This window comes from Janibacter zhangyanbonis, from assembly GCF_050507325.1.
Lineage (GTDB): Bacteria > Actinomycetota > Actinomycetes > Actinomycetales > Dermatophilaceae > Janibacter.
Window position 1 is genome coordinate 280,612 of record NZ_CP191481.1, and the last position, 55,713, is coordinate 336,324.

Here is a 55,713-nt window from a genome sequence, read left to right on the forward strand (position 1 = left end):
GAGGCGCTCGCCGACGGCCTCGCCCGGCTCGACCACGTGCACGCCCTGACCGTCGACGCGGAGCCCGCCGGCCCCTCGCCCGACGCGGCGACGACCGCGGCCCTCGCCGACTTCGTCACCCGGGCGATCGCCCGCGGGACCTTCGTCGTGGGCGACCTGCCCGCCGTCGTGGCCCGCCGCGTCCACGCCGTCGTGCCCGGCGCCGCGCACGGACGGCCGGGGGACCTCGGCTTCGACGTCGCGTCGGTCCGCCAGCGCCGGCAGGTGCTCGCCCCGCTCGCCGACCACGCGCTCGCCCCGAGCACCTCGGTGCTGCTCGCCACCCGCCGGCCGCACCTGCTCGGCGCGATCGGCGCGATGATCCGGGCCCAGACGCTGCCGCCCGCCGAGGTCGTCGTCGCGGTCCACGGCGGCGACCCCGACGACCTGCCGACGCCCGACCTCGGCGACATCGCCGTCACCGTCGTCGCCGCGCCGGGGGACCGCAGCCTCGGCCACGCCTTGCAGCTGGCCGCCGACGCCGCGAGCGGGCAGCTGCTGACGAAGATGGACGACGACGACCACTACGGGCCCGACCACCTGCTCGACCTGGCCATCGCGCGCCGGGTCTCCGGGGCGCCCGTCGTCGGCAAGAGCAGCACCGTCGTGCACGTCGAGGCCCTCGACACCACCGTGCGCCGCGTCATCGGCACCCCCGAGTCGGCGGTGCACCGGGTGGCCGGCGGCACGATCCTCGTCGGGGCCGACGAGCTGCGTGACCTCGGCGGCTGGGCCGACGTCCCCCGCGCCGTCGACAGCGCCCTCATGCGGGCGGCCACCGCCGCCGGCGCGATGATCTACCGCCCCCACGACATCGGCTACGTCTACGTGCGGCACGCCGGCGACGGTCACACGTGGTCCGCCGACGCGGGGCACTTCCTCGCCAATGCCCGCGAGCAGTGGCTCGGGCTGCTGCGCCACCCCGACTTCGGGACCTGAGCGAAGGGGGGCGCGCCCCCTTCGCCCGGCCACGGCGTGTGGATCATGGGCCGTCCACCGGCCCGTGACACACTGACTGGCTGTAATCCCCCCGAGAGCGAAGGGCTGACATGGCTCCCCTTGTTGTGCACGTCACCGGTGCGCGCCCCAACTTCCCCAAGGCCGCCCCGGTCCTCGAGGCCCTGGCCGCCTACGACGTCGAGCAGCTGCTCGTGCACACGGGTCAGCACTACGACGACAAGATGTCGGACGTCTTCTTCCGCCAGCTCGGCATCCCGAAGCCCGACGTCAACCTCGGTGTCGGCTCCGGCGCGCACGGCGCGCAGACGGCCAAGGTGATGATCGCCCTCGAGGAGCTCTTCACCGAGCGCCGCCCCGACCTCGTCGTCGTCTACGGCGACGTCAACTCGACGGTCGCCGCGGCCCTCGTCGCGAGCAAGCTCGGCATCACCTTCGCCCACGTCGAGGCGGGCCTGCGCTCCTTCGACATGACGATGCCGGAGGAGATCAACCGGCTCGTCACCGACAAGCTCTCGGACCTGCTCCTCACGACGAGCACCGACGCCATCGGCCACCTCGGCAACGAGGGCACCGACCCCGACAAGATCCACTTCGTCGGCAACCCGATGATCGACACCCTCCTGAAGAACAAGCCCCGCTTCGACGCCGACGCGGTGCGCCAGGAGGTCGGCATCGAGGGCGACTACATCGTCGCCACGCTCCACCGCCCGGGCAATGTCGACGACCCGGAGGACGTCAAGGCGCTCGTCGCCGCGATGCACGCCGTCGCCGACCAGGCGCAGGTCGTCATCCCGCTGCACCCGCGCGGGCGCGCCCGCCTCGAGGAGGCCGGCTTCCTCGACCACCCGGGCATGCGCGTCATCGACCCGCTCGGCTACATCGAGTTCATGGGCCTGGTCCGCGGTGCGGCCGCGGTCGTCACCGACTCCGGCGGCGTGCAGGAGGAGACGACGATCCTCGGCGTCCCGTGCCTCACCCTGCGCCCCAACACCGAGCGCCCGGTGACGATCACCCACGGCACCAACCAGCTCGTCACCCGCGAGACCCTCTCCGAGCGGGTCTCCGAGGTCCTCGCGACCGGCCCGCTCCAGGAGTGGGACACCCCGCCGCTGTGGGACGGCCACGCCGGCGAGCGGATCGCCAAGGTCCTCGCCAGCTCGGTGGGGGCGACCCGACGGGGCGACGCGTGACCGCTGGGACCGGGGACACCTCCCTGCAGTCGGAGGTCACCGAGGCAGAGGCCGGGGCCAAGGAGGCCGCGGCCGAGGCGCACCACGGGGCGAAGGGGAAGAAGAACCTCCGTGGCGACATCGAGGGCCTGCGGGCCGTCGCCGTCGGCACCGTCCTGATCTACCACGTCGGCATCCCCTTCCTGCCCGGCGGCTTCGTCGGCGTCGACATCTTCTTCGTCATCTCCGGCTTCCTCATCACCTCGCTGCTGCTGCGCGAGACGGTGAAGACCGGCACGATCTCGATCGCCGACTTCTACGCCCGCCGGGCCCGGCGGCTCCTGCCGGCCGCCTCGGTCGTGCTCATCGTCACGGCCCTGCTCGGCTGGGCGCTGCTGCCCGGACCGGACCGGCTCAACCTCGGCGCCGACGTCATCGCCGCGACCTTCTACGTCATCAACTGGGCGTTGGCCCTGAGGTCGGTCGACTACCTCGCGGAGGACGCCGCACCCTCGGCGCTGCAGCACTACTGGTCGCTGTCGGTCGAGGAGCAGTTCTACGTCGTCTGGCCGCTCATCATCATCGTCGGCCTCATGGTGGCGCGCCGGACCCGGATGCGGCCCAAGCCGCTGCTCTTCGGTGTGCTCGCCGTCATCGCCGCGGCCTCGCTCGTCTACTCGGTGCTGCACACCAAGAGCGACCCGGCGACGGCCTACTTCTACACGACGACCCGGGTGTGGGAGCTCGCCATCGGCGCGCTCCTGGCCTTCCTCGTCCTGCGGCTGACGCGACTGCCCCGCCTGGCGGCCGAGCTGCTCGCGGGCGCCGGCCTGCTGCTCGTGCTGTGGTCGGCCTTCTTCCTCACCTCCAAGACCCCGTGGCCGAGCGCGTGGGCGCTCGCCCCGACGGTCGGCGCGGCGCTGATCATCGCGGCCGGCTGCGCCACCCAGGCCACCGCCACCGCGCGGCTGCTCAGCCTCAAGCCGATGGTGTGGATCGGCGGCATCTCCTATGCGATCTACCTGTGGCACTGGCCGCTCATCACCATCGCCAAGACCGCCTGGCCCGAGGTGCGCATCCGCCACCTCGTGCTCATCGGCATCGTCTCGGTCGTCCTCGCCTGGCTGACCAAGCACCTCGTCGAGGACCCGGTGCGCTTCCACCCCGGCCTGAGCGCCAAGGCATCGCGGGGCCTGCTCTTCGGCCTGGCGTCGATGATCGTCACCGCGCTCGTCGGCACCGCCGTGTGGGCCACCGTGCCGAAGCTCGACGAGGACGCCAAGGTGCCCGGGGCGACCGCCCTGGTCGCCGACCCGTCGAGCGACGTGTGGAAGGTCCGCGAGGACGCGAGCAAGGTCTTCGCGAGCTCGGGCACGACGACGCCGGACCCGGCCGTCGCGCCCGAGGACGTGCCCCGCTACTACGACGACGACTGCCAGGTGCAGCCCGGCGACGCCGATGTCGACACCTCGTGCGTCTACGGCAAGACCGACGGCGACCAGACGATCGCCATGCTCGGCGACTCCAAGATGGGCCAGTGGTTCCCGGCCGTCGAGGCGATCGCCCACGACGAGGGCTGGCGCGTCGAGCTCTACCTCAAGTCCGCGTGCTCCTTCACCTACGACGGTGCCCGCAGCGACTGCGAGGAGTTCGGCCGCAATGCCAACAAGCACTTCGACGAGGAGGGCGCACCCGACGTCGCGCTCGTCTCCGGTGGTGCCGGCAGCTCGCCCTCCCTGCGCAAGGGCATGACCGAGGCCATCTCGGAGCTCAAGGCCAAGGGCACCAAGGTGGTCGTCCTCTCCGACAGCCCCCGCCCGGGCAAGGAGCAGGTCTACACCTGCGTCGAGGAGCACCCCGACGACTTCTCCACGTGCGCCTTCCCGGCGGACGAGGACAACGGTCGCAAGGGCCGCGGCACCAAGGCGCTGCAGGAGTCGGCCACCGCCGCCGACGTCCCCTTCGTCGACCTCAACGAGTGGATCTGCCCGCCCGGCAAGGAGTGCCCGCCGGTCATCGGCGACTCGCTCGTCTACCGCCAGGGCAGCCACGTGACGGCGACCTACATCCGCACCCTGACGCCCATGCTCTACCGGGCGCTGGCGGCGGAGGACCTCACGTCGAAGAACTCCGACGAGATCTCCGTCAAGGACATCCCCTAGCAGCACCAGCACGACGAAGGGGGGCGCTCACCGCGAGGTGAGCGCCCCCCTTCGTCATGGGCGCAGCGGTCAGCCGAGGAGGCGGTGGTAGGCCTCGTCGGCGATCTTGGTGACGTCGCTCCAGTCCCGCTCGGCGAGGACCCACTCGCGGGCCTGGCGGCCCATCCGCTCGCGCAGCTGCGGGTCGTCGAGATAGCGGGCGATCTGCCGGGCGAAGTCCTGCGAGCTGCCCTTCTCGAAGACCAGGCCGCGCTCGTCGGGCTTGACGATCTCGGTCAGGGCGGCGACGGAGCTCGAGATGCACGCCTTGCCCATGGCCATCGACTCGAAGGGCTTGATCGGGCTGATCAGCTCGCACACCGGCAGCGGCAGGCGCGGGAAGGGCGTGATCTGGAAGATCGACAGGTAGCGCGCGACCTCCTCGTGCGGCACGCGGCCGGTGAAGGTCACGACGTCGAGGACGTCGAGCTCGCGGGCCATCCGGTGCAGCTGACCTTCGAAGTGCCCGTCGCCGACGACGATGACCGCGAAGTCGTCGCGGGTCTTCTTCAGCTCCGCGGCGGCGAGCAGCAGCAGGTCGAGGCCCTCGTAGTCGACGAGGCCGCCGGCGTAGCCGATGACCGTCTTGCCCCGCAGGCCGAGCTCGTCGATGAGCGCCTCGTCGGGCTGCCGGGGCTCGAACTGCGCCGTGTGGACGCCGTTGGGCAGCACGGCGATCCGGTCCGCGGGGCCGCCGCGACGGATCATCTCCTCGCGCAGCGCCTCGGTGATGACGAAGGTGAGGTCGGCGTTCTGGACGATGTGCAGCTCGAGCCCGGTCATGTAGCGGTAGGCGTCGGTGCGGCCGAACTCGGGATTGCGCGAGATCTTCATCAGGTCCTCGAGACCGCGCATCTCGTAGACGAAGGGGATGCCCAGCCGGCGAGCGGCACGCAGGCCGGCGAGGCCGTTGTTCTGGAAGCTGCTCGCGTGGATCAGGCCGGCGCGGTGGTCGCGGGCGACCTCCTCGAGGCGCTCGGCGAAGCGCTCGATGTAGCCGGCCATCGGGGTGGTCCGGTACTCGCGCTCGCCCGGCTCGAGCAGGCGGCGGTAGGTCATCGTGTCGACGACGTCGAAGGGCTCGACCTCGCGCTTGTCGCCCTGGCCCCAGAAGTCGTAGGGGAAGCCGAGGCGGGTCGCGGCGAGCATGTCCCAGCCCAGGCCCTGCAGGCCGGTGAGGATGCCGTGGCTGCGGGTCGCGTAGCCGCCGGAGCGGTGCGGGAGCGACTGCGCGAGCACGGAGAGCACGGCGCGCGGGTTGGGCTCGTAGGAGCGCTCCTGCGCCTCGTCGACGGGCCAGCCGGTGGCGCCGATGTGGATCTGGTCGGAGACCTGCGCGTGGGTCTCGCGCGCCTTCTTGTGGCCGAGCTCGATGAGGCGGCCGGAGATGACCTGCGCGGTGTCGAGCCACCCGGCGCGCGCGGCCCGCTGGGCCAGCGAGTGCGAGGTCTTGTTGGGCACGACGGTGATCGTCTCGAGGTCGGCCTCGCGGTAGAGCTCGCGCAGCTCGTCCCAGCCCTTGAGCTTGCCGAGGGCGCGGGTCGCGGAGCGGAAGCCGGCCTTGCCGGTGCGCCCGACCTCGAGCGCGGTGGCCCGCTGGGCGTCCTCGTCGCCGGCGGCGCGGATCTGCGTCTCGGTGCGGATGAGGTCGAGGGAGTGGGTCGTGTGGTTGACCCGCCAGGTGTCGACGTTGGCGATGAAGGCCTCGGCCTGGGCGACGTCGCGCGAGGTGTACCAGCCGAGGAGGCGCTCGGCGTCCTTGGTCGTGCGGGGCGTCGTGCTCTCGGCGAGGTCGTTGACCCGCCGGAGCAGGTCCTTGTGGTTGGCCCGCGTGGCGACGGCCATGGCCAGGCCGAGGGCCTCGGCGTCGGGGTTGCGCTCCAGGGTGGCCCAGGCCTCCTGGACGGCCTCGTCGATCGCGCCGAGCGACATGTGCGACCACGCGCGCAGACCGTGGCCGGTCGCGCCGAGTGCCGACTCGGGCACCCGGGAGAGCAGTCGCAGTCCCTGGTCGAAGGCCCGGGCGTCGAGGATGAGCAGGCGCGCCTGGGCGAAGATGGCGCGCTTGCCGACCGAGCCGCCCTGGTTGGGCAGGGTCGCCAGCGGGTCGAGGCGCACCCGCCGCACGACGGCGCGGGCGGCGCGCTTGCCCTGGGCGCGGGCGGCGTTCTTGTCGATGGGGGCCAATGGGGGTCCTTGTCGTCGTCGGGGCGTGGGGGACGCCGGGGTCAGAGGCTCACGTGGGTCGTGGGGTCACCGTAGAAGAGCAGTCGGCCGGTGGCGGTGAGGAAGGTCGAGTCGGTGACCGTCCAGGTGTGGGCGTGCCGGTCGTCGCCGCGGACCGACACGTAGTTGTAGCGGTCGCCGGAGTAGACGCGCACGCCCTGCTCCATCGAGCGGTCGAGGATGTCGGAGTCGACGGCGCGCGGGATGTCGCTGAAGCGCACGTCGCGGGCCACGTCGCCGGCGAAGAGCATCGAGCCGCCCTGGATGCGCCGCTCGTAGCGGTGCTCGGAGTCGGGGTAGCGCAGGACGACCGCGCCCGTGGAGCGCAGCCACACGTAGTGCGCCCACTTCCCGACGATGCCGGCGTCGGTGTAGGAGAAGGCGGCGAGCAGGTCCGACAGGTAGCGCGGGCCGTAGAAGTTGTCGTCGTCCATCTTGGCGATGTACTGCCCGCCGGAGGCGTCGACGCCGAGGTTCATGCACGCACCGAGGGTGAGCGAGGCGTCGGCGTGGACGATCTGCAGCTCCTGCACCCCGGCGGCGGTGGCGCGGCGGCGCAGCTCGTCGTCGTCGGTCTCGAGGCCGTGCAGGACGAGCACGAGCTCGACAGCGGGGTGGTCCTGCCGGCCGAGGTTGGCGAAGACGTTGTCGAGCTCGTGGGTGCGGTTGGTCGGCACGACGGCCGAGATCGTCGCGGGGGTGAGGGCGGGCACGTCCCGACCGGCGGCCGCGGCGATCGCGCGGGCCCGGTGGGCGCCGGTGTGGCCGGCGAGGACGGCGCGCTGCAGGCGCAGCCCCTCGCGGGCGACGAGCTCCTCCTGGTTGACCCGGGCCACGAGCTCGCTGCGCAGCGACTTGCCGTCCTCGACGCGGGGCACGAGGGCCTCGATCTCGGCGGGCAGGTCGGCGTGCTCGGTGGTGCCGACGACGGGCGTCTGCGCCATCGCCGCGTCGAGCGTCGTCCAGGCCGCGGCGGGCGAGGTCGCCGAGAGGTCGAGCAGGACCCGGGCGTCACCGACGGCGACGTCGTCACCGGTCCGGTCGGTGAGCGCCGGGGGGAGGGTGACGAGCGAGGACTTGCCGGGGCGGCGGACGAGGCGGGTGTCCCCCTTCGCCATCGGCTTGAGCGCATCGGCCACGAGACGAAGGGAGGAGTCGTCACCGAGGCGGGAGAGGCCGTCGACGACGGCGAGGACGCCGGAGCGGCGGGTGGTTGTCGCGTCCTCGCGCGCCGGGCCGAGGGCGCGGGGCTGGGCGGCCGGGGCCCAGTCGTGGACCTCGCGGCCGGTGGCGGCCAGGGCCTCGCGGGCGGTGGCCGAGGAGCTGCCGACGGTGTCGACCTGCTCGGCCCACGCGCCGGGGAGGGTGTCGTCGGTGACCCACAGGGCGGTCGGGACGCCGGCCTCGCGCGCGGCGGTGAGCACCTCGGTCAGCGCGCTGCCGTCGCCCCAGCCGGGGACGGTGCCGTCGACGCCCTCGAGGAGGACGAGGTCGGCGCCCTCGAGGGCCGGCTGCCAGCTGCGGCGGTCGAGCTGACGCTGCTGCCACTCCGGCGCGAGCAGGGCGCTCAGGCGCGGCCCGGCGGCGACGGCGACGGTGAGGTCGAGGGCGGGGACCGGGGAGTGGACGGCCGTGACGGTCCGCTCGGGCGCCAGCGGCTCGGCGGGAGCGGGCGCCGTGGCGGTCGGGGCGGCCGGCTCGGGAGTCGGCTCGGAGGTCGGCTCCTGGGGCGCGTCGGCGGGCTCGGCCGGGGCAGCCGGGGCGGGCTGCAGCTCGGTCACCGCGGCGCGGGCTGCCCGTCGCAGCCGGTGGGTGAAGGCAGGGGTCTTCGACGGTCGGCTCACGAGCGGTCAGTCTTCCATGTCGGTACCGGGAACGCCGAAGGGCGCCACCGTGTCGGTGGCGCCCTTCGGACGAGGCTCTGGTGGCCAGGGGCGGGGTCGAACCGCCGACCTTCCGATTTTCAGTCGGACGCTCGTACCAACTGAGCTACCTGGCCGAGCCGGTCCGAACCGGACCAGCGAGCGACCCTGACGGGACTCGAACCCGCGACCTCCGCCGTGACAGGGCGGCGCGCTAACCAACTGCGCTACAGGGCCTTGGTGTGCAAGGCACGTGCACGATACATCTGTGCGTGACTCCGCAAAACCCTAGGGTCTTGCGAGGTTGTATCCCCAACGGGATTCGAACCCGTGCTACCGCCGTGAAAGGGCGGGGTCCTAGGCCGCTAGACGATGGGGACCCGTCTCCGAAGACCCCTCGCTACGCAGCAGGCAGCACCCGAATCCGTCGAGGACTCGGAAAGCATACGCAGACACATCCCGGATCGCCAAAACGAGTCAGGCGGGGGCCGCCCAGGCCCGCACCCGCTCCGCGTCCCACGTCGTGATGATGCGGTCCAGCGGGACCCCGAGACGCTCCGCGCGCTCGGCGCCGTAGGCCTTCATCTCCAGCTGTCCAGGGGCGTGCGCGTCGGAGTCGACGGCGAAGAGGCAGCCGATCTCGAGGGCGAGCTCGACGAGCTCGTCCGGGGGGTCGCAGCGCTCGGGGCGGGAGTTGATCTCCACGGCGACGTCGTGCTCGGCGCAGGCCTCGAAGACGGCGCGGGCGTCGAAGTCGCTCTGCGGCCGCGTGCCGCGCGATCCGGTGACGAGCCGACCGGTGCAGTGGCCGAGCACGTTGACCCGGGGGTTGCTCACGGCCGCGACCATGCGCCGGGTCATCGAGCCCTTGGCCATCTTGAGCTTCGAGTGGACGGAGGCGGTGACGAGGTCGAGCCGGCCGAGCATCTCGGGTGTCTGGTCGAGCTCGCCGTCGTCGAGGATGTCGACCTCGATGCCCGACATGACGGTGAAGGCGTCGCCGAGGGAGTCGTCGATCGCCGCGAGCAGCTGCAGCTGCTGGCCGAGGCGCTGCGGTGACAGGCCGCCCGCGATCCGCAGCCGCGGGGAGTGGTCGGTGAGCACCATCCACTCCTGACCCAGCTCGACGGCGGTGAGCACCATCTCGTCGATCGGGCTGCCGCCGTCGGACCAGTCGGAGTGCAGGTGGCAGTCGCCGATGATCGCGGCGGCGTAGTCCTCGCCGCCCTCGACGAGCGGGCCGCCGTGCTCCTCCTGCTGGCGAACGAGGTAGTCGGGCAGCTCGCCGCGCACGGCCTGCTCGATGACGCCCGCGGTCGAGCTGCCGATGCCCTTGAGCTCGGTGATGGTGCCGTCCTCGACCCGCTGGCGGACCTCCCCTTCGTCGAGCTCGCGCAGGACCGCCACGGCCCCGCGGAAGGCCTCGACCCGCCGGCTGTGCTGCCGGGAGCGCTCGAGGAGGAAGCCGACGCGGCGCAGCGCCTCGACGGGGTCGACGGGCGCCTGCAGCGGCTCGAGGGATCTCACGACATCACCAGGAGGTGTGCAGCGGTCGACCCTCGGCGAAGCCCGCCGTCGACTGGAGGCCGACGAGCGCGCGCTCGCGGAACTCCTCGAGCGAGGTGGCGCCCGCATAGGTGCACGAGCTGCGCACGCCGCCGATGATCTCGTCGATGACGTCCTCGACGCCGGGGCCGGCCGGGTCGATGTACATCCGCGAGTTGGAGATGCCCTCCTCGAAGAGGCCCTTGCGGGCACGGTCGAAGGGGGAGTCGCTCGCCGTGCGGTTCTGCACCGCCCGCGCGGAGGCCATGCCGAAGGACTCCTTGTAGCTGCGCCCGTCGGGGTCGGTGACGAGGTCTCCGGGGGACTCGAGGGTCCCGGCGAACCACGAGCCGATCATGACGTTGCTCGCTCCGGCGGCCAGCGCGAGGGCGACGTCGCGCGGGTGGCGGACCCCGCCGTCGGCCCACACGTGCTTGCCGAGCTCACGGGCGGCGGCCGCGCACTCGAGCACCGCGGAGAACTGCGGGCGGCCCACGGCGGTCATCATCCGGGTCGTGCACATCGCGCCCGGGCCGACGCCGACCTTGACGATGTCGGCGCCCGCCTCGATGAGCTCGCGGGTCCCGTCGGCCGAGACGATGTTGCCCGCGACGACCGGGACCTGCGGGTCGAGGGCGCGGACGGCGGCCAGGGCGTCGAGCATCTTGGCCTGGTGCCCGTGGGCGGTGTCGACGACGAGGGCGTCGGCGCCGGCGTCGAGCAGGGCAGCGGCCTTGCCGCCGACGTCGCCGTTGATGCCGACCGCTGCGGCGATCCGCAGCCGGCCCTGTGCGTCGACGGCGGGGGAGTACATGCTCGCGCGCACGGCGCCCTTGCGCGTCTGGATGCCGACGAGGCGGCCGTCGGCGTCGACGACCGGGGCCACGCGGCGACGGGACCGGTGCAGCTGCTCGTAGGCGGCGCGCGGGTCGGCGTCGGCCGGCAGGGTCATCGGGTCGGGCGACATGACGTCGCGGACCTGGGTGAAGCGGTCGACCCGGTCGAGGTCGCGCTCGGTGACGACGCCGACGGGGCGGCCGTCCTCGACGACGATGCCGGCGCCGTGGGCCCGCTTGCTGATGAGGGCCAGCGCCTCCCCGGCGGTCGCGCTCGGCTCGAGCGTGATCGGGGTGTCGTGGACGAGGTCGCGGCTCTTGACGAAGGAGATGACGTCGGCGACGACGTCGACGGGGATGTCCTGGGGGATGACCGTCAGGCCGCCGCGGCGGGCGGTCGTCTCGGCCATGCGGCGGCCGGCGATGGCGGTCATGTTGGCGACGACGAGCGGGATCGTCGTCCCGGTCCCGTCGGTGGTCGTCAGGTCGACCTCGTGGCGGCTGGCGATCTCGCTGCGCCGCGGCACCATGAAGACGTCGTCGTAGGTCAGGTCGAACTGGGGCGTCAAGCCGTTGAGGAACTCCACGGGAGTCCAGTGTAAGGCGCTCGATGGGACATCATCGGGGCGTGAGCTTCCTCCAGGAGTCCCCGGCCGACGAGCGGCGCCGAGCGGGTCTGCGCCGCATGCGCACCGTCGCCACCGGCCTGCTCGTCCTCGCCGCCGTCGTCTTCGTCGCCACCCTGCGCCTCGACCACGACGGGGTGTGGGGCTTCGTCAACACGGCCGCCGAGGCGGCCATGGTCGGTGCACTCGCCGACTGGTTCGCCGTGACGGCGCTCTTCCGCCACCCGCTCGGGGTGCCGGTGCCGCACACCGCGCTCGTCAAGAAGCGCAAGGACGAGCTGGGGCGCAGCCTGCAGGAGTTCGTGACCGAGAACTTCCTCACCGAGGAGATCGCCCGCGACCGGCTCGCCGCCGCGCACGTCGCCGAGCGCGTGGGCACCTGGCTCGGCGAGTCGGCGCACCGCGAGCGGGTGCTCACCGAGGTCACCCGCGGCGGCGCCCGGGCCCTCGAGCGGGTCGCCGACGACGACGTCCACGACTTCCTCGAGCAGCTGCTCCTGCCGCGGCTGGCCCAGGAGCCGATCAGCCCGATCCTCGGCTCCCTCCTCGAGGGGGTCGTCGAGGGCGGCAACCACACCGGCCTCGTCGACCTCGGCCTCGACGAGGTGCGGCGCTGGCTCGACGACAACCCCGACCTCTTCAAGCAGGTCGTCGGCGACCGCGCCCCGTGGTGGACCCCCGAGTGGGTCGACGACAAGGTCATCGACTGGACCTATCGCCAGGCGCTCGGGTGGCTCGCCGAGATGCGCGCCGACGTGCGTCACCCGGCGCGCACCGCCCTCGACGACCTGCTCCGGCGTCTCGCGGCCGACCTGCAGCACGACCCCGACGTCATGGCGAGCGCCGAGTCGCTCAAGGAGCGCCTGCTCGCGCACCCGCAGGTGCCGACGAGCGCGGTCGCGGTGTGGCAGTCGCTGCGCGCCTCGCTCCTGGGCGCGATGGCCGACCGGGACTCCTACTTCTGGGCACGCGGCGACGAGCTGCTCACGCACCTCGGTGACCACCTCGCGCACGACACGGCGTGGCAGGAGCGTCTGGAGCAGCACCTGGGCGAGATCGTCGCCTTCTTCGTCAACACCTACGGCGACGAGCTCGCCGAGGTCATCTCGGTGACCGTCGAGCGGTGGGACGCCGACGAGGCGAGCGAGCGGATCGAGCTCTTCGTCGGGCGCGACCTGCAGTTCATCCGCATCAACGGCACCGTCGTCGGCGCGCTCGCCGGCCTGGCGATCCACACGGTCGCGGTCCTCATCGCCTGACCTCCCCGCAGCCGAGTTGATGTGTCTCGGTGCGCTGGGGCTCACCCTCATACATCGACCCGTCGCTCAGCGCAGCGGGTCGAAGGGGGTCAGCTCCGCCGCCGGGCGACCGGTGACCATCGCCTCCGCGAGCAGGCGTCCCGTGGCCGGGCCGAGGGTGATGCCCCACATGCCGTGGCCGCCGGCGACGCTCACCCGCGGCGAGCTCGTCACGCCGATGAGCGGCAGCCCGTCGGAGGTGCACGGGCGCGAGCCGACCCACTCGTCCTGCCGGTCGTCGAGGTCGACGCCGGTGAGGTAGGGGCGGGCCGCGTCGACGATCGCGGTGATCCGCCGGGGGTCGAGGGCGGCCTCGGGCTTGCGGAACTCCATCATCCCGGCGACCCGGAGCCGGTCGCCGAGGGGCGTGCAGGCCACGCGCTGCGCGGGCAGGTAGACCGGGCCCTGCGGGGTGTGGTCGATCGGCACGCTGAAGCTGTAGCCGCGGCCCGCCTGGACGTGCATCTTCACGCCGAAGGGGCGGGCCAGGTGGTCCAGCCAGGTGCCCGTGGCGACGACGACCCGGTCGAAGCGCTCGTCGCCGCCACCACGGACGGCGAGACGCACCCCCTTCGTCTCGTCGGTGATGCCGGTGACCTCGCTGCCCTCGCGGATCTTGCCGCCGCGCGCCCGGACCGAGTCGGCGAGCGCTGCGACGTACTCGCCGGGGTTGAGGTAGCGCTGGCCGAGCAGCCGGATGCCGGCCCCGATCCGGTCGGAGAAGGTCGGCTCGGCGGCCCGGACCTCGTCGCCGCTCAGCTCCTCGAAGCCGACGTCCTGCCCGGAGGCGGCGATGTGCTCCAGCTCGGTGAGCAGGAACTCGGTCTGCTCCTTGGTCTCGTAGCCGGCGATGAACGAACGGGCCTCTCGCGCAGGGGCGCTCACGCCGCCGGCGGCGAGGTCGTCGAAGGCGCTGATCGCGTGACCGTTGATCGGCACGAGGGCGCGCATCGACAGGCTCCAGCGGCGCATCGTGCTGTTGCGGGTGAAGGCCGCGAGGAAGCGCAGCAGCCGCGGGTCGGCCGTCACCGGCACGTAGACCGGGGATGCGGGGGAGATGACCGCCTTGATCCCGTAGGAGAGGACGGCCGGGTCGGGCAGCGGCGTCGAGATGCCGGGGGTGATCCAGCCGGCATTGCCCCACGAGGAGCCGGCGGCGACGCCGTCACGGTCGAGCACCTCGACCTCGACGCCGTGCTCCTGCAGGAACCATGCGGTGGACAGTCCGACCATGCCGGCGCCGATGACGGCGACCTTCTTCGGCGCGGGATCCAGGGTGCTCATCGCGTCCTCTCGTGCTCGGCCTGCAGGGTCTCCGCAGGCATCAGGCCACTGTGCCCCAGATCACGTGCGCGGGCAAAGTCCCCCGAGATGCCGGGCCTCCCGACGTCGCCCGGCCACTCGTTGACAGGTCCGCAACCCTCGCCTAGTGTGCGGGGCCAGAGTTGAATCTGAACCCAGATTCACAAGTTCTCAACGAGGAGAAGCTCGATGGCCGCTGCATTGTCGACGCGTACGACCCGCCTGTTCGCCGTGACCGCCAGTGGGGTGCTCGTCGCAGCCCTCGCCGCATGCGGAGGCTCCGGGAGCGGGGGCTCCGGAGACGGGGACACGATCACCATCGGCTACTCGGCCGGGATCAGCGGAGGCGCCGCGGAGTACGGCCTCAACGTCCAGAACGGCCTGCAGATGGCCATCGACCAGCTCAACGACGAGGGCGTCGAGGTCGACGGCAAGAAGTACACGGTCAAGCTCGAGAGCCTCGACGACCAGTACCAGCCCGGCACCACGGGGACGAATGCCCAGCGCCTCGTCCAGAAGGACGGCGCGGTCGTCGTCTTCGTCCCGCACGCCGGCGGGATCAAGGCGGCCCAGGAGCTCAACTCCGGCCGCAGCGAGTTCCTCATCGGCGCCTACAGCTCCGACCCGGCGATCGTCGAGAGCGACAACCCGCTCACCGTGATGATCCCGCCGTCCTTCACCAGCTACATCCAGCCCTTCATCGAGCACGTCGACACCAAGGGCAAGGGCAAGCTCGGCCTCCTCGCGACCTCCAGCGAGTTCGGCCAGGAGTGGACCACGCACATGACGAAGGCGTGGAAGGACGCCGGCGGCACCGTGCAGGCCAACAACAACATCAACTACGGCACGGTCTCCGACTTCGCCGGCCCGGTCGCCAAGACCCTCTCCGGCAAGCCGGACGTCATCATGGTCGGCGGGCCCTCCCAGCCGACCGCCCTGATCATCGAAGAGGCCCGCAAGCAGGGCTTCGACGGCTCCTTCATGATCCTCGACCAGGCGAAGTACGAGGAGATGGAGGAGTTCACCGACCCCGACAACCTCGACAACTCCGTCGGCATCGCGCCGCTCACCGAGTTCGACGGGACCGAGAAGTTCATCGCCGACTACCAGAAGAAGTTCGACTCGAAGAAGCCGGTCAACGCCGACATCGCCCTCAACTACCAGGCGTTGCCGATCTTCATCAAGGCCATGGAGCTGTCGGGGAGCGTCGACGACCCCAAGGCGATCCGCGAGGCGATGGCCGAGGCCGTCGAGGAGGTCGACCCCAAGTACCAGGTCGCCTTCGCGCCCAACCGGATCACCGACTCCGGGCACCTCGTCGCCGACGACCTCAAGGCCGCCCAGCGCACCGAGGACGGGACGTACGAGTCCTTCGAGATCGAGCAGCCGAAGGAATGAGGTCGGGACCGCAGGCACCGCGCCGGCACAGGGGTCTGACATGACGCTCTTCCTGCAGCAGCTGATCAACGGTCTCGCTCTCGGTGGCATCTACTGCCTCGCCGCCGTCGGCCTGACCCTCGTCTTCGGGGTCCTGGGCTTCCCCAACCTCGCCCACGGCGCCATCTACATGCTCGGCGGCTACGTGACCTACTCGATGATGGTCGACGTCGGTCTGCCCTATGTCGCGGCGATCGTGTGCGCGGCGCTCGTCCTGGCCGTCATCGGGGTCATCTTCGAGCGGCTCGTCTTCCACCCGCTGCGCACGGCCCCGCACACGCACCACATGATCGCCACGGTCGGGGTGATGTTCTTCGTCATCTCCGTCGTGCAGGAGGTGTGGGGCACCGGATTCCTGCGGATGGAGTCGCCCTTCAGCGGTCGGGTGGGGCTCCTCGGGGCGGAGATCTCGGCCCAGCGGGTGCTGATCATCGTCACGGCCGTCGTCGTGCTCCTGGCCCTGACGTGGTTCCTCAAGCGCTCGGTCCACGGCCAGGCGATCGAGGCCGTCGAGCAGGACCGCACCGGTGCCGCGCTCGTCGGCATCAACCCCGGCGTGGTCTCGATGGTCACCTTCGCGGTGTCCTTCGCCCTCGTCGCCATCTCGGCCGGCCTGGTCGCCCCGATCCAGCTGCTCTCGCCGGGGATGGGGGAGTCGCTCAACCTCATCGTCTTCGCGATCATCATCCTCGGCGGCCTCGGCTCCCTGCCCGGCGCGATCCTCGGCGGCTTCCTCATCGCCCTCGCCGAGGTCATGGCCTCGACCTACATCTCGGTCGGCGCGGGTGAGGCGGCGATCTTCGTCGTCCTCATGGGCGTGCTGGCTCTCAAGCCGACAGGACTCTTCGGGACGGTGGCCCAGCGATGACGACCTCCTTCAACCTGCGACTCCTCGGCGTCGGGATCGTCGCCCTCGCACTGGTGGTGACCCCCTTCGTCCTGAGCGAACAGCCCTATCTGGTGCGCATCGTCACCACGGCCCTCATCTACGCCATCGCGGCCTACGGGATGAACATCATCCTCGGGCTCACCGGCCAGCTGTCGCTGGCCCACGGCGCCTTCTTCGGGATCGGGGCCTATGTCGTCGGCCTGCTGACGACGGACCGCGACTGGAGCTTCTGGGCCAGCTTCGCCCTCGCGATCCTCGTGACCACGGCCCTCGGCTACGTCTCCGGGCTCATCGCGTTGCGGACCCAGGGGTCCTACTTCGCGATCTTCACGATGGCGCTCGGCTTCCTCGTCTTCATCGTCATCACGCGCTGGGAGAGCGTGACCCACGCGCACTCCGGGGTGAGCGGCGTGAAGTTCCCCGAGAACATCGGGCCGATCGACTTCACCCAGGAGACGACGATGTACTTCTTCGTCCTCGTCGTGCTCGCGCTCGCGATCTACACCACCCACGCCCTGCTCACCTCGCCCGCGGGACGCTCGCTCGTCGCGATCCGCACCTCCGAGGACCTCGCGAAGTCCATCGGTGTCAACGTCGCGGTGAGCAAGCAGCTCGCCTTCACGGCCTCGGCCGGCATCGCCGGGCTGGCGGGCGGGCTCTTCGCCTCCTTCACCGGATTCATCGGGCCGGACTCCGCGGCGATCGACCTGACCTTCCAGTTCCTGCTCTTCCTGCTCATCGGCGGGATGGGGACGGTCATGGGGCCGCTCGTCGGCAGCCTGCTCGTCGCCTTCCTCTTCGAGATGCTGCAGGACCTGGAGTCCTACCGCTTCATCGTCCTCGGGCCGATCATCGTGCTCCTCGTGATCTTCGCGCCCAAGGGGATCGTCGGCTACCTCAACGCGCTGCTCTCCCGGCGCCGCTCCCGCCCACCGACGGACCCGACCGCCACCGACGCGGCCGACCACCGTGACGTCGTCGAGGAGGTGCACTGATGCTGCTGCAGGTGCGTGATCTCAGCAAGCGCTTCGGCGGTCTCGACGCCGTCAAGGACGTCAGCTTCGACGTGCCCGAGGGGCAGGTCACCGCGATCATCGGCCCCAACGGCGCCGGCAAGTCGACCCTCTTCAACCTCCTCGCGGGCTTCTACCGCCCGACGTCGGGGTCGGTGACCTTCGACGGCACGGACATCACCGGGATGAAGCCGCACCAGACCGTGCGCCAGGGCATCGCTCGGACCTTCCAGACGACGCACCTCTTCGACGGGGCGAGCGTGCTCGACAACGTCCTGGCCGCCTGCGTCGTGCGGACCCGCTCGACCGCCCTCGACGCCGTGCTGCGCACCCCGCGACACCGCCGCGACGAGCGCAAGAGCCTGGAGAAGGCGATGCGGGTGCTCGACTTCGTCGGCGCCGCGCACCTGCGCGACGAGATCGCGACGACCCTCCCGCAGGAGACCCAGAAGCGGGTCTCGCTCGCGCTCGCGCTGGCCACCGAACCCCGGCTGCTCCTGCTCGACGAACCGGCCGCGGGCACGACCGACGAGGAGACGGAGGGCTTCGGCGAGCTCATCCGGCGGGTCGTCGCCGACGGGACGACGGTGTGCCTCGTCGAGCACAAGATGTCGATGATCATGAACCTCGCCGACCAGATCGTCGTCCTCGACCACGGGCAGCGGATCGCGCTCGGGACGCCCGAGCAGATCCGGACCGACCCGCTCGTCATCGAGGCCTATCTCGGCGCGGGCGCAGACCAGCAGGGAGCGACGCCATGATGACCATCTCCGGCCTGGGGGCCGGTTACGACGCGGTCGACGTCCTCCACTCGGTCGACATCACGGCCGCCGCCGGCGAGCTCACCGTGATCCTCGGGGCCAACGGGTCGGGCAAGTCGACGCTCTTCCGCGCCGTGAGCGGCGTGATCCGCGCCCGGTCCGGCACGGTGGAGTTCGACGGCGCCGACGTGACGCGGGCGAGCACCGCGTCCATCGTGCGTCGCGGGCTGGCCCACTGCCCGGAGGGGCGCCACCTCTTCCCCCGGATGTCGGTCGAGAAGAACCTCGTCCTCGGTGCCTACGTCGGTCGGCGCGACAAGGCTCGCACGCGCGAGCTCCTCGACCGGACCTTCCAGCTCTTCCCGATCCTCAAGGACAAGGCCGGGCAGAGTGCGGGGTCGCTGTCCGGTGGCCAGCAGCAGATGGTCGCCATCGGGCGCGCGCTCATGTCCGACCCCAAGATGCTCATCCTCGACGAGCCGTCGATGGGTCTGGCCCCGCTGGTGACCCAGCAGGTCTTCGACGCCATCGTCGACATCAACCGGGAGGGGATCGGCGTCGTGCTGGCGGAGCAGAATGCCCGCTCCGCGCTGCGGATCGCGTCCTTCGGCTACGTGCTCGCGGAGGGGCGGGTGGTCCTCTCCGGCCCGGCCGCGCAGCTGGCCGACGACCCGGCGGTGCAGAGCGCCTACCTCGGCGTCTGACGGGGCGAAGGGGGTCGACCGACCGTCGTCGTCGGCCAACTACGCTGTGCCTGCCGGGCCTCTAGCTCAACCGGTCAGAGCTGCGGACTTTTAATCCGTAGGTTGTGGGTTCGAGTCCCACGGGGCCCACTCGCCAGCACACCAGGAGCGCCCCATGACCGCACCCGTCGCCCTCGTCTCCCGGGCCATGGGGCTGCCCCGCTCATGACCGATGCCCTCCTGCTCGACGTGCTCCTCGTGCTCGCGCTCGTCCTCTACGCCGCCGGGATGTGGCGCGCCGGGATCGTCGCCGGGGCGCTGGCCATTGCCGGCCTGCTCGGTGGCGGGCTGCTCGCCCTCTGGGGGCTGCCGCTCGTGCTCGACCGCTGGCAGCCTGCGGCGGGCGACCCGACGGTCCGGGTGCTCGTCGTCATCATCGGCTCCTTCATCAGTGCGGTGGTCGGCCAGCAGCTCGGGACCGCCCTCGGGGCCCGCTGGCGCTCTCGCCTGAGCAGCCGCCCGGCACGCCTCGTCGACTCGCTCCTGGGTGCGGTGGGCGCCGTCGTCGTCGGTGCCGGGCTCGTCTGGCTCGGCGCCGGGGCGGTCGTCGGCAGCCTCCAGTCCACCCCGCGGGCGGTCGCCGACTCACGGGTCCTGCAGGGCATCGACGGGGTGATGCCGGCCAGCGCCGAGCAGGTCATCAGCGGTGCCTACCGCTCGCTCGACAGCGGCTTCCCCCGGGTCTTCGCCGGCGTGCAGCCCGAGCGCATCCGCCCGGTCGAGGCCCCCGAGCCGGGCACGACCCGGGGCCGCGGCATCGCGGCCGCCGGGCAGTCGGTCGTCAAGGTCATGGGCGGGGCCTGCGGCGGCACCCAGACCGGCAGCGGCTGGGTCGTCGCCGACCAGCGGATCGTCACCAACGCGCACGTCGTCGCCGGGGTCGACCACCCCGTCGTCCAGGTGGGCGGCACCGGCCGCACCCACGCCGCCACGACCGTCGCCTTCGACCCGCTGCGCGACGTCGCGGTCCTCGCCGTGCCCGACCTCACCGCGCCCGCCCTGCCCACCGGCGACCGGCAGGCCCACGGTGACGACGTCGTCGTCGCGGGATTTCCCCTCGGCGGGCCCTACGACCTCGAGGCCGGCCGGGTTCGCGACGTCCTGCAGGCCCGCGGCGCAGGCATCGACGGCACGCTCGGTGTCACCCGCGACATCTACTCGATCAACGCGCGGGTCCAGCAGGGCAACTCGGGCGGCCCGCTCCTCTCGCCGACGGGCCAGGTCGTGGGCACCGTCTTCGCGAAGTCGCCCTCCGACGAGACCACCGGCTACGTCCTCACCCTCGAGGAGACCCGCCCGGTCGTCGAGGACGGCCTGCGGGCGAGCGCCGAGGTCGGGACGGGTGAGTGCGTGCGCTGAGGCAGCGCTTCGAGACGGTCGCTGCGCGACCTCCTCAGCGACCGGGAGGGGTCAGCGCACCGCGCGGTCGGCGTTGACGACGCCCTCGCCGAAGATGCCGTTGTCCGCCGTCGTGCCGACGCAGCGGACGCTCCCTTCGTCATCGGGGCAGGGGATCTCGGTGGCGCTCTCGCCGAGCTGCCGCGCCACGTCGTCGGGCGCCATCCGGTCGCCGTGGGCGCTGATGATCAGCGCGGCGACCCCGGCGGCGTGGGGCGAGGCCATCGAGGTGCCCTGGTTCCACACGTAGAGCCCGCACTCCCCGTCCGGGTCGGGGTCGTTGCCAGCGATCGACTCGGGACAGCTGCGCACGACCATCTCGGTGCCGGTCTCGGTGACCCGGCCCTCGTCGTCGACGAAGCCCTCGGCCGTGACGACCGAGCGCGACGCGGCGGAGAGGATGCCGCCGCGACCCGAGCTCTCCTCGCCGCCGGGTGCGGCGACGTCGACGAGACCGTCGTCGGGGTGCGAGGTCCAGTTGCTGAAGGTCGAGCGCACATTGCCCTCGTCGACGGAGGCGACGGCGATGACGTGCTCGCCGGACAGCGGCAGGCGCTCGCAGGTCTTCGGGTCGACGCGGCGGGTGCGGGTGTCGCCGCCGTAGTTGGGGCTCGAGGTGTCGCGGCTCGGGGCGCCCATGTCCGCGCCGTCGTTGCCCGCGGAGGTCACGAGCGTCACTCCCTGCTCGTGCGCACGGTCGAGCGAGCGGTGCACGAGCTCGAGCATGACGTCCTGGAAGGCCACCTGCTCCGGGGTGTCGCCCGGCGCGCCGCCCTCGCAGGCGTAGAGCCACGGGTCGACGTAGAAGCTCATGTTGACGACGTCGAGCCGCTGGTCGGCGGCATGGGTCAGCGCGTTGACCACCGGCCCGAGGAAGAAGAGCCCGCCGTCCTGCCCGGCCCGCAGGTCGACGAGGGTCACGTCGGGGGCGACGCCGGTGACACCGAGGTCGTTGGCCGCGGCGGCGATCGTGCCGGCGACGTGCGTGCCGTGCCCGCCGTCGTCCTCGCCGACCGGGTCGACGCAGCTCTCGTGCTCGCACTCGCCGTCGATGTCGGCGATGTCGCTGACGACGAAGTTCTGGGACAGCCCGGCGTCGAGCCGCGGCGCGAGGTCGGGGTGGGTCTTGTCGATGCCGGTGTCGATGACGCCGACGCGCACCTCGGGGCGACCCGTCGTCACCTCGTGCGCGCCCCGGGCGTTGACCGCCTCCATGCCCCAGAGCCAGCCGTCGAAGGGGTCACCGCCCTCCGGTGCCTGAGGGGGCGAAGGGAGGTCCGCTGCGGGAGTCGTGTCGCCGGGGTCGGGCTCGGCCGGGGGCTCCGGCGACCAGGAGGCGGCGCGGTCGGTGACGGCATCGGTGACGCCGTCGACCCCCTTCGCCCGCTCGGCCACGTCGGTGTCGTCGGTCCGCAGGGTCACCATGCCCACGGCGGTGTTGACCGAGGTGAGGGGCAGGCCGTCGGCCTCGAGCTCGTCGGCGACGCGCTGGGTCTCGCCCGGGTCGTCGACGAGGACGACCCAGTCGCGCCCCGTGCGCGGCGGGTCGAAGGTCTCGATGCTCGACCTCGCGGGCTTCGACGTCGGCGCCTGAGAGGTCGACGACGACGTGCTCGTGCTGGCCCCGTCGTCCCCCTCGAGGAGCGAGCACCCGCTCGCGACGAGCGTCAGCGCGACGAGCGCACCCCAGGTCCTGCGTCCGCGCATGGTGTCCCCTCTGTCCGTGCGGTGTGCCCCGAGTCGGTGTGTCCTGAGTCTAGGAGGCGAAGGGGGTCACAGCTCGCGGACCACCCGGGCCGGGTTGCCGACGGCCACGACCCCCGCGGGGATGTCGCGGGTGACGACCGCGCCCGCCCCGATGACCGAGTCGTCGCCGATCGTCACGCCCGGGCAGACGATGACGCCGCCGCCGAGCCAGACGTTGTCGCCGATGGTGATGGGCTCGCCCGCCTCGACCTTGTCCCGTCGTGGGCCGGGCTCGAGCGGGTGGGTGGCGGTGAGCAGCTGCACCTGCGGTCCGATCTGGCAGTCCTCGCCGATGCGGATCGGCGTGACGTCGAGCGCGGTGAGCCCGTAGTTGACGAAGGTGCGCGCCCCGATGCTCAGGTGGGCGCCGTAGTCGAGGTAGAGGGGCGGGCGGATCTCGACGTCCTCGCCGAGCTCGCCGACGAGCTCGGCGAGCAGGGCCCGTGGGTCCTCGCCGTCGGCGTCGAGGGTGGCCCGGTGGTAGCGGTCCTGCAGGTCGCGGGCCCGAGCGCTCGCCGCCGCGAGCTCCGGGTCGCTCGCGTCGTAGGGGTCTCCGGCGAGCATCCGCTCGCGCTGGGTCCTCGTGTCCTCGCTCATGCCACGACCATAGGGAGATGCGGTGGTGGTGGGGGCCGGGTGTGCCGGAGGGAGGGCGAAGGGGGTCGCGGCCGCCGGTGTCGTAGGCTCGGTGGCGAGTCAGACGCACACCAGTGCAGAGGGAACCCGGTGCGAGTCCGGGACTGTCGCGCAGCGGTGAGGGTGACTGGCGGGGTACGACGCCACTGGGCAACCAGCCCGGGAAGGCACCCCGTCGGGACGACCCCGAGTCCGAAGACCTGCTGACTCGCCTCATCCGACCGGGCCTCGCGATCAGGCCCCCGATGCACCTGGAGACCTCGGTGTCCCACGACCGTCCCGGTGGACGACGCGTCCCCACCGTCCCGCTGCTCGTCACGCTCGTCGTGGCGACGGTGGTGAGCGCGGTCGTCTCGCTCGCCTTCGGTTCGGAGCCGCTCAGCGTCTCGGGCGTCGTCGACGTGCTGCGCGCACGCCTCGCCGGCGGCCGGGGGAGCGACCCGACCTACGACACCATCGTGTGGGAGCTGCGCGCGCCGCGGGTCGTCATGGCCGTCGTCGTCGGGGCGGGGCTGTCGATCGCCGGGGCGTGCATGCAGACACTCGTGCGCAACCCGCTCGCCGACCCCTATCTGCTCGGGGTCTCGTCGGGCGCCGGGGTCGGCGCCACCCTCGTCATCGTGCTCGGGGTCCTCAGCGGCCTGGGCGTGTGGGCGCTGTCGGCGGGAGCCCTCGGTGGTGCCCTGCTCGCGACGGCGCTCGTCTTCGGGATCTCGATGGCGCAGGGCGGGATCACCCCCCTTCGCCTCGTGCTGACGGGCGTCGTGATGTCCGCCGCCTTCTCGTCCATCTCGAGCTTCCTCGTCTTCTTCAGCGCCGACCCGCGGGCGACCCAGTCGGTGCTCTTCTGGCTTCTCGGCAGCCTGTCGGGCTCGGTGTGGGAGCAGATCCTGCCGTCGGTGCTCGTCGTCGTACTGGCCACCGTCCTGCTCGTCGCGCTGCACTCCTGGCTCGACGCGCTCGCCGCCGGCGCCGAGGTGGCGTCGGCGCTCGGTGTGCCGGTGCGGGGGCTGCGGATCGCCCTCTTCGTCCTCGTGTCGGTCCTCGTCGGCGTGCTCGTCGCGGTCTCCGGAGGCATCGGCTTCGTCGGCCTCGTCGTCCCGCACCTCGCCCGGATCCTCGTCGGCGCCCGCCACCGCGTCGTCCTGCCCGTCGCCGCGGTCGGGGGAGCGCTCTTCATGCTGTGGGTCGACGTCGCGGCCCGCACCATCGTGGCCCCGCAGGAGATCCCGCTGAGCGTCGTCACGGGTCTCGTGGGGGCGCCGGTCTTCCTCCTGCTGCTCGGCAGGCGGCACTACACCTATGCAGGAGGCGGCGAATGAGTCACCTGAGCTGCCACGGCCTCGCCGCCGCGATCGGCGGGCACACCATCGTCTCGGGCGTGGACCTCGACGTGCCGCACGGGTCGATGCTCGCGGTCGTCGGGCGCAACGGCAGCGGCAAGTCGACGCTGCTGCGGGCCCTCACCGGCCTGCGGCCGCCCGCGGCCGGGACCGTGCTCGTCGACGGCACCGACCTCGCGAGCCTCACCCCGCGCCAGCGGGCGACCCGCCTGGCCCACGTCGGGCAGGAGGACGGCCCGCCGGAGGACCTGCTCGTCGGCGAGATGGTCGCCATGGGTCGGATCCCGCACCGGCCGCCGTGGGCCTTCGACGCGAAGGGGGAGCGTTCCCTCGTCCTCGCGGCGCTCGAGCACGTCGACCTCGTCGACAAGGTCGACCACCCGTGCCAGCACCTGTCCGGCGGAGAGCGGCGGCGGGCCATGCTCGCGCGCGGCATCGCCCAGGGCGCCGGCCTGCTCGTCCTCGACGAGCCGACCAACCACCTCGACGTGCACCACCAGATCCAGCTCCTCGAGACGGTCCGGGCCCTCGGCTGCACCGTCGTCGCCGCCGTGCACGACCTGCAGCTCGCGGCCGCCCACTTCGACGCCGTGGCCGTCCTCCACGACGGCCGGCTGCACGGCGTCGGGCACCCCGCCGACGTGCTCACCCCCGAGGTCCTGCGCGAGGTCTTCGACGTCGAGGCACGGCACCTCACCGACCCGGCCACCGGCCGGGTCCACCTCGTCGTGGGCGCAGGAGCGCCCGCACCCGCCCACCGGAAGGCCCACGCATGACCTCCCTTCGCCCTGCCCGGGCCACCGCCGCGGTCCTCGCGGTCGGACTGCTCGCCGCCTGCGGTGGTGGGAGCAGCGCGGACGCACCCTCTGCCGGGGGCCAGGTGACGATCACCAACTGCGGCCAGGAGGCGACCTTCCCCTCGCCGGCGGAGCGGATGTACGTCGGTGGCGACGGCAACCTGCTCGCGATGGTGCTGGCCCTGGGTGCCGAGGACCAGGTGGCCGGCGTGAGCGGTCTGAGCGACACCCGGCAGGCCCTGTCCACCGCCTACGGCGCCGACGTCGTCGACGCCCTCCCGGTGGCGACGAAGGACTACCCGACGATGGAAAACGTCATCGCGCAGCGACCGGACGTCATGCTCGCCGGCTGGAACTACGGCTACACCGAGGAGAAGAAGCTCACCCCGGACCTCCTCGAGGACCGGGGCATCTCGGGCTACGTGCTCTCCGAGAGCTGCCGCCAGGCCGACGGCAAGCGCGGGACGATGCCGCCGTGGAAGGCCATGGCGGCCGACATCGACAACCTCGGTCGGATCACCGGTCACGAGGACCGGGCCACCGAGGTCAACGACGACATCGCCCGGCGGCGCGCCGCGCTCGAGGAGGCACCCCAGGCGACGAAGCCCCCGACGGTCTTCGTCTTCGACTCCGGCACGAAGCAGATCTTCACCTCCGGTTCCTTCGGCGCGCCGCAGGCGATCATCGAGGCGGCGGGGGCGAAGAACGCGACCGCCGACGTCAAGGACACGTGGACCGAGGTCTCGTGGGAGCAGCTCGTCTCCTCGGAACCCGACTTCTTCGCCTTCGTCGACTACGAGGGGCAGAGCTTCGAGGACAAGGTCAAGGTCCTCGAGAGCAACCCCGCGACGAAGAACCTGCCGGCCGTCAAGGAGAAGCGCTTCCTCAACCTGCCGATCCCGGCGTGGACGAGCAGCCCGCTCAACATCAACTCGGCCGAGCAGCTGCGCGTGGCCCTCGAGGAGCACGACCTCGTGCCCGCCAGCGACATCGAGCCCGAGCACGACCTCGAGCCGTGACGGCCGGGGCCGCCGGGGCCGCCGGGCCGGGTGGGTGGGCCTGCGCCGCCCCGGTGGCTAGGGTGCGTGGTGTGGGAGTCACGTACGAAGCATCCGACCGCCTTGCCCGCATCGTCCTCGACCGGCCCGAAGCCGGTAACGCGCTCGACCTCGAGATGGCCCGCGCCCTGCGCGAGGCGGTCGAGCGGGCGCTCGGGGACCCCTATGTCGACATCCTGACGCTGACGGCCAACGGCGCGGACTTCTGCGTCGGGTCCGACACCTCCGCGGCGGAGCAGGCCGAGGACCCGACGACCGCGGTCTTCGAGCTCGCGGCCGCCCTCGAGGAGCTCTTCTCGCTGCTCAACAACTCGAGCAAGCTCGTGCTCGTCGGCGTCCAGGGGCTGGCCGCCGGCTCCGGCCTGGGCCTCGTGCTCGCGGGCGACCTCGCCTTCTGCGCCGGCGACACGACCTTCCGCGTGCCGCCCAAGGGCGGCACCGGCGCGCCCGACCCCGGCCTCGCGTGGCTCCTGCCGCGGGCCATCGGCCAGCAGCGTGCCCTCTCCTTCGGCCTCGGTGGCCGCACCCTCGACGCGGCGACCGCCGACGACTGGGGCATCGCCGAGCTCGCCCCTGACGGCGATGTCGCGGTCGCGCTCCAGGACGCGGCGTCCAACCTCGGTGGCAAGCACCTGTGGGCCAACTCCGAGATGCGTCGCCTGCTCCACGCATCGTGGGAGACCTCGCGCACCGAGCTCTCGCAGTCGGAGGCCGTGACCCTCGTGCGCGCCCTGCTCAACCGCAACCGGTCATGAGCATGAGCGAGCCGGGCCGCCCCCGCCGGCCGCTGCACTTCGGTCCCGACGCCATGGAGGCGCACGGCGGGACCCTGCCCGACCCCGCCGAGACCGCTGCGGCCGCCCACGCCGCGGCGCAGACCGTCGTCGAGGCGGGCCGGGGGTCGGCCTCGCCGGAGACGACCGCCAGGCTCGTGCGGCTCGTCGAGGACCTCGGCATCGACACCCTCGCCCAGCTGTGGGCAGATCGGCCCGCGCGCAGCCTCCCCGGCGCGCTGTGGCGGGTCTACGTCCTGCGCGCCTGGATCCAGCGCTCGCCGGAGGTCGCCGCCCGCGAGTACGGCGCGGGCATGGCCGTCGCGCACGTCAACCACGCGATCGCCGGCGTCGTCGACCCGCCGGGCGCCGACGAGGTGCGCGACCTGTCCGACCGGATCCTCGGGGGAGTCTTCGACGGGGACCTCGCGGTCGCCCTCGAGCGGGCAGCCGCCTTCTGCCGGGTCGTGGCGACCGGGCGCGCCCATCTCGACGACGGCGACGTCGAGGCCGCCGCGGCCATGGTCGGCACCGCCGAAGACCTCGAGGCCAGTGCCCGGCTCTGGCGGGCCGGCGCGTTGGACTGACCCGGTCGGGGCCTCCGTCAGGCCCCGTCGGCCGCGCTGCAACACGGTCGCGAGCCCCCCCGCGGGAATGCGGTGACCTTCGTCGCGGTTACGCTGGGTCGGTGCGCCGGGTCGCGGTAGCCCCGGGTCCCAAAATTCGCCGCCACGAGCGGCCGTGCGCCGTGAGGCGCTCCCGACCCGGCGCATCCCCACCGGATGGTGGTGAACTCCCGATGACACACAGGCGGCCGGACGGTTCTAGGCTGTGCACGACAACCGCAGGTTCCCCCCCTGATCCGGAGACCCACCCCGTGGCCTTCTTCCGACCGTCGTCCGCTCGCGACGACGCCTTCTTCCAGCTCCTCGCCGCCAGCGCTCGCCATGCCGTGACCGCAGCCGAGCTGCTCACCCAGCTCCTCGCAGCGCCTCCCGAGGAGCGCGCTGGCCTCCTGCCCCGCCTCAAGGAGGTCGAGCACGAGGCCGACGAGGCGACCCACGCGATCATCCACAAGGTCAACTCCAGCTTCGTCACCCCCTTCGACCACGGCGACATCCTCGAGCTCGCCGGTGCGCTCGACGACTGCACCGACATCCTCGAGTCCGTGGGCCAGCACATCGTGCTCTACCGCATGGACGGCCTGATGGAGGGCATCGCCCGCCAGATGGTCGTCATCGTGCGGATGGCCGAGCTGACCGCCGACGCGATGCCGCGCCTGGCGAGCATGAAGGCCATGCCTGAGTACTGGGTGGAGATCAACCGCCTGGAGAACGAGGGCGACCAGATCTACCGCGCGCTGCTCGGTGACCTCTTCGACGGTCGCGTGAGCGACCCGATCGAGCTCATCAAGCACAAGGACGTCATCGAGCGCCTCGAGCACGCCGCCGACGCCTTCGAGCAGGTGGCGCACCGCGTCGAGAGCATCGCCATCAAGGAGTCCTGACCCCCGTGGAGTTCCTCCCCGTGGCCGTCGTCACCCTGCTGGCGATGGGCTTCAACTACACCAACGGCTTCCACGACGCGGCCAATGCGATCGCGACGTCGGTGTCGACCCGCGCGCTCACGCCGCGGGCGGCGCTCGCCATGGCGGCCGTGGCCAACCTCGCCGGCGCCTTCTTCGGCGCCAAGGTCGCCGAGACCGTGGGCAAGGGCATCATCGAGGCGCCCGGCGGGCACCTCGGTCTCGTCCTGTGCGCGGCGGCGCTCCTCGGCGCCATCGTGTGGAACCTGATCACCTGGTGGTTCGGCCTGCCCTCCTCGTCCTCGCACGCCCTCATCGGCGGGCTCGGCGGTGCGGCCCTGGCGGCCGGCGCCACGGTCAAGTGGGCCGGCATCCTCGAGAAGGTCGTCATCCCGATGGTCCTCTCGCCGGTCGTCGGCATCGTCGTCGGCTTCCTCGTGATGAAGCTGATCCTGCGGATCTTCCGCGATGCCAACCCCGGCCGCACCAAGCGCGGCTTCCGCATGGCGCAGACCGCCTCCGCGGCCGCCATGGCCTTCGGTCACGGCATGCAGGACGCCGCCAAGACCGCCGGCGTCGTCGTCCTCGCGCTCACCGTCTCGGGCTACCAGTCGTCGGCCGACCACCACATCCCGCTGTGGGTCCTCGTCATGTCGGCCGTCGTCATCTCGATGGGCACCTACTCGGGCGGCTGGCGGATCATGCGCACCCTCGGTCGCGGCATCATCCACCTCGACCCGCCCCAGGGCTTCGCCGCCGAGGTCACGGCCGCGTCGATCCTCTACGTCGCGACGATGCTCAAGGCGCCGATCTCGACGACGCACGCGATCACCGCGGCGATCATGGGCGTGGGGTCCACCCGCTCGCTCAAGGCCGTGCGGTGGGGCGTGGCGAAAAACATCGTCGGCGCGTGGATCTTCACCTTCCCCGGCGCGGGACTGTCCGCGGTGCTCTTCATGCTGGTGCTCCGCCCGCTCACCGGCGTCTGACCGCACTCTCCCGGCACGACGAAGGCCGGCGGATCCCCCCCCTGTCGGATCCGCCGGCCTCGCCGTTGTCCCCTTCGCCTCCCCGACGAAGGGGAGGTCACTCACCCGAAGCGGCCGGAGATGTAGTCCTCGGTCGCCTTCTCGCGCGGGTTGTTGAAGATCGTCTGGGTGTCGTCGAACTCCACGAGCTGGCCCGGCTTGCCGGTCCCCTCGATGTTGAAGAAGCCCGTCTTGTCGCTGCAGCGGGCGGCCTGCTGCATGTTGTGCGTGACGATGACGATCGTGTAGTCGTCCTTGAGCTCGGCAATGAGGTCCTCGACCGCGAGGGTCGAGATCGGGTCGAGCGCCGAGCACGGCTCGTCCATGAGGACGACCTCGGGCTTGACCGCGATCGTGCGGGCGATGCACAGACGCTGCTGCTGGCCACCCGAGAGGCCCGAGCCGGGCTTGTCGAGGCGGTCCTTGACCTCGTTCCACAGGTTGGCGCCGCGCAGGCTGGTCTCGACGAGCTCGTCGGCGTCGGCCTTCTTGATCTTCCTGTTGTTGAGCTTGACCCCGGCGAGGACGTTTTCCTTGATGGACATCGTCGGGAAGGGGTTGGGCCTCTGGAAGACCATGCCGACCTTGCGGCGGACACCCACCGGGTCGACGCCCTTGCCGTAGAGGTCCTCGCCGTCGATGACGATCGAGCCCTTGACGTGGGCGCCGGGGATGACCTCGTGCATGCGGTTGATCGACCGGAGGAAGGTCGACTTGCCGCAGCCCGAGGGGCCGATGAGTGCCGTCACCGAGCGGGGCTCGATGGTGACGTTGACATCCTTCACGGCGAGGAAGTCCCCGTAGTAGATGTCGAGGTTCTGGACGTCGATGCGCTTGGACACGTCAGCGATTCCTTGTCTGTCTGCGGTCAGCGACCGGTCTTGGGGGCGAAGAACTTGGAGATGAGTCGCGCGATGATGTTCAGCGCCATGACGATGACGATGAGGACGAGCACCGCGGACCAGGCCCGGTCGATGTAGGGCTGCTTGTCCACGCCCGGGTTCATGATCTGGTAGTAGGCGAAGACCGGGAGGGTCGCCATCGGGTCCTTGAACATGTTCGGGTTGAGCGACGTGCTCAGACCTGCGGTGACGAGCAGCGGCGCCGTCTCACCGATGATGCGCGCGATCGCGAGGGTGACACCGGTCGCGATGCCGGCGACCGCGGTCGGCAGGACGACCTTGACGATCGTCAGCCACTTCGGCACGCCGAGGGCATAGCTCGCCTCGCGCAGCTCGTTGGGCACGAGGCGGAGCATCTCGTCGGTGTTGCGCACGACGACCGGGATCATGAGGATCGTCAGCGCCGCGACACCGACGATGCCCGACTTGTAGCCCGGCTCGACGAAGATGCTGAAGAGCGAGAAGGCGAAGAGGCCGGCGACGATCGACGGGATGCCCGTCATGACGTCGACGAAGAAGGTCAGTGCCCGCGACAGCCGGTTGCCGTTGCCGTACTCGACGAGGTAGATCGCGGCCATGATGCCGATCGGGACGGCGATGACCGTCGTGAAGAGGGTGATCATGAGCGTGCCCTGCAGGGCGTGCGCGATACCGCCGCCCTCGCCGACGACGCCTCGCATGGACACCGTGAAGAACTCCGCGTCCAGGCGCTTGGTGCCCTTGCTCAGCACGTCGATGACGAGCGAGACGAGCGGGATGAGCGCGAGGAGGAAGAAGGTCGTCACGACGCCGGTCACGAGGCGGTCGGTCGCGTGCCGGGACCCCTCGGTGACGCGGCTGACCACGTAGATCGCGAGGCAGTAGACGATCGCGGAGAGGAGCACCCACGGCAGGACCGAGAACCCGCCGAGGAGGAGGACGACGGCCAGACCGACGAGCGCGGACCCGCCGAGGACGCCCCAGCGGGCGGTCTGCGAGAGGCTGCCGGCAGCGGCGGTGTCGCCGCCGACGCCCTGGCCCGGGTCGTGGGGGGTGCCCCCGGTGGGGATGGAGACGTTGGTCATCAGTTGGCTCCCGAGAACTCGGCCCGGCGGGAGACGATCCAGCGGGCGGCCATGTTGACGAGCAGGGTGACGAAGAAGAGCACGAGGCCGGCGGCGACGAGCGTGTTGGCCGCGACGCCGGAGCTCTCCGGCAGGTTGAGCGCGATGTCGGCGGCGATCGTCGAGCTGCTGTTGTCGGAGAGCAGCTCGATCGAGTAGGGCAGACCGGGCGAGAGGATGAGCGCGACGGCCATGGTCTCGCCGAGCGCGCGGCCCAGGCCGAGCATGGTGCCGGAGACGATGCCGGACTTGCCGAAGGGGATGACCGCCTGCTGGATCATCTCCCAGCGGGTGGCGCCGAGGGCCAGCGAGGCCTCCTCGTGCAGGCGCGGGGTCTGGAGGAAGACCTCGCGGTTCACGGCCGTCATGATCGGCAGGATCATGATGCCCAGGACGATGCCGATGACGAGCATCGTCTTGCCGGTCACCGACGCGTCACCGGCGAAGAAGGGGATCCAGCCGAGGTGCTCGTTGAGCCAGTTGCCGACCGGCTTGGAGCCGGGGCCGACGACGGACAGACCCCAGAAGCCGAAGACGATCGAGGGGATCGCGGCCAGCAGGTCGACGAGGTAGCCGAGGGCCTGGGCCAGCTTGCGCGGGGCGTAGTGGCTGATGAAGAGCGCGATGCCGATCGACAGCGGCACGGCGATGATGAGCGCGATGACCGCCGCGAGGACGGTGCCGAAGAGCAGCGGACCGATGTAGGTGACGAGGCCTTCGCCGCCGCGGACCTCGCTCGGGTCGGCCGTGACGGCCGGCCATGCCTGCAGGAACAGGAAGATGGCCACGAGGACGAGGGCGACGAGGATGAAGACCCCCGAGGTCGTCGACAGGCCGCTGAAGACCTTGTCGCCGAGCCGGCGGACACCCTTCCGGGGGGACGGGGCGGAGGAAGCGGTACTCACGTGACTCTCCGGGAGCAGCAGGGGCAGGGGCGCGGCGAAGGCCCGGGCGGCGTGACGCACACCGCCCGGGCCCTCACCAGGAGGCGATCAGGATCAGCTGATCTTCTCGACAGCGGCGGTGTTCTTCTTGACCCACTCGGCCGGGAGCTCGGCGGAGCCGGCGGCCTCGGCGGAGGCCTTCTGGCCCTCCTCGCCGGTGACGTAGTTGAGCCAGGCCTTGACGACCTTCGCCTTCGCGGCGTCGTCGTACTTGAGGCAGCCGACCTGGTAGGAGACGAGGACGTTGGGGTACACGCCGGCCTCCTCGGTGTCCTTGGCGACGTCGACCGCGAGGTCGGTCTCGGACTCGCTCTTGGCCTTGGAGGCGTCGAGGATCTTGGCGGCGGACTCGGCGGTGGGCTCGACGTACTCGTCGCCGACACCGAGCGCGACGGTCTTCAGCTCGCCGACCTGCGAGAGGTCCGCGTAACCGATGGTGCCGTCACCCTTGCCGATCGCGTCGACGACACCCGAGGTGCCCTTGGCAGCGGTGCCGCCCTTGACCGGCCAGGCGTCCTCGGCCTCGTGGGTCCAGGACTTCTCGGCGGCCTTGCCCAGGTAGTCGGAGAAGTTCTTCGAGGTGCCCGAGTCGTCCGAGCGGTGGACCGTGGTGATCTTCGTCGACGGGAGGTCGGCGTCCGGGTTGTCGGCCTTGATCTTCGGGTCGTTCCAGGTCTTGATCTTGCCGTCGAAGATCTCGGCGACCGTGGCCGGCTTCAGCTGCAGCTTGTCGACGCCCTCGAGGTTGTAGGCGATGGCGATCGGGGAGACGTAGACCGGGATCTGGACGATGTCGCCACCGCAGACCTTCTTGGCCTTGTCGAGCTCCTCCTCCTCGAAGGCGGAGTCGGTACCGGCGAAGTCGACCGCACCGGCGGCGAACTGCTCACGGCCGGCGCCGGAGCCCTGCGGGTCGTAGTTGACCGTCGCGCCGCCGTTGGCGGTCTCGAAGTCGGCCTTCCACTTCTCGACGGCGGCCTGCTGGGAGCTGGCACCCATGCCCTTGATCGAGCCGGAGACGGACTCGCCGCCGTCGCCAGAGGCGCCGGAGCCGGAGTCCGACTCGCCGCAGGCGGCCATCGTGAAGGTCAGGGCGAGGGCAGCGGTGGCGGTCAGGGCCTTGCGGCTGCGGGTGGAACGAATCACGTCTGTCAAACCTCTCTACAGGGGTTGGCCACGTGAATCGCGACGGCAGCCCGTCGCGACCGCCGTGGTCGTACGCATCGAAGGTAGGGACGCATGGTGACCTGCCGGGTCGCGATCGGTGAACAGTCGGTGAATCACGGCTGCACAGTGCGTGGTCGGGTCGCGCCCCGGCCGTGGGCGATGTAACGCGCGCGGCAGCGCCGCTCGCGTGGAGTCAGCCGCGGTCGCGCGGGTGGTGCCTCTCGGCGGCGACGATCCGGGCGGCGTCGCCGGTGCCGACGACGTGGACGAGGAGCACCTCTCCCTTCGCCAGGCCGCCGGAGAGCGCGTCCTCGATGACCGAGCGGCCGACGAGCCCGGGCGCGAGCGAGGGGTCGGCGCGCTCGAGGAGCAGCGCCAGGAGGTCGGGCAGGACGGGGCCGTGGCTGCACAGGGCGGCGGGCACGCCGCGCTCGAGCAGGCGCCCGAGGTGGTGTCGCGCCTTGCCCGGGTCGGCGGCATGGCCCTCCTCCGACAGGCCCGGCTTGAGCCGCAGTCGCTCGCCGCTGGCCGTCGCGTAGGGGGCGAGCGTGTCGCTGGCGCGGGTCGAGGGGCTGCTCACGAGGCGCTCGATGCCGTAGCCGGCGAGCAGGGGCACGAGGTCGGCGGCCTGCTCGCGGCCCCGGTCGTCGAGGGGCCGCAGCCAGTCGTCGTCGGTCCACGTCGCGCGGGGCTGCGCCTTGGCGTGGCGCACGACGGCGAGGGGCCAGGTCGACAGGGTGCCCCGGGAGTCGGCGGCCATGAGGGCCTCGACCTGGGCGACGTCGTGCGCATAGCTGAGCCGGGAGAGGGCCTCGCCGGCCTCGAGCCAGGCGACCTCGTCGACCTCGTGGACGAGGCCGCCGTCACCGCCGGTCACCTCCGCCGCCCAGTAGCGCACCTCCTTGACCGCCGGCCCCGACTTCGACGCGACGGTGTAGGTCGTCGTCGGCAGCGGGTGGCCGAGCCGCACGCGCAGCCCGGTCTCCTCGAGGGTCTCGCGGGCCGCGGCGACGGGGAAGGTCTCGCCGGGGTCGAGCTTGCCCTTCGCCCACGACCAGTCGTCGTAGCGGGGGCGGTGGACGAGAGCGATCTGCAGGCGCCCCCGACGACGTCTCCATGGTAGGGTGCCCGCGGCCAGGACGGTGGCCATGCTCAGCGCCGGGCCTTGCGGCGGCGCTTGGCGTGCATCGCGATGAGCGCGGCCTGGATGTCGGGCAGCGGCTCACCGTCGGGGTTCTGGTGCACCCGGGTCCAGCGGCCGTCGCCGTCGAGGTTCCAGTGGGCGTAGTCGCCCGACATGCCGCGCTCGACGAGGTCGAAGACCTGCTCGACGTGGCGCGGCTCCTTGATCCGCACGAGGGCCTCGACGCGTCGGTCGAGGTTGCGGTGCATGAGGTCGGCCGAGCCGATCCACGCCTGGCGGTCCGCGCCGGTCCCGAAGAGGAAGATGCGCGAGTGCTCGAGGAAGCGCCCGAGGACCGAGTGCACCCGGATCGTCTCGCTCAGCCCGGGCACGCCGGGCCGCAGGGCGCAGATGCCGCGGACCCACACGTCGACCTGCACCCCGGCCTGGCTGGCCCGGTAGAGCGCGTCGATCGTCTGCTCGTCGACGAGCGAGTTGACCTTGACCGCGACGTAGCCATCGCCCGTCCTGGCCTGGCGCGCCGCCTGCTCCTCGATCCGCTCGACGAGCCCGTCGCGGATGTGCCGGGGTGCGACGAGCAGCCGCTTGAACTTGCTGCGCGGCGCGACGCCCGAGAGCTGGTTGAAGAGCCGGGTGAGGTCCTCGCCGACCTCGGGGTCGGAGGTGAGCAGCCCCATGTCCTCGTAGAGACGAGCGGTCTTGGGGTTGTAGTTGCCGGTGCCGACGTGGCAGTAGCGCTTCACCCCGTCGGGCTCCTGCCGCACGACGAGGGCGAGCTTGCAGTGGGTCTTGAGGCCGACGATGCCGTAGACGACGTGCACGCCCGCGTGCTCGAGCTTGCGGGCCCACTCGATGTTGTTCTGCTCGTCGAAGCGCGCCTTGATCTCGACGACCGCGAGCACCTGCTTGCCCGCCTCGGCGGCGTCGATGAGCGCGTCGACGATCGGGCTGTCACCGCTGGTGCGGTAGAGCGTCTGCTTGATCGCGAGCACGTGCGGGTCGGCCGCCGCCTGCTCGATGAAGGCCTGCACGGAGGTGGAGAAGGAGTCGTAGGGGTGCTGCAGCAGCACGTCCTGCCGGGCGATGCGGCCGATGAGGTTGGCGGCCTTCGATGACTCGGCGGGCGCCAGGTCGGCATTGGTCCGGGCCACGAAGGGAGGGAAGTGCAGGTCGGTCCGGTCGATGTCGGCGATCTCGTTGAGCCCGCGCAGGTCGAGCGGGGCGGGCAGCCGGTAGACCTCGTCGTCGCTGACGCCGAGCTCGCGGCTGAGCAGCTCCATGACGTGGTCGTCGAGGTCCTCCTCCACCTCCAGCCGCACCGGCGGGCCGAAGCGCCGCCGGATCAGCTCCTTCTCCAGCGCGGCGAGGAGGTTCTCGGCGTCGTCCTCCTCGACCTCGAGGTCCTCGTTGCGGGTGACCCGGAAGGAGTAGTGCTCGTGCACCTCCATGCCGGGGAAGAGGTGGTGCAGGTGCGCGGCGATGACGTCCTCGAGCGGGACGAAGCGCGCCTCGAAGAGGTCGGAGGTCACCGAGGCCTGCGCGCGACGCACCTTGAGGAAGCGGGGGAGCGAGGGCGGCATCTTGATCCTCGCGAAGTGCTCCTTGCCCGTCTTGGGGTTGATGAGGATGACGGCGAGGTTGAGCGAGAGCCCCGAGATGTAGGGGAAGGGGTGGGCCGGGTCGACGGCCAGCGGCGTGAGCACGGGGTAGATCTGGTCGCGGAAGAGCTCGCTGAGCCGCTCCTGCTCGGACTCCTCGACCTCGCTCCACCGCACGATGCTGATGCCCTCCTCGGCGAGGGCGGGGCGCACGCTCTCGTCGAAGATGCGGGTCTGCATGTGGGTCAGGTCGTGCGCGATGCGGGCGATCTGCTCGAGCACCTCGCGCGGCTCGAGCCCGGAGGGGCTGCGCACCGCGATGCCGGTGGCGATGCGCCGCTTGAGGCCGGCGACCCGGACCATGAAGAACTCGTCGAGGTTGCTCGTGAAGATCGCGAGGAAACGCGCCCGCTCGAGCAGGGGGACGCTCTCGTCGGCCGCGAGCTGCAGGACCCGCTCGTTGAACTGCAGCCAGCTGATCTCGCGGTCGAGGAAGCGGTCGACCGGCAGGTCGGTGGCGGGCGCCGCGTCCTCGGGACGGCTGCGCACGAAGCGGCCGTTGGCCGCGCGGGGCCGCAGCTCGGGGGTGGCGTCGGGGGCCGAGGAGGTGATCGAGACGTCGCTGGTCGGGGCCGCGCCCGGTCGGCGAGCCGGGACCGACGGTCGGGGTGCTGGGGCGGAGGCGTCCGACATGGCGCTCATCCTTGCACCGAGGGGTGAACCTCGTGTGAATACATCACGTGGAGGGCCTTGCGGGTGAAGCCGGCCCGCTCGTAGGTCGCCAGCGCCGGCGTGTTGTCGCCCTCGACGTAGAGCTCGACCTCGCGCACGCCCCGACGGGCCAGGTGCGCCAGGCCGAGGCCGGTGAGCGGGCCGGCGAGCCCGCGACCCTGGCAGTCGGGGTGGACGCCGACGACGTAGACCTCGCCGACGTCGCCGCCGGGCGGGTCGATCTTCGTCCAGTGGAAGCCGACGAGCCGGCTGGGGTCGTCGTCCTCGAGCAGGATGACCCCCTCGGGGTCGAACCACGGCTGGGCCATCCGCTCCTCGAGCCCGGCCCGGTCGAGGGCGCCCTGCTCGGGGTGGTGGACGAAGGCCGCGGCGTTGACCTCGAGCAGCGCGGTCTCGTCGGTGCCGGGGACGAAGGTCCGGTGCCGCACGCCGTCGGGGAGGCCGGGGTCGGTCTCGTCGCCCTCGCGCACGTCGCGGGAGAGGACGAGCAGCTCACGGACCACCTGCAGGCCGAGCCGGGAGGCCAGGGCGCGGGCGGCCGGCAGGTCGCCGTGGGCCCACGGCCGGGCGTCCGGGCGCTCCTGCAGGACACGCTCGAGCAGGCGGGTGCCGACCCCCTTCGCCCGGGAGTCGGGGTGCACGAAGAGCTCGACGGACCCGTCCTCGGCGACGGCTGCGTAGCCGGCGAGGTCGTCGCCGTCGGTCGCGACGTGGTGGGTGCCGGGGCGCGGCAGGGCGAGCTCGAAGGCCTCGCTGAGCGGCGCGACGCCGTCGGCGGAGGCCGCGTCGAGGGCACCGGCGGCCACCCGGTCCACCAGGGCGTCCGGCAGCAGGTCGAAGGGAGTGATGGTCACGGTCACAGGGACACCGCCTCGGTGTCGGCCTCGTCGTCATGGGCGGGTACGAACCGGTAGCCGACATTGCGGATCGTGCCGATGAGCTGCTCGTGCTCGCTGCCGAGCTTGGCCCGCAGGCGACGCACGTGCACGTCGACGGTGCGGGTGCCGCCGTAGTAGTCGTAGCCCCAGACCTCCTGGAGCAGCTGGGCCCGGGTGAAGACGCGGCCGGGGTGCTGGGCGAGGTGCTTGAGCAGCTCGAACTCCTTGTACGTCAGGTCGAGCAGGCGCTCGCCGAGCCGGGCGGAGTAGCTGCCCTCGTCGATCGTCAGGTCCCCGGCGACGATCCGCTCGTCGGCCTCGTCCTCGACCGCGTCGCTGCGGGTCATCACCAGCCGCAGCCGGGCCTCGACCTCGGCGGGGCCGGCATGCTCGAGGAGGATGTCCTCGACCGCCCACTCGGCGTTGACCGCGGTCAGGCCGCCCTCGGTGAGGATCGCGATGACCGGCGCGGAGGTGCCGGTGGCGCGGATGACGCGGCACAGCGAGCGGGCCTGGACGAGCGCGGTGCGCGCGTCGACGAGGACGACGTCGACGGCGGGCGCGTCGATGATCGCCGATGCCTCGGCGGGCAGCGTGCGCACCTGGTGCCCGAGCAGCCCCAAGGCCGGCAGGACCTCGGCGCTCGGCGCCAGGTCGTCCGTGAGGAGCAGGAGTCGGGCCATCGCGACCCAGAATATGCGGGCCGGCCGCTACCCTCGCGTGGTGACCACGCCAGTACCCGCCGAGCCAGAGACCCGAGCGGCCCGCCGTGCCCTGCGCGCGAGTGCGGGGGAGGTCGCCGACCCCCAGGCCCCGCCGCCCCGGTCACGCCCGGTCGTCGCCGCGGCCACGGTCGTCACCGCCCTGCTCGTCGCCGGGTCGGCGGCCTCGGGCGAGCGCATCCTCGAGCTGCTCGCCGTGGTCGCCGCGGGCCTGGTCGTCGCGATCGGCTGGCCCTCGCTCGTCGGGTCCCGCACCCCCGTCGGCACGACCGCCGTCCTCGCCGTGACCTCGCTCGCCCTCGGTGCCGCCCTGGTGCTGCAGGACGAGGAGCCCTATCTCGAGCACGTGCCCGCGGCGATGGCCCTGGGCATCGTCGCCATGTGCCTGCACCCGCTGCTGCAGGCGCCGGCCCGGGGGCAGCTGGCCCGCTCGATGGCCGGCACCTCCCTCGGCATCCTGCTCATCGGCGGTGGGGGGCTGCTCACGAGCACCGTCTACGCCGACAACCACGGGCCGGTCGTCATCGTCGGCATCGGTCTGGCCGTCGCCGCCCTCGTCGACCTCGTCCTCGAGCGTCCGGCGACGAGCGCGTGGATGATCCCGGCCGCGATGGGTGTCGGCGGGCTCGCCGGTCTGGTCGCGCACCTCGTGCTCTCGGGGTCGCTGTCGGCGTGGTCGGCGCTGCTCGGGGTCATCGGTGCGGGCACCGCGGTCGCGCTGCGCCGCGCGCTGTCGCAGCAGCGGGCGATCGACACCGTGGCCGGTGCGCTCGCCGCCGGCGCGGCCTCCGTGCTCGTCGCCGGGCCGCTCGTGCACCTCGTCGCCCGCCTGCCCCTGGCCTGACCGCCGGCGCGCTCCCGGCCCGGCGTCCGCCCTACGATGGGCGGGTGTTCACCCTCGACCCCACGATCCACCCGGACATCGCCCCCCTCGCCTGGCTCGTCGGCCGCTGGGAGGGAGCCGGTGTCGTCGGCTACCCGACGATCGAGTCGGCCAACTTCGGCCAGGAGCTCGTCGTCACCCATGACGAGCGGCCCTTCCTGCGCTGGGAGAGCACGACCTGGATCCTCGACGACGCCGGCAACAAGGTCCGCCCCTCCGGCACCGAGCTCGGCTTCTGGCGTGCCGGTGGCGAAGGGGAGGCGGAGCTCCTCCTCGCCCACCCCACGGGCATCGTCGAGATGTACTACGGCACCGTCGAGCCGGGCCGGATCGAGCTGCAGACCGACGGCATCATCCGCAGCCCGCAGGCCAAGGAGTACTCGTCGGCCAAGCGCATGTACGGCCTCGTGAAGTCCAACCTCATGTGGGTCATGGACATGACCGCCGCCGGTCAGCCGATGAGCAGCCACGTCTCCGCGGAGCTCAAGCGCGTCGACGGCTGACCGCCCCCGCCGCGCAGCGCCCCAAGGTTTTGCAGGGTTGGCGGCCCGGAACGTCGCAAAACCCTAGGGTTTTGCAGGGTCCAGGGGGGTGCGAAGGGGGCGGGGTCGGGTCACTCCTCGTAGCCCGCCATGTCGTCGGTGCGCAGGGCATCGCTCAGCCGGGACATGCCCTGCTCGTCGAGGATGTCGATCGACCCGCCGTCGGGCGCGGTGCCGTAGCCGCTGAAGGGCGCGGTGACGAAGTGGATGTTGCCGCCGCGCACGCCGCGCAGCTTGATCGCCTCGCTGCGGATCTTGCCCGTCGTCAGCGAGTTGTCGACGATCGTGTTCTTGGTGCCGGCCTCGATGACGTTGCCGAGACGGCTGGGGTTGAGCAGCACGCCGGGGGTGAGGGTCTTCGTCATGATCCCCTTGAGCCAGGCCTGCTGGCGCTGACCGCGGGAGATGTCGCCCTCGGCGAGGGTCTTGCGCTCGCGGACGTACTCCAGCGCCTGCTCGCCGTCGAGGTCGTGGGTACCCGCGGGGTACTTGGGGCTCGCCTGGGCGTTGTTGACCTGCACGCCCCCGAGCGCGTCGGTGAGCTGCTTGAAGCCCTCGAAATCGGTCTTGGCGACGTGGTCGACCTTGACGCCGACGAGGTCCTGGATGGTCTGCACGAGCAGCGGCGACTGGCCGAAGGCGTAGGCGGCGTTGATCTTGTTCTTGCCGTGCCCGGGAATCGGCACGTAGAGGTCACGGGGGAAGTGGATGATCCACACGTCGCCGTGGTCCTCGTCGACGTGGACGAGCTGGATGACGTCGGCCCGGCTGGCGGTCTCGCCCGGCCGGGCGTCGGAGCCGATGAGCAGGTAGTTGGTCCCTGCGTCGGTCACGAGCTGCTCGCCCTCGCGCCACTCGGTCTGGTTCTGTGCCTCCCCGAGGAGGTCCTCGTGCGCGAGGTTGCGGTCGACCTTGCTGCTGATGAACCACGCGTACCCGCCGATGCCGATCACGAGGAGCAGCAGGAAGGCGAGGACGGAGACGGCGAGCCGTCGCCCCCACCCCATGCGGTGGCGGCCTGAGCGGCGAGTCGTGGTCTCGCCAGCGGTGTCGTCGTCGAACTCCTCGAGCATGCGGTCATCGTACGGGGCGAGTTCGGCAGCCGGCTGGGAGACGTAGATTGGGCTGCATGAGTGCCTCGCCCCTGCTGCAGACCGCCGGTGCCGTGCCCGGCGACGGGATCGACTCCGGGGTCGCCGCGCACTACGGCGACCCGCTGCGCGAGCAGCGGTTGCTCGCGGAGGGGCTCGGGGTCGTCGACCTCTCGCACCGCGGGGTCGTCACGGTCACCGGCCCCGACCGGCTGTCGTGGCTGCACTCCCTCACCTCGCAGCAGCTCGTCGACCTGCCGCCGCGCACCTCGGCCGAGTCGCTCGTTCTCTCGCCCAAGGGTCACGTCGAGCACGCCCTGCACGTCGTCGACGATGGCGAGACGACCTGGTTGACCGTCGAGCCGGGCACGGCGCCCGCGCTCGCGGCGTGGCTCGACTCCATGCGCTTCATGCTGCGGGTCGAGGTGGCCGACGTCAGCGACGACTACGCGGTGCTCGGCGAGAGCGTCGACCGCGAGGGCGCGGAGGGCGAGCCGCCGACCTGGCTCGACCCGTGGCCGCGCGTCGTCGGCGACACCGCCACCTACGGTCCCCCGGCCGAGGAGCACCCGGCCCGCGACCGACGCTGGCGCGAGGTCATCGTTCCGGCGGCGGACCTCCCTTCGGCCGTCGGCGACCGTGAGCTCGTCGGCACGTGGGCCGCCGAGGCCCTGCGCATCGCCGCCTGGCGCCCGCGCCTCGGCGCCGAGACCGACCACCGGACGATCGCCCACGAGCTCGACTGGCTGCGCACCGCGGTCCACTTGCACAAGGGCTGCTACCGCGGGCAGGAGACGATCGCCCGGGTGCACAACCTCGGTCGCCCGCCGCGCCGACTGGCCTTCCTCCACCTCGACGGGTCCGGCCACACCCTGCCCGAGGTCGGGGCCGAGGTGCTCCTCGGCGACAAGGTCGTCGGCCGCATCACCTCCCGTGCTCGGCACCACGAGGACGGTCCCATCGCCCTCGCCGTGCTCAAGCGCAACACCGACGACGCCGCCGACCTGCTCGTCGCCCCCGACGTCGCGGCGGCGCAGACGGGGATCGTCCCGCGCTGACGGCGCTGCGCCCGGAGGTGACTCCGCTCACCAACCGCTGCCTACGGCTTGCACATGCTAACTACGGCAAGCACAATGGGGCCATGTCGAAGAATCCGCTGGAGGGCCTGCCGAGCCACCTCGGCAACTCCCTGGGCGACTACCTGCGTGAGCAGCGCGTCCTGGCCAAGCTCTCCGTGCGGCAGCTGTCGGCGCTGGCCGGGATCTCCAACCCCTATCTCTCCCAGATCGAGCGGGGGGTCAAGCGGCCGAGCGCCGACATCCTCCAGCAGATCGCCAGGGGCCTGTCCATCTCGGCCGAGACCCTCTACGTCCAGGCGGGTCTGCTCGACCCCAAGGACGCGGCCGCGGAGGCCGGGGCCACGACCCGGGCCGCCATCCGCACCGACCCCGCGCTGACCGCACGTCAGCGTCAGACCCTGCTCGAGATCTACGAGTCCTTCGTCGGCGCGGAGCCCGCGACGTCGCAGGACACGGCCGAGCCGTCGCGCCCGACCCCTCGGGCACGGGCGACGCGCAAGGCGGCCAAGCAGGCGAAGGGGGCCGTACCGGCCTCCGGGGGCACGGCCACGAAGAAGGCCGCCACGAAGAAGGCCAGCACAGCGAAGGTCGCCAAGAGCACGGCCAGCACCACCAAGGCCGGCACCAAGAAGAAGGCCGCCGGCACGGCGGCCAGCACGAAGGGCTCGACGTCGTCGTCGGGCTCGAAGACCGCGGCCCCGGCCGCCAAGCGCGCACCGCGCGGGTCGCAGTCCTCGTCTCGCTCGACTACCACCAGGAGAACCTCATGAGCGTCACCACCACCGTCAAGAAGGTCGTCACCGACCAGACCTACGCCACCATCGGCGCCACCGACCTGACCGTCGAGACCTTCCGCGGCTACACCTCGCAGATCGCCGCCCTGCGCGCCGAGCTCGAGCCGAAGAAGGTCCAGGCCCGCGTCAAGGCCGCCCCGGCCGACGCGCAGGCCCACTACGCCGACCTCACCAAGCGCGGCGAGGCCCTCGTGACCCGCATCAAGAAGCAGAAGGCCACCCAGGACCTCGTGGGCCAGGCCGAGGCGACCGTCGCCCTCGGCAAGGGTGTCGTCACCACGGTCAAGAAGGCCGTCGCCGACGTCGAGCGCTCCGCCAAGGCCACGCTGACCATCGGTCGCAAGGAGGCCGTCAAGGCTGCCGAGGCCGTCAAGGACTCCGTGGACGTCGACGTCAAGGTCGACACCGCCAAGGCGAAGAAGGCCGTCTCCACCTCCGCCAAGCGCACCACCACGGCGGCCAAGCGCACCAACACCACCGCCAAGAAGGCTGCGACCCGCACCCGCACCGCCACCAAGTCGACCGCGACCGCCGCCAAGAAGACGGCCGCCAAGACCACCCAGGCCGCCGAGAAGGCTGCCGAGAAGGTCGGCGACTGAAGGGATCCGGCTCCGGCTCCGTCCGCGGAGCAGCCGACGCTGTGGTGATCGACGGTGCCTGAGGTGCGAGGAACGAGCCTCGAAGGCTAGCCTCCGGCAGGTGACCGCACCGGCCCCCGACACCACAGCCCTCGACGACGCCCCCGTGCTGGTCCACGTGACCCGCGGGGGCTTCGTCGAGTCCGCCCACCGCGCGACGCTCGTCGCGACCGACGGCGACGGGGGGACCCCCCTTCGTCACGGTCGGGTCGACGACCCCGTGCTGCCACGCTCCTCGCTCAAGCCGGTCCAGGCGCTCGCGATGGTCCGCCTCGGTCTCGACCTGCCGTCCCACCTGCTCGCGCTCGTCTGCTCGAGCCACTCCGGCGAGGCCGTCCACCGCGAGGCGGTCGCCGAGATCCTCGCGACCGCCGACCTGGGGCTCGACGCGCTGCGCACGACCCCCTCGCTGCCGCTCGGCGAGCTCGAGCACGCCCGCTGGCTCGCCGCCGGCGAGGCGCCGACGCCGGTCGCCATGGACTGCTCCGGCAAGCACGCCGGCATGCTCGTCACCTGCGTGCTCCAGGGCTGGCCCACCGAGACCTACCTCGACCCCGAGCACCCCCTGCAGGTCGCGATCCGCGAGACCGTCGCCGAGGTCGTCGGCCCGGTGACCCACACGACCGTCGACGGCTGCGGCGCACCGCTCTTCGCCGTGCCGCTGTCCGGTCTGGCGGCGGCCTTCGGCTCCCTCGCCGGGGCCGACGCCACGACGGACGAAGGGAGGGTCGCCGCGGCCATGCGCACCGCGCCGGAGATGGTCGGCGGCACCGGCCGCGACGTCACCGCCTTCATGCGGGCCGTGCCGGGGCTCATCGCCAAGGACGGGGCCGAGTCGGTGTACGCCGCCGGCCTCGACGACGGGCGCGGCATCGCGATCAAGGTGGCCGACGGGGCCCCGGTCGCCCGGGCCCGGCAGGGCCTGCTCGCCCACGCCCTCATGGCTCTGGGCGCCGACACCCCGGCCCTGCGCGAGCTCGCCGACCAGCCCGTCCTCGGCCACGGCCGACCGGTCGGCGCCGTCGAGGTGCTCGACCTGACGACCTCGTGAGGACCGTCCTGCAGCGGGTCGCCTCCGCCCGGGTGCTCGTCGACGACGAGGTCGTCGGCGAGATCGGCCCGGGCCTGCTCGCCCTCGTCGGCGTCACCCACGACGACGGCCCCGACGAGGTCGCGACGACGGTGCGCAAGATCGCCGAGCTGCGGATCATGGCCGACGAGACCTCGGTGGCCGACAGCGGGGGAGGGGTGCTCGTCGTCAGCCAGTTCACCCTCCACGCCGACGTGCGCAAGGGCCGCCGACCGTCGTGGAATGCCGCCGCCCCCGGACCCGTCGCCGAGCCGCTCGTCGACGCGGTGGCCGAGGGCCTGCGCGAGCGCGGGGTCGAGGTCGCGACCGGTCGCTTCGGCGCCGACATGCAGATCGACCTGCGCGCCGACGGTCCGGTGACCATCGTCGTCGACGTGCCCGCCTAGGCTGGCGGTGTGCAGATCTTCTCGAGCATCCAGGCGACGATCGTCCTCGTCCTGAGCCTCCTCGCGCTCGGTGCCGAGGTCTTCGCGCTCGTCCACGCGGTGCGGCAGCGGCCCGATGCCTTCACGGCGACGGGCAAGCAGTCCAAGACCTTCTGGGTCGCCGCACTCGCGATCGCGACGCTCATGGGTGTCGCCGCGGTCGGCGGTGTCGGGCTGCTGGCGATCATCGGCATCGTCGTCGCGGGCGTCTACCTCGCCGACGTGCGTCCGGCGATCGACGAGATCCTCGGTCGCCGTCGGTGAGTCGGGCACAATGACCACGGACCGCACCACGAGCCAGGGGGACCCGTCGTGACCGACCTGCCGGACCCACGCCCGGACGTCTTCGTCTCGGAGCGCCCGTGGGGGCGCTTCGAGCAGCTGACGCTCAACGAACCGACGACGGTCAAGATCATCACCGTCGCCCCGGGGCACCGCCTCTCGCTGCAGACCCACGCGCTGCGGGCCGAGCTGTGGCAGGTGCTCGACGGGCCGATCGACGTCACGGTCGGTGACGAGACCTGGTCGGCGCAGCCCGGCGAGCGGATCTGGGTCGAGCGGGGGGCCGTGCACCGCATGGGCAACTCCACGCAGCAGCCGGGCCGGGTCCTCGAGATCGGCTACGGCGAGTTCGACGAGGACGACATCGTGCGCCTCGAGGACGACTACCAGCGCTGAGCCAGCGGGCCCCCGCGGGGCGCGACGAGCGACCACGGCACGGTGAGCTCCCCGAGGCGCCAGCGCGCCGCACCCCCGAGCACCGGCACCTGTCGGGCGATGTCGCCCCAGGCGGCTACGGCCTGCTGCCGGGCCCCGTAGGGGGCGAAGGGGGAGGAGCGTCGCCACGCGTCGTCGACGAGCAGGAGCAGCTCGTGCACCGGCTCGCCGGGGACGTTGCGGTGGATCAGCGCCTTGGGCAGGCGCTCGGCGACGACCGACGGTGGTCGGGCCGGGCCGAGGTCGCGCAGCCGCCACGACAGGGTGAGGGTGCGCGGACCCTCGGCGTCGAGCGTCACCCAGCTGCCGAGCCGACCGAGCTCGTCGCACGTGCCCTCGACGAGGATCCCGAGCGGGTCGAGCCGGTCGACCATGGTGCGCCAGGGCCCCTCGACCTCGGTCTCGTCGTACTGCCGCAGCACATTGAAGGCCCGCAGGACCCGCACCTGCGCATCGCCCGGCAGCGGCACCTCGAAGCCCCCGAGCGCGAAGTCGACCCCGGGCCCCGCCCATGCCTGTGCCGTCGCCACCCGCTCCGGGTCGATCTCCAGGCCGGTGACGTGCGCGTCGGGCCGCAGCGTGCGCACCCGCTGCGCCCACTCGGCCGTCGTGACGCCGCTCGCCCCGTGGCCGAGGTCGACGAGGTGCGGCGGGCCCCCCTTCGTCAGGACGTCGCGGTGGGTCGCCAGCAGCCACCGGTCGCAGCGACGCAGGCGGTTGGGGTTGGTCGTGCCTCGGGTGATGTTGCCGAGGGGTCTCTGGCTGGGCACCCCGGCAGCGTAGGCGCTGTGCGGAACTACGCTGGTGCACGTGTGGCGTGCCGACCGACGGGTGAGCTGGAGCATGGTCTCCCTCGTGGCCTCCCTCTGCGGTGCGCTCCTGCTCGCCGCGGTCATCTGGGTGCCGCCGGCGCTCGGCCGTGACTCCGGCCTGCGGCCGGTGCAGCCGGGCCTGCTCGTCGTGGCCCCCGAGGCGGGCGGCGTCGTGACCCTCGGCGAGGGCCGCGCGGTCCAGCTCGACGACACCGGGCTGCGGGTCACCTCGCGGGGCAACACCCTGTTTCGCACGGTGCGCGGCGGCTCGCCGCTGTCGGCCCTCCTCGGCGACGTCGAAGGACGCGGCGAGGGGCGCAGCGAGCAGATCACCCACACGCTGAGCGACCTCGAGGTCGACCGCCTGTCGATCCGCGACGGCGAGGTCACCTGGTCGGGCCGGCTCACCGGCGACGACCGCAGCCTGCCGGTCACCCTCACCGTGCGTCTCGAGGGCGTGCGCATCACCCTCACCGCCACGGCGAAGGGGGCGGATGCCGTCGTCGTGCACTCGCACCAGGAGCTGGCGACCCGCGGTCGTCAGCCGGGGCTGCCGGAGCGCCTGCTGCGCAAGCGGGCGTGGTGGGTCGGCCCCGGGGCGGCGCCCGTCGCGGACGCCTACTCGACGCAGCTCGGCACGACGATCGGGATCGGTCCGCGAGGGACCGCCCGCGGCGTCGACCTGCGTCGGATGGGTCACACCGACCTGCACGTGTGGTCGCCGTCGGCGACAGTGGCCATGACCAGCTATCGGAGGACGGTGGAGGAGTGACGCAGCAACGCATCCGGCGGGTGGCGATGGTCTCGGTCCACACCTCGCCCCTGGCCCAGCCCGGCACGGGCGATGCCGGGGGGCTCAACGTCTACGTCGTCGAGTCGGCCCGCGAGCTGGCCGCGCGGGGCGTCGAGGTCGAGATCTTCACCCGCCGCACCGCCGCCGACCTGCCCGACGTCGTCGAGATGTTCGCCGGCGTGACCGTGCGGCACGTCGACGCCGGGCCCTACGAGGGCCTGGCCAAGGAGGACCTGCCGGGGCAGCTGTGCGCCTTCGCCGCAGGTATCATGCGCGAGATCGCGCGGGTACCCCAGGGGCACTACGACGTCGCCCACTCGCACTACTGGCTCTCCGGCCAGGTCGGCTGGCTCGTCGCCGAGCGCTGGCAGGTGCCCCTCGTGCACACGATGCACACGATGGCGCGGGTGAAGAACCGCCAGCTCGCCGACGACGACGTGCCCGAGCCGCCCGGCCGGGAGATCGGCGAGGACCAGGTGGTCGACATCGCCGACCGGCTCGTCGCCAACACCGACCGCGAGGCGAGCGAGCTCGTCGACTACTACGGCGCCGACCCGGACAAGGTGGTCGTCGTGCCCCCCGGGGTCGACCTCGAGACCTTCGTCCCCGGCGACCGTGGTGAGGCCCGGGCCTCGCTCGGGCTCGCCGACGATGCCGTCGTCCTGCTCTTCGTCGGTCGGATCCAGCCGCTCAAGGCGCCCGACGTGCTCGTGCGCGCCGCCGCGGAGCTGCTCGAGCGCCGACCCGAGCTGCGCGAGCGGCTCGTCGTCGCGGTCGTCGGAGGCGCGTCCGGCCGCGGGCTCGCGGCGCCCGACCGGCTCGAGCGGCTCGGCGAGGAGCTGGGCGTATCCGACGTGCTCCACCTGGCCCCGCCGGTGAGCCGTGCCGGGCTGGCGCAGTGGTACCGCGCCGCCGACGTCGTCACGGTGCCCTCCCACACCGAGTCCTTCGGCCTCGTCGCCGTCGAGGCGCAGGCCTCGGGCGCGGTCGTCCTCGCCGCCGATGTCGGCGGGCTGCCGACGGCCGTCGGTGACGCCGGTGTCCTCGTGCCCGGCCACGACCCGAGCGTGTGGGCCGACGAGCTGCTCGCCGTCCTCGACGACCCCGACCGGGCGAGCGACCTGAGGCGCCGAGCGCGCGCGCACGCCGAGGGATTCGGCTGGGCGGTGACCGTCGACCGGCTCCTCGAGGTCTACGCCGATGCCGTCGCCGAGCGCGAGTCGCTCTCCGCCGAGACCCCGACCGACGAGCCCCTGGAGGTGGCCCGATGACCGAGCAGCCCGAGCACGCACCCACCCCCGACGCCGAGGCCCAGCGGGCCGGCGACGTCGTGACCCGCGTCGTGACCGACGCCGGGCTCGAGCACGAGGCCGGTGCCCGTGACGGCGAGCTCGTCGTCACCCTGCCGGGGGAGAAGAAGCTCAAGACCGTCGTCTCCCTCGTCGTCGGCGAGCGGGCCCTGTCCGTCTCGGCCTTCGTCATCCGCAACGCGGACGAGAACCACGCGCAGTTCTACCGCCACCTGCTCCGGCGCAACCTGCGCATGCCCCTGCTCGCCTACTCGATCGACGCCTCCGGCGACGTTTACGTGGGCGGGCGGATCCCCCTTCGCGCGGTGACCGAGGAGGTCGTCGACCAGGTGCTCGGCGTCGTGCTCGAGGCCGCCGACGGACCCTTCAACGAGCTGCTGCTCCTCGGCTTCCGCAGCTCGATGCAGAAGGAGTGGGACTGGCGCGTCTCGCGCGGCGAGTCGCTGCGCAACCTCGAGGCCTTCCGCTCCGTCCTCGAGCGGACGGACGGGTCCGCGCCGGAGTGACCGGCGTCGATACGCTGGCCCCATGTCGACTCTGATCCTGCTGCGCCACGGCCGTTCCGACTGGAACGAGAAGAACCTCTTCACCGGATGGGTCGACGTCGACCTCATCGACAGGGGCCGCGAGGAGGCCGTCCGCGGCGGCCAGCTCATCAAGGAGTCCGGTCTGCTGCCGGACGTCGTGCACACCTCGGTGCTCCGCCGGGCGATCACCACCGCCAACCTCGCCCTCGACGCGGCCGACCGCCACTGGATCCCGGTGCGTCGCGACTGGCGGCTCAACGAGCGCCACTACGGCGCCCTGCAGGGCCTCGACAAGGCCGCGACGCGGGACAAGTACGGCGACGAGCAGTTCATGCTCTGGCGGCGCAGCTTCGACACCCCGCCGCCGGCCATCGAGCCCGACGACGAGTTCGCCCAGACCGACGACCCGCGCTACGCCGACCTGCCCGAGGTCCCGCGCACCGAGTGCCTCAAGGACGTCATCGCCCGCCTCATGCCCTACTGGGAGGGGCCGATCCGCGAGGACCTCGCCGCCGGCCGCACCGTCCTCGTCACGGCCCACGGCAACTCCCTGCGGGCCCTGGTCAAGCACCTCGACGGCATCAGCGACGAGGACATCGCCGGGCTCAACATCCCGACCGGCATGCCCTTGGTCTACGACCTCGGCGAGGACTTCATGCCGACCCGCCCGGGCGAGTACCTCGACCCCGAGGCCGCGGCCGCGGAGGCCGCTGCGGTCGCCAACCAGGGTCGCTGACCGCCGGACGACAGCGAGAGGGCCCGCCGACGTGCAGTCGGCGGGCCCTCTCGTGTGCTCGGCAGGCGAAGGGGGTCAGTCCCGCTCCGCCTCCTCCGCGAGGTCGATGGCGCCCGGGTCGCCGGTGACGAGGAAGCCGACCCGACGGGCGACGGTGACCGCGTGGTCGCCGAAGCGCTCGTAGTAGCGGCTCAGCAGGGCGACGTCGACGGCGCTCGTCGTGCCGTGTTGCCACGCGCCCTCGGCGAGCCGGGTGAACATCTCGCGGTGGTGCGTGTCGAGCTCGTCGTCGGTGGTCTCGATGTCCTTGGCCTGGGTGAGGTCCTGGGTGCGGATGACCTGCCCGACGCGGGCGACGAGGTCCTCGGCAATGCCGCCCATCTCGGCGAAGGTCGCGGCGATCTCGTCGGGGACGGCGTGCTCGGGGTAGCGCATGCGCGCGACCTGGGCGACGTGGCGCGCGAGGTCGCCCATGCGCTCGAGGTCGCTGGACATGCGCATCGAGGCGACGACCGTGCGCAGATCGCTGGCGACCGGGGCCTGCCGCGCGAGCAGGTCGACGGAGCGCGCGTCGAGGTCGTTGCGCCGGGCGTCGATGTCCTGGTCGGACTCGATGACGCGCTCGGCGAGCTGGACGTCGGCCTCGAGCAGCGCGCGGGTGGAGTCGCGGATCGCGGTGCTGACGAGCTCGGAGAGGGAGACGAGGTCGTCGGCGATGGCCTCGAGCTCGTCGTGGAAGACCTGGCGCATGGCGCCCCCTTCGATGGGTGTGGGCAGTGTCGCTGGTGTGCCTGTCTACGCGGGACGGGTGAACGTCGTCGGGCGCGCAGGTGAACATCGCGGGCGCGCTCGCCGGTGGTCGCGGCCCGGTCCCAGCATGCCCCACCGGAGAAGTACTCTCGGTGACGTGGAGCCAACGACCGCGGCAATTCTCGGGGGTGCTGCCGGCCTGCTCATCGCCTTCCTCGTGTGGGCTGCGATCACGATGAGCGACCGGGAGCGTGCCGTGGACCCCGCGCCCGAGCCCGAGGTGCCGAAGGGGGTCGGTGACGTCCTCGCCGTGCTGCGCTCCTCCGGCGTCGTCCTCGACCACGAGGGCCGCGTCCTGTCGAGCTCGCCCGCCGCGGTCACCTACGGCCTCGTGCGCCACGGCCGGCTCGTCGAGCCGGCGATCCAGGCGATGGTCGACAAGGTCGCCCGCCACGGCGTCATCGAGGAGCAGGAGCTGGAGCTGCGCCGCCCGGGCATGAGCACGACCAACTATGTCTCCGCCCGTGTCGCCCCGCTCGGGGCACGCCACCTGCTGCTGCTCGTCGACGACCAGTCCCAGGGTCGCCGCGTCGAGGAGACCCGCCGCGACTTCGTGGCCAATGTCAGCCACGAGCTCAAGACGCCGGTCGGCGGCATCTCGTTGCTCGCCGAGGCCGTCATGGATGCCAAGGACGACCCCGAGGCGGTCGACCGCTTCGCCCGCCGCATGCAGGGCGAGGCGACCCGGCTGTCGAGCCTCATCCGCGAGATCGTCGAGCTCTCCCGGCTGCAGGGCACGCCGGTGCTGCAGGACCCGCCGCTCGTCGACGTCGAGGACGTCGTCGCGCTCGCCCTCGAGCACCTGCGCATCGAGGCCGAGGCCAAGGACATGACCCTGACGGACAAGGTCGCCGAGGACCTCTACGTGCGCGGTGACCAGGACATGCTCGTCACCGCCGTGCGCAACCTCGTCGGCAATGCCATCTCCTACTCCGACGCCGGCACGGCCGTCGGGGTGGGGGCGCGACTGCACGGCGACACGATCGAGATCGCCGTCACCGACCAGGGGCCGGGCATCCCCGAGCCGGAGCAGGCGCGCATCTTCGAGCGCTTCTACCGCATGGATGCCGCGCGCTCGCGAGCCACCGGTGGCACCGGCCTCGGCCTGTCGATCGTCAAGCACATCTGCGCCAACCACGGGGGAGACGTGCGCGTGTGGAGCGACGGGTCGCAGGGCTCGACCTTCACGATCCGCCTGCCCGCCGCCCCAGAGACGCTCGACGCCCACGGCGTCGACGTGCAGCTCGCCCACGGCGACGACGCCCCCGACGCGGCCTCCCCTGCCGCCGAGACCCCTTCCCCCACCCTCACAAAGGAGCCCCGCTGATGACACGCATCCTCGTGGTCGAGGACGAGGTGTCCTTCTCGGACCCCCTGTCGTACCTGCTGCGCAAGGAGGGGTACGACGTCGAGGTCGCCGAGACAGGTCCGGACGCCATCACGGCCTTCGACTCCGACGGCGCCGACCTCGTGCTGCTCGACCTCATGCTGCCGGGCCTGTCGGGCATCGACGTCTGCCGCTCGATCCGGCAGAAGTCCAACGTGCCGGTCATCATGCTCACCGCCAAGGACGGCGAGATCGACAAGGTCGTGGGCCTCGAGATCGGCGCCGACGACTACGTGACCAAGCCCTACAGCTCGCGCGAGCTGCTCGCCCGGATCAAGGCCGTGCTGCGACGCAACAACGAGCCCGAGGAGCTGCTGCCCGCCACCATCGAGGGCGGACCCGTGCGCATGGACGTCGACCGGCACGTCGTGGCCGTCGACGGCACCCAGGTGCAGCTGCCGCTCAAGGAGTTCGAGCTGCTCGAGATGCTCCTGCGCAATGTCGGGCGGGTGCTCACCCGCGTGCAGCTCATCGACCGCGTGTGGGGCAGCGACTACGTCGGCGACACCAAGACGCTCGACGTCCACATCAAGCGGCTGCGGGCCAAGATCGAGCCCGACCCGGCCAAGCCGGTGCACATCGTCACCGTCCGCGGACTGGGCTACAAGTTCGAGGCCTGACCTCCCCTTCGGTCATGACCACGAGAGGCCGGCACCCGATGGGGTGCCGGCCTCTCGTCGTGCGAAGGGGGAGTGCTCAGTGGCCCTCGGACTCCGACTCGCTCTCGCTGTGGGTCTCGGAGGGGGTGGGGGTCCAGCCCTCGGGGGCGTCGGTCTCGTAGTAGCCCTCGGGGTCGAGGACCGGGACGCTGACCGGGGTGGCGGAGCCGCCGGTGCTGATCTCGACGTCGGTCATCTCGCCCGGGCCGGCCTTGACGGACTTCAGCGTCAGCTCGGCCTTGTCCTTGCCGCCGAGGGTGACCGCCTGGTGGGCCGGGATCTTGGCCTGCACCTTGCTGCTGCCAGCCGTGACGGTGAAGGTCATGTCCTTGCCGGTCTCGTTCTCCACGGCGCCGGTGACGACCGCGTCGCCGCCCGCCTCGCCGCTGACGAGCGCGAGGTTGCGCACGTGGGCGCCCTCGACGTCGACGGCCACTCCATCGGTGATCGACTGGGTCTTCGCCGTCTGGAAGGGGGAGTTGACCGAGCAGCCGGCGGTGCCGGCGGCGAGCAGGGCCGCCAGGGCCACGACAGGGGTGCGGGTGAGGAGGTTGCGCTTCACGGGGCACAGCCTAGCGGGGGCGTGCGCGTGGGATGCGCCGGGCCACGGCTCGTGCTCTCCACGCGCGCGCGAAGGGGCATTGTGGCGGGGCTGACGGCTGTGCGACCCACGACACGCCGTGATAATCTGGAGGTCGCGAAAGGGGAAATCTCCACATGGTTTTCAAGGTCGGCGAGACGGTCGTGTACCCCCACCACGGGGCTGCTCTGATCGAAGAGATCAAGATTCGAAAGATCAAGGGCGAGGACAAGCAGTACCTCAAGCTCAAGGTGGCCCAGGGTGACCTGACCATCGAGGTGCCCGCCGAGAACTGCGACCTCGTGGGTGTCCGCGACGTCGTGGGCAAGGAGGGGCTGGACCGCGTCTTCGAGGTGCTGCGCACCCCGCACGCGGAGGAGCCGACCAACTGGTCGCGCCGCTACAAGGCCAACCTCGAGAAGCTGGCCTCCGGCGATGTCATCAAGGTGGCCGAGGTCGTGCGCGACCTGTGGCGCCGCGAGAAGGACCGCGGCCTCTCGGCCGGCGAGAAGCGCATGCTGGCCAAGGCCCGCCAGATCCTCGTCTCCGAGCTCGCGCTCGCCGAGAAGACGGACGAGGACAAGGCCGAGGTCATCCTCGACGAGGTCCTCGCGTCCTGAACGACTCACTGCTGACGCAGTCCGACGCCCACACCGATCACGGTGTGGGCGTCGTCGTCGTGGCCGCCGGGTCCGGCACCCGGCTCGGGGCCGACCGGCCCAAGGCCTTCGTCGAGATCGAGGGCGTGACGATCCTCGAGCGTGCGGTCTCCGGGGTGCTGCAGGCTCCCGTCGACGAGCTCGTCGTCGTCGTGCCCGAGAGCCTCGTCGCGGAGGCGACCGAGCTGGTCGACCCCCTGCGTCCGAAGGGGGTCGACGTCACCGTCGTCGCCGGCGGCGCCGAGCGCACCGACTCGGTCGCGGCCGGCCTCGCCGCACTCGGTGAGGACGTCGACGTCGTGCTCGTCCACGACGCGGCCCGCTGCCTGACTCCCGTCGCCGTTTTCGAGCGGGTGCTCGCCGCCCTGACCGCGGGTGCCGCCGGTGCGATCCCCGGGGTGCCCGTCGTCGACACGATCAAGGTCGTCGACGCCGCGGGCGTCATCACGGCCACCCCGCTGCGCGAGTCGCTGCGCGCGGTGCAGACACCACAGGGCTTCGACCGGGCGGTGCTCGTCGCCGCCCACGCCTCCGGCGCCGTCGCGACCGACGACGCGGCGCTCGTCGAGGCCCTCGGCCACGACGTCGTCGTCGTCGAGGGCGACCTGCTCGCGATGAAGATCACGACCGTCGACGACCTCGCCCGCGCCGAGCGCCTGCTCGCCACCGCCGACTGACCCCGCCTGCTCCCCCCCCAACTCTGCAAAACCCTAGGGTTTTGCAGAGTTGTGTGCGCAAGACCCTAGGGTTTTGCAGGGTTGGGGGCGGCCAGGTGGGCGCGGACGGCCAGGGCCGCGGCGCGGCCGGCGCGGTTGCCGCCGATCGTGCTCGCCGAGGGCCCGTAGCCGACGAGCTGCACGCGGGGGTCGCGGGCCGCGGTCACCGAGGTCTGCACGTCCCGTGATCCCGGCAGCAGGGCGATGCCGCCCTCCGCACTACGCAGACCCAGCGGCGCGAGGTGGCGCAACGCGGGGCGAAACCCGGTGGCCCACAGGATCGCGTCGAAGCGCTCGGTGCTGCCGTCGGCCCAGCGCACCCCGTCGCGCTCGATCCGCTCGAACATCGGCCGGCGGCGCTCGTAGACCCCGGTCCGCGCCGCGGCCATCTCCTGGGGGCGCAGCGAGAGCCCGGTGACGGAGACGACGCTCGCCGGGGGTCTCCCTTCGCGCACCCGCTGCTCGACCATCTCGATTGCTGCCCGGCCGGAGAACTCCGTCGTCCACACCGGCGGCCGGCGCGTCACCCACTGCACGTGCGCGATCGTCGCGAGCTCGCCGATGAACTGGACGGCCGAGGCGCCGCCCCCGACGACGAGCACGCGCATGCCGCGAAAGTGCTCGCGCCCCGGGTAGGCGACGGTGTGCCACTGCTCCCCGGCGAAGTCGCGCTGCCCGGGGTAGGTGGGGACGAAGGGGTGGGTCCACGTGCCCGTCGCGTTGACGAGCGTGCGCGTCGTCCACGTGCCGGCGTCGGCGTGCACGACGAGCAGACCGTCGTCGTCGGTGACCCGCTCGACGCGGACCGGGCGCAGCACGGGCAGGTCGTGCGACTGCTCGTAGTCGTCGAACCAGCAGGCGATGACCTCGTTGGCCCGCTCGGTGCTCTCGCCGGGCGCGGGCGCATCGGGCAGGTCGGCGACGCCGTGCACGTCGGCCATCGTCAGCGAGTCCCACCGGTGCTGCCAGGCGCCGCCGGCGTGCTCGTTGGCGTCGAGCACGACGTGGTCGATGCCGAGCCGGCGCAGGTGGTGGCTCGCCGAGAGCCCGGCCTGACCGGCACC

Annotated in this window: 54 protein-coding genes, 4 tRNA genes and 1 riboswitch (2 of these 59 cut by a window edge); of the genes, 35 read left to right on the plus strand and 23 right to left on the minus strand. The window is 72.0% G+C overall.

The window, feature by feature from the left end:
• From ACQBJO_RS01385 to ACQBJO_RS01395, 3 genes are all read left to right on the plus strand, one after another.
• On the plus strand, window positions 1-978 hold the 3' portion of the coding sequence (locus tag ACQBJO_RS01385; RefSeq protein ID WP_255185088.1) for a glycosyltransferase. The gene continues 159 nt to the left of window position 1, outside the view; only the last 978 of its 1,137 coding nucleotides appear in the window; the start codon falls outside the window, past its left edge; its stop codon occupies window positions 976-978.
• A 110-nt stretch (window positions 979-1,088) separates the two neighbouring features.
• Window positions 1,089-2,189 (plus strand): non-hydrolyzing UDP-N-acetylglucosamine 2-epimerase, encoded by a 1,101-nt coding sequence (gene wecB, locus ACQBJO_RS01390; RefSeq protein WP_255185089.1) that lies wholly within the window; start codon window positions 1,089-1,091, stop codon window positions 2,187-2,189.
• Window positions 2,186-4,330: an acyltransferase family protein gene (locus ACQBJO_RS01395; RefSeq protein WP_421008045.1), complete on the plus strand. Its 2,145-nt coding sequence runs from the start codon at window positions 2,186-2,188 to the stop codon at window positions 4,328-4,330. Before wecB ends, ACQBJO_RS01395 begins: the two co-directional genes overlap by 4 nt.
• Before the next feature lie 69 nt (window positions 4,331-4,399).
• Here the strand turns inward: ACQBJO_RS01395 and ACQBJO_RS01400 are convergent, their stop codons facing one another.
• The 7 genes from ACQBJO_RS01400 to ACQBJO_RS01430 form a co-directional block, all read right to left on the minus strand.
• Window positions 4,400-6,556, minus strand: coding sequence for a glycosyltransferase family 4 protein (locus tag ACQBJO_RS01400; protein WP_421008046.1), 2,157 nt, complete (start codon window positions 6,554-6,556; stop codon window positions 4,400-4,402).
• A 41-nt stretch (window positions 6,557-6,597) separates the two neighbouring features.
• A complete protein-coding gene (locus ACQBJO_RS01405) occupies window positions 6,598-8,439 on the minus strand; it encodes a glycosyltransferase (protein ID WP_255185092.1) in 1,842 nt (613 codons plus the stop codon).
• A 78-nt stretch (window positions 8,440-8,517) separates the two neighbouring features.
• A tRNA-Phe gene (locus ACQBJO_RS01410) sits at window positions 8,518-8,594 on the minus strand.
• Window positions 8,595-8,620: 26 nt separating this feature from the next.
• A tRNA-Asp gene (locus tag ACQBJO_RS01415) sits at window positions 8,621-8,694 on the minus strand.
• Between the two features lie 70 nt (window positions 8,695-8,764).
• Window positions 8,765-8,837 (minus strand) — tRNA-Glu (locus tag ACQBJO_RS01420).
• Between the two features lie 97 nt (window positions 8,838-8,934).
• A complete protein-coding gene (locus tag ACQBJO_RS01425; RefSeq protein ID WP_421008047.1) occupies window positions 8,935-9,984 on the minus strand; it encodes a PHP domain-containing protein in 1,050 nt (349 codons plus the stop codon).
• 4 nt (window positions 9,985-9,988) lie between these two features.
• Window positions 9,989-11,425, minus strand: coding sequence for a GuaB1 family IMP dehydrogenase-related protein (locus tag ACQBJO_RS01430; protein ID WP_421008048.1), 1,437 nt, complete (start codon window positions 11,423-11,425; stop codon window positions 9,989-9,991).
• Between the two features lie 41 nt (window positions 11,426-11,466).
• On the opposite strand from ACQBJO_RS01430, the gene ACQBJO_RS01435 reads away from it, so the two are divergent.
• Window positions 11,467-12,723 (plus strand): DUF445 domain-containing protein, encoded by a 1,257-nt coding sequence (locus ACQBJO_RS01435; RefSeq protein WP_421008049.1) that lies wholly within the window; start codon window positions 11,467-11,469, stop codon window positions 12,721-12,723.
• A 66-nt stretch (window positions 12,724-12,789) separates the two neighbouring features.
• On the opposite strand, the gene ACQBJO_RS01440 is transcribed toward ACQBJO_RS01435, so the two are convergent.
• Window positions 12,790-14,046, minus strand: coding sequence for an NAD(P)/FAD-dependent oxidoreductase (locus ACQBJO_RS01440; RefSeq protein WP_255185096.1), 1,257 nt, complete (start codon window positions 14,044-14,046; stop codon window positions 12,790-12,792).
• 207 nt (window positions 14,047-14,253) lie between these two features.
• Between ACQBJO_RS01440 and ACQBJO_RS01445 the strand changes: the two genes are divergently transcribed.
• From ACQBJO_RS01445 to ACQBJO_RS01475, 7 genes are all read left to right on the plus strand, one after another.
• A complete protein-coding gene (locus ACQBJO_RS01445) occupies window positions 14,254-15,462 on the plus strand; it encodes an ABC transporter substrate-binding protein (RefSeq protein WP_421008050.1) in 1,209 nt (402 codons plus the stop codon).
• A gap of 40 nt (window positions 15,463-15,502) precedes the next feature.
• Window positions 15,503-16,369, plus strand: coding sequence for a branched-chain amino acid ABC transporter permease (locus ACQBJO_RS01450; RefSeq protein ID WP_421008051.1), 867 nt, complete (start codon window positions 15,503-15,505; stop codon window positions 16,367-16,369).
• Window positions 16,366-17,385, plus strand: coding sequence for a branched-chain amino acid ABC transporter permease (locus ACQBJO_RS01455; RefSeq protein WP_421008052.1), 1,020 nt, complete (start codon window positions 16,366-16,368; stop codon window positions 17,383-17,385). Before ACQBJO_RS01450 ends, ACQBJO_RS01455 begins: the two co-directional genes overlap by 4 nt.
• Window positions 17,385-18,164 carry an ABC transporter ATP-binding protein gene (locus ACQBJO_RS01460; RefSeq protein ID WP_421008053.1) on the plus strand — a complete coding sequence of 260 codons (780 nt, stop codon included), beginning with the start codon at window positions 17,385-17,387 and terminating at the stop codon, window positions 18,162-18,164. The genes ACQBJO_RS01455 and ACQBJO_RS01460 overlap by 1 nt, the downstream gene beginning before the upstream one ends.
• A complete protein-coding gene (locus ACQBJO_RS01465; RefSeq protein WP_421008054.1) occupies window positions 18,161-18,868 on the plus strand; it encodes an ABC transporter ATP-binding protein in 708 nt (235 codons plus the stop codon). Before ACQBJO_RS01460 ends, ACQBJO_RS01465 begins: the two co-directional genes overlap by 4 nt.
• Window positions 18,869-18,923: 55 nt before the next feature.
• Window positions 18,924-18,997: transfer RNA gene (locus tag ACQBJO_RS01470), tRNA-Lys, on the plus strand.
• A gap of 75 nt (window positions 18,998-19,072) precedes the next feature.
• Window positions 19,073-20,266 carry a MarP family serine protease gene (locus ACQBJO_RS01475; RefSeq protein ID WP_421008055.1) on the plus strand — a complete coding sequence of 398 codons (1,194 nt, stop codon included), beginning with the start codon at window positions 19,073-19,075 and terminating at the stop codon, window positions 20,264-20,266.
• A 51-nt stretch (window positions 20,267-20,317) separates the two neighbouring features.
• Here the strand turns inward: ACQBJO_RS01475 and ACQBJO_RS01480 are convergent, their stop codons facing one another.
• Window positions 20,318-22,012: a S8 family serine peptidase gene (locus ACQBJO_RS01480; protein ID WP_421008056.1), complete on the minus strand. Its 1,695-nt coding sequence runs from the start codon at window positions 22,010-22,012 to the stop codon at window positions 20,318-20,320.
• Window positions 22,013-22,078: 66 nt separating this feature from the next.
• On the minus strand, window positions 22,079-22,648 hold the full coding sequence (locus tag ACQBJO_RS01485) for a sugar O-acetyltransferase (RefSeq protein ID WP_255185103.1): 570 nt from the start codon (window positions 22,646-22,648) through the stop codon (window positions 22,079-22,081).
• A gap of 83 nt (window positions 22,649-22,731) precedes the next feature.
• Window positions 22,732-22,909, plus strand: a riboswitch (cobalamin riboswitch).
• A gap of 41 nt (window positions 22,910-22,950) precedes the next feature.
• Between ACQBJO_RS01485 and ACQBJO_RS01490 the strand changes: the two genes are divergently transcribed.
• From ACQBJO_RS01490 to ACQBJO_RS01520, 7 genes are all read left to right on the plus strand, one after another.
• On the plus strand, window positions 22,951-24,009 hold the full coding sequence (locus ACQBJO_RS01490) for a FecCD family ABC transporter permease (RefSeq protein WP_421008057.1): 1,059 nt from the start codon (window positions 22,951-22,953) through the stop codon (window positions 24,007-24,009).
• Window positions 24,006-24,806: an ABC transporter ATP-binding protein gene (locus ACQBJO_RS01495; protein ID WP_421008058.1), complete on the plus strand. Its 801-nt coding sequence runs from the start codon at window positions 24,006-24,008 to the stop codon at window positions 24,804-24,806. The genes ACQBJO_RS01490 and ACQBJO_RS01495 overlap by 4 nt, the downstream gene beginning before the upstream one ends.
• Window positions 24,803-25,846: an ABC transporter substrate-binding protein gene (locus ACQBJO_RS01500; protein WP_421008059.1), complete on the plus strand. Its 1,044-nt coding sequence runs from the start codon at window positions 24,803-24,805 to the stop codon at window positions 25,844-25,846. The genes ACQBJO_RS01495 and ACQBJO_RS01500 overlap by 4 nt, the downstream gene beginning before the upstream one ends.
• A gap of 71 nt (window positions 25,847-25,917) precedes the next feature.
• A complete protein-coding gene (locus tag ACQBJO_RS01505; RefSeq protein ID WP_421008060.1) occupies window positions 25,918-26,640 on the plus strand; it encodes an enoyl-CoA hydratase/isomerase family protein in 723 nt (240 codons plus the stop codon).
• Window positions 26,641-26,642: 2 nt separating this feature from the next.
• Entirely contained in the window at window positions 26,643-27,245 is a 603-nt protein-coding gene (locus ACQBJO_RS01510) for a hypothetical protein (RefSeq protein ID WP_421008061.1), read from the plus strand.
• Window positions 27,246-27,535: 290 nt separating this feature from the next.
• The gene (locus tag ACQBJO_RS01515) at window positions 27,536-28,165 is read left to right on the plus strand and encodes a DUF47 domain-containing protein (RefSeq protein ID WP_421008062.1); all 630 of its coding nucleotides are present in this window, start codon (window positions 27,536-27,538) and stop codon (window positions 28,163-28,165) included.
• 5 nt (window positions 28,166-28,170) lie between these two features.
• Window positions 28,171-29,172 (plus strand): inorganic phosphate transporter, encoded by a 1,002-nt coding sequence (locus ACQBJO_RS01520; RefSeq protein WP_421008063.1) that lies wholly within the window; start codon window positions 28,171-28,173, stop codon window positions 29,170-29,172.
• Window positions 29,173-29,273: 101 nt separating this feature from the next.
• On the opposite strand, the gene pstB is transcribed toward ACQBJO_RS01520, so the two are convergent.
• From pstB to ACQBJO_RS01560, 8 genes are all read right to left on the minus strand, one after another.
• Window positions 29,274-30,053 carry a phosphate ABC transporter ATP-binding protein PstB gene (gene pstB, locus ACQBJO_RS01525; protein WP_421008064.1) on the minus strand — a complete coding sequence of 260 codons (780 nt, stop codon included), beginning with the start codon at window positions 30,051-30,053 and terminating at the stop codon, window positions 29,274-29,276.
• A gap of 26 nt (window positions 30,054-30,079) precedes the next feature.
• Entirely contained in the window at window positions 30,080-31,177 is a 1,098-nt protein-coding gene (gene pstA, locus ACQBJO_RS01530; RefSeq protein ID WP_255185111.1) for a phosphate ABC transporter permease PstA, read from the minus strand.
• Entirely contained in the window at window positions 31,177-32,121 is a 945-nt protein-coding gene (gene pstC, locus ACQBJO_RS01535) for a phosphate ABC transporter permease subunit PstC (RefSeq protein WP_421008065.1), read from the minus strand. The genes pstA and pstC overlap by 1 nt, the downstream gene beginning before the upstream one ends.
• Before the next feature lie 93 nt (window positions 32,122-32,214).
• Window positions 32,215-33,306, minus strand: a complete 1,092-nt coding sequence (gene pstS, locus ACQBJO_RS01540; RefSeq protein WP_421008066.1) for a phosphate ABC transporter substrate-binding protein PstS — start codon at window positions 33,304-33,306, stop codon at window positions 32,215-32,217.
• A 214-nt stretch (window positions 33,307-33,520) separates the two neighbouring features.
• On the minus strand, window positions 33,521-34,477 hold the full coding sequence (locus ACQBJO_RS01545) for an NUDIX hydrolase (protein WP_421008067.1): 957 nt from the start codon (window positions 34,475-34,477) through the stop codon (window positions 33,521-33,523).
• 2 nt (window positions 34,478-34,479) lie between these two features.
• On the minus strand, window positions 34,480-36,762 hold the full coding sequence (locus ACQBJO_RS01550; RefSeq protein ID WP_255186299.1) for an RNA degradosome polyphosphate kinase: 2,283 nt from the start codon (window positions 36,760-36,762) through the stop codon (window positions 34,480-34,482).
• Between the two features lie 5 nt (window positions 36,763-36,767).
• A complete protein-coding gene (gene mshD / locus ACQBJO_RS01555) occupies window positions 36,768-37,661 on the minus strand; it encodes a mycothiol synthase (protein WP_421008068.1) in 894 nt (297 codons plus the stop codon).
• Window positions 37,658-38,362 carry a winged helix-turn-helix transcriptional regulator gene (locus ACQBJO_RS01560; protein ID WP_421008069.1) on the minus strand — a complete coding sequence of 235 codons (705 nt, stop codon included), beginning with the start codon at window positions 38,360-38,362 and terminating at the stop codon, window positions 37,658-37,660. Before ACQBJO_RS01560 ends, mshD begins: the two co-directional genes overlap by 4 nt.
• A 40-nt stretch (window positions 38,363-38,402) precedes the next feature.
• Here ACQBJO_RS01560 and ACQBJO_RS01565 point away from each other — a divergent pair, with 40 nt between their 5' ends.
• Both ACQBJO_RS01565 and ACQBJO_RS01570 read left to right on the plus strand, forming a co-directional pair.
• Window positions 38,403-39,245 (plus strand): hypothetical protein, encoded by an 843-nt coding sequence (locus ACQBJO_RS01565; protein WP_421008070.1) that lies wholly within the window; start codon window positions 38,403-38,405, stop codon window positions 39,243-39,245.
• A 44-nt stretch (window positions 39,246-39,289) separates the two neighbouring features.
• The gene (locus ACQBJO_RS01570; RefSeq protein ID WP_255185118.1) at window positions 39,290-39,787 is read left to right on the plus strand and encodes an FABP family protein; all 498 of its coding nucleotides are present in this window, start codon (window positions 39,290-39,292) and stop codon (window positions 39,785-39,787) included.
• Window positions 39,788-39,897: 110 nt separating this feature from the next.
• Here the strand turns inward: ACQBJO_RS01570 and ACQBJO_RS01575 are convergent, their stop codons facing one another.
• Window positions 39,898-40,899 (minus strand): LCP family protein, encoded by a 1,002-nt coding sequence (locus tag ACQBJO_RS01575; protein ID WP_421008071.1) that lies wholly within the window; start codon window positions 40,897-40,899, stop codon window positions 39,898-39,900.
• 56 nt (window positions 40,900-40,955) lie between these two features.
• On the opposite strand from ACQBJO_RS01575, the gene ACQBJO_RS01580 reads away from it, so the two are divergent.
• The 7 genes from ACQBJO_RS01580 to ACQBJO_RS01610 all read left to right on the plus strand — a co-directional run bounded on the left by ACQBJO_RS01580 (window position 40,956) and on the right by ACQBJO_RS01610 (window position 45,621).
• Window positions 40,956-41,975 carry a YgfZ/GcvT domain-containing protein gene (locus tag ACQBJO_RS01580; protein WP_421008072.1) on the plus strand — a complete coding sequence of 340 codons (1,020 nt, stop codon included), beginning with the start codon at window positions 40,956-40,958 and terminating at the stop codon, window positions 41,973-41,975.
• Window positions 41,976-42,058: 83 nt separating this feature from the next.
• A complete protein-coding gene (locus tag ACQBJO_RS01585) occupies window positions 42,059-42,766 on the plus strand; it encodes a helix-turn-helix domain-containing protein (protein WP_421008073.1) in 708 nt (235 codons plus the stop codon).
• A complete protein-coding gene (locus ACQBJO_RS01590; protein ID WP_421008074.1) occupies window positions 42,763-43,389 on the plus strand; it encodes a hypothetical protein in 627 nt (208 codons plus the stop codon). Before ACQBJO_RS01585 ends, ACQBJO_RS01590 begins: the two co-directional genes overlap by 4 nt.
• 100 nt (window positions 43,390-43,489) lie before the next feature.
• Window positions 43,490-44,479 carry an asparaginase gene (locus ACQBJO_RS01595; RefSeq protein ID WP_421008075.1) on the plus strand — a complete coding sequence of 330 codons (990 nt, stop codon included), beginning with the start codon at window positions 43,490-43,492 and terminating at the stop codon, window positions 44,477-44,479.
• The gene (gene dtd / locus ACQBJO_RS01600) at window positions 44,476-44,904 is read left to right on the plus strand and encodes a D-aminoacyl-tRNA deacylase (protein ID WP_255185124.1); all 429 of its coding nucleotides are present in this window, start codon (window positions 44,476-44,478) and stop codon (window positions 44,902-44,904) included. Before ACQBJO_RS01595 ends, dtd begins: the two co-directional genes overlap by 4 nt.
• A 9-nt stretch (window positions 44,905-44,913) precedes the next feature.
• Window positions 44,914-45,207 (plus strand): DUF2516 family protein, encoded by a 294-nt coding sequence (locus ACQBJO_RS01605; protein WP_255185125.1) that lies wholly within the window; start codon window positions 44,914-44,916, stop codon window positions 45,205-45,207.
• Window positions 45,208-45,255: 48 nt separating this feature from the next.
• A complete protein-coding gene (locus ACQBJO_RS01610) occupies window positions 45,256-45,621 on the plus strand; it encodes a phosphomannose isomerase type II C-terminal cupin domain (protein ID WP_255185126.1) in 366 nt (121 codons plus the stop codon).
• Here the strand turns inward: ACQBJO_RS01610 and ACQBJO_RS01615 are convergent.
• Entirely contained in the window at window positions 45,609-46,430 is an 822-nt protein-coding gene (locus ACQBJO_RS01615) for a class I SAM-dependent methyltransferase (RefSeq protein ID WP_421008076.1), read from the minus strand. The genes ACQBJO_RS01610 and ACQBJO_RS01615 overlap by 13 nt on opposite strands.
• Before the next feature lie 40 nt (window positions 46,431-46,470).
• On the opposite strand from ACQBJO_RS01615, the gene ACQBJO_RS01620 reads away from it, so the two are divergent.
• Genes ACQBJO_RS01620 through ACQBJO_RS01635 form a run of 4 tightly spaced genes read left to right on the plus strand, consistent with a single transcriptional unit; the run spans window position 46,471 to window position 49,838 of the window.
• Entirely contained in the window at window positions 46,471-47,244 is a 774-nt protein-coding gene (locus tag ACQBJO_RS01620; protein ID WP_421008077.1) for a hypothetical protein, read from the plus strand.
• Entirely contained in the window at window positions 47,241-48,536 is a 1,296-nt protein-coding gene (gene mshA / locus ACQBJO_RS01625) for a D-inositol-3-phosphate glycosyltransferase (RefSeq protein ID WP_421008078.1), read from the plus strand. Before ACQBJO_RS01620 ends, mshA begins: the two co-directional genes overlap by 4 nt.
• Window positions 48,533-49,081, plus strand: a complete 549-nt coding sequence (locus ACQBJO_RS01630; protein WP_421008079.1) for a YbjN domain-containing protein — start codon at window positions 48,533-48,535, stop codon at window positions 49,079-49,081. The genes mshA and ACQBJO_RS01630 overlap by 4 nt, the downstream gene beginning before the upstream one ends.
• A 22-nt stretch (window positions 49,082-49,103) precedes the next feature.
• On the plus strand, window positions 49,104-49,838 hold the full coding sequence (locus ACQBJO_RS01635; RefSeq protein WP_255185131.1) for a phosphoglyceromutase: 735 nt from the start codon (window positions 49,104-49,106) through the stop codon (window positions 49,836-49,838).
• A 75-nt stretch (window positions 49,839-49,913) separates the two neighbouring features.
• Here ACQBJO_RS01635 and phoU read toward each other — a convergent pair whose 3' ends face one another.
• Window positions 49,914-50,588, minus strand: a complete 675-nt coding sequence (phoU, locus tag ACQBJO_RS01640; RefSeq protein ID WP_421008080.1) for a phosphate signaling complex protein PhoU — start codon at window positions 50,586-50,588, stop codon at window positions 49,914-49,916.
• Between the two features lie 157 nt (window positions 50,589-50,745).
• Here phoU and ACQBJO_RS01645 point away from each other — a divergent pair, with 157 nt between their 5' ends.
• Window positions 50,746-51,975 carry a sensor histidine kinase gene (locus ACQBJO_RS01645; protein WP_421008081.1) on the plus strand — a complete coding sequence of 410 codons (1,230 nt, stop codon included), beginning with the start codon at window positions 50,746-50,748 and terminating at the stop codon, window positions 51,973-51,975.
• On the plus strand, window positions 51,975-52,655 hold the full coding sequence (locus tag ACQBJO_RS01650; RefSeq protein WP_421008082.1) for a response regulator: 681 nt from the start codon (window positions 51,975-51,977) through the stop codon (window positions 52,653-52,655). The genes ACQBJO_RS01645 and ACQBJO_RS01650 overlap by 1 nt, the downstream gene beginning before the upstream one ends.
• Before the next feature lie 76 nt (window positions 52,656-52,731).
• On the opposite strand, the gene ACQBJO_RS01655 is transcribed toward ACQBJO_RS01650, so the two are convergent.
• Window positions 52,732-53,256 (minus strand): hypothetical protein, encoded by a 525-nt coding sequence (locus tag ACQBJO_RS01655; protein ID WP_421008083.1) that lies wholly within the window; start codon window positions 53,254-53,256, stop codon window positions 52,732-52,734.
• Window positions 53,257-53,411: 155 nt separating this feature from the next.
• Between ACQBJO_RS01655 and ACQBJO_RS01660 the strand changes: the two genes are divergently transcribed.
• The gene (locus tag ACQBJO_RS01660) at window positions 53,412-53,894 is read left to right on the plus strand and encodes a CarD family transcriptional regulator (protein ID WP_007927253.1); all 483 of its coding nucleotides are present in this window, start codon (window positions 53,412-53,414) and stop codon (window positions 53,892-53,894) included.
• 44 nt (window positions 53,895-53,938) lie between these two features.
• Entirely contained in the window at window positions 53,939-54,610 is a 672-nt protein-coding gene (gene ispD, locus ACQBJO_RS01665; protein WP_421008084.1) for a 2-C-methyl-D-erythritol 4-phosphate cytidylyltransferase, read from the plus strand.
• A gap of 65 nt (window positions 54,611-54,675) precedes the next feature.
• Here ispD and ACQBJO_RS01670 read toward each other — a convergent pair whose 3' ends face one another.
• Window positions 54,676-55,713, minus strand: partial view of an NAD(P)-binding domain-containing protein gene (locus ACQBJO_RS01670; protein WP_421008085.1) — the 3' portion only. The gene runs 27 nt beyond the window's last position; only the last 1,038 of its 1,065 coding nucleotides appear in the window; its start codon lies off the right edge, out of view; the stop codon is at window positions 54,676-54,678.

Bases quoted from the DNA above. Each gene is read 5' to 3' on its own strand.
- wecB (WP_255185089.1), top strand. From the start codon at position 1,089: ATGGCTCCCCTTGTTGTGCACGTCACCGGTGCGCGCCCCAACTTCCCC.
- ACQBJO_RS01440 (WP_255185096.1), bottom strand. From the start codon at position 14,046: ATGAGCACCCTGGATCCCGCGCCGAAGAAGGTCGCCGTCATCGGCGCC.
- ACQBJO_RS01445 (WP_421008050.1), top strand. From the start codon at position 14,254: ATGGCCGCTGCATTGTCGACGCGTACGACCCGCCTGTTCGCCGTGACC.
- ACQBJO_RS01450 (WP_421008051.1), top strand. From the start codon at position 15,503: ATGACGCTCTTCCTGCAGCAGCTGATCAACGGTCTCGCTCTCGGTGGC.
- ACQBJO_RS01455 (WP_421008052.1), top strand. From the start codon at position 16,366: ATGACGACCTCCTTCAACCTGCGACTCCTCGGCGTCGGGATCGTCGCC.
- ACQBJO_RS01460 (WP_421008053.1), top strand. From the start codon at position 17,385: ATGCTGCTGCAGGTGCGTGATCTCAGCAAGCGCTTCGGCGGTCTCGAC.
- ACQBJO_RS01465 (WP_421008054.1), top strand. From the start codon at position 18,161: ATGATGACCATCTCCGGCCTGGGGGCCGGTTACGACGCGGTCGACGTC.
- ACQBJO_RS01475 (WP_421008055.1), top strand. From the start codon at position 19,073: ATGACCGATGCCCTCCTGCTCGACGTGCTCCTCGTGCTCGCGCTCGTC.
- ACQBJO_RS01480 (WP_421008056.1), bottom strand. From the start codon at position 22,012: ATGCGCGGACGCAGGACCTGGGGTGCGCTCGTCGCGCTGACGCTCGTC.
- ACQBJO_RS01485 (WP_255185103.1), bottom strand. From the start codon at position 22,648: ATGAGCGAGGACACGAGGACCCAGCGCGAGCGGATGCTCGCCGGAGAC.
- ACQBJO_RS01495 (WP_421008058.1), top strand. From the start codon at position 24,006: ATGAGTCACCTGAGCTGCCACGGCCTCGCCGCCGCGATCGGCGGGCAC.
- ACQBJO_RS01500 (WP_421008059.1), top strand. From the start codon at position 24,803: ATGACCTCCCTTCGCCCTGCCCGGGCCACCGCCGCGGTCCTCGCGGTC.
- ACQBJO_RS01510 (WP_421008061.1), top strand. From the start codon at position 26,643: ATGAGCGAGCCGGGCCGCCCCCGCCGGCCGCTGCACTTCGGTCCCGAC.
- pstA (WP_255185111.1), bottom strand. From the start codon at position 31,177: ATGACCAACGTCTCCATCCCCACCGGGGGCACCCCCCACGACCCGGGC.
- ACQBJO_RS01545 (WP_421008067.1), bottom strand. From the start codon at position 34,477: ATGGCCACCGTCCTGGCCGCGGGCACCCTACCATGGAGACGTCGTCGG.
- ACQBJO_RS01550 (WP_255186299.1), bottom strand. From the start codon at position 36,762: ATGTCGGACGCCTCCGCCCCAGCACCCCGACCGTCGGTCCCGGCTCGC.
- ACQBJO_RS01560 (WP_421008069.1), bottom strand. From the start codon at position 38,362: ATGGCCCGACTCCTGCTCCTCACGGACGACCTGGCGCCGAGCGCCGAG.
- ACQBJO_RS01575 (WP_421008071.1), bottom strand. From the start codon at position 40,899: ATGCTCGAGGAGTTCGACGACGACACCGCTGGCGAGACCACGACTCGC.
- ACQBJO_RS01580 (WP_421008072.1), top strand. From the start codon at position 40,956: ATGAGTGCCTCGCCCCTGCTGCAGACCGCCGGTGCCGTGCCCGGCGAC.
- ACQBJO_RS01585 (WP_421008073.1), top strand. From the start codon at position 42,059: ATGTCGAAGAATCCGCTGGAGGGCCTGCCGAGCCACCTCGGCAACTCC.
- ACQBJO_RS01590 (WP_421008074.1), top strand. From the start codon at position 42,763: ATGAGCGTCACCACCACCGTCAAGAAGGTCGTCACCGACCAGACCTAC.
- ACQBJO_RS01630 (WP_421008079.1), top strand. From the start codon at position 48,533: ATGACCGAGCAGCCCGAGCACGCACCCACCCCCGACGCCGAGGCCCAG.
- ACQBJO_RS01635 (WP_255185131.1), top strand. From the start codon at position 49,104: ATGTCGACTCTGATCCTGCTGCGCCACGGCCGTTCCGACTGGAACGAG.
- phoU (WP_421008080.1), bottom strand. From the start codon at position 50,588: ATGCGCCAGGTCTTCCACGACGAGCTCGAGGCCATCGCCGACGACCTC.
- ACQBJO_RS01650 (WP_421008082.1), top strand. From the start codon at position 51,975: ATGACACGCATCCTCGTGGTCGAGGACGAGGTGTCCTTCTCGGACCCC.
- ACQBJO_RS01660 (WP_007927253.1), top strand. From the start codon at position 53,412: ATGGTTTTCAAGGTCGGCGAGACGGTCGTGTACCCCCACCACGGGGCT.